Annotated in this window: 48 protein-coding genes and 1 pseudogene (2 of these 49 cut by a window edge); 21 read left to right on the top strand and 28 right to left on the bottom strand. The window is 71.0% G+C overall.

What is annotated here, in order from left to right; genetic code table 11:
* Positions 1–382, bottom strand: partial view of a CDP-alcohol phosphatidyltransferase family protein gene (locus ACWD4O_RS23740; protein ID WP_451282560.1) — the 5' portion only. The gene continues 374 nt to the left of window position 1, outside the view; the window shows 382 of its 756 coding nt (coding positions 1–382); the start codon lies at positions 380–382; the stop codon falls past the left edge of the window.
* A gap of 108 nt (positions 383–490) precedes the next feature.
* Between ACWD4O_RS23740 and ACWD4O_RS23735 the strand changes: the two genes are divergently transcribed.
* The 5 genes and pseudogenes from ACWD4O_RS23735 to ACWD4O_RS23715 all read left to right on the top strand — a co-directional run.
* Positions 491–1,480, top strand: a complete 990-nt coding sequence (locus ACWD4O_RS23735; RefSeq protein ID WP_451282558.1) for a zinc-dependent alcohol dehydrogenase — start codon at positions 491–493, stop codon at positions 1,478–1,480.
* Positions 1,481–1,592: 112 nt separating this feature from the next.
* The gene (locus tag ACWD4O_RS23730) at positions 1,593–1,991 is read left to right on the top strand and encodes a 6-pyruvoyl trahydropterin synthase family protein (RefSeq protein ID WP_451282556.1); all 399 of its coding nucleotides are present in this window, start codon (positions 1,593–1,595) and stop codon (positions 1,989–1,991) included.
* Positions 1,988–3,181, top strand: coding sequence for a glycosyltransferase family 4 protein (locus tag ACWD4O_RS23725; protein WP_451282554.1), 1,194 nt, complete (start codon positions 1,988–1,990; stop codon positions 3,179–3,181). Before ACWD4O_RS23730 ends, ACWD4O_RS23725 begins: the two co-directional genes overlap by 4 nt.
* Positions 3,178–4,221, top strand: coding sequence for a trans-aconitate methyltransferase (locus ACWD4O_RS23720; RefSeq protein ID WP_451282552.1), 1,044 nt, complete (start codon positions 3,178–3,180; stop codon positions 4,219–4,221). Before ACWD4O_RS23725 ends, ACWD4O_RS23720 begins: the two co-directional genes overlap by 4 nt.
* Positions 4,221–5,234 (top strand): annotated as a pseudogene (locus ACWD4O_RS23715) (lysylphosphatidylglycerol synthase transmembrane domain-containing protein); the annotation flags it as partial. The gene ACWD4O_RS23720 and the pseudogene ACWD4O_RS23715, both read left to right, overlap by 1 nt.
* Before the next feature lie 149 nt (positions 5,235–5,383).
* Here the strand turns inward: ACWD4O_RS23715 and ACWD4O_RS23710 are convergent.
* Positions 5,384–6,193 (bottom strand): creatininase family protein, encoded by an 810-nt coding sequence (locus ACWD4O_RS23710; protein WP_451282550.1) that lies wholly within the window; start codon positions 6,191–6,193, stop codon positions 5,384–5,386.
* 38 nt (positions 6,194–6,231) lie between these two features.
* Between ACWD4O_RS23710 and ribA the strand changes: the two genes are divergently transcribed.
* The 4 genes from ribA to ACWD4O_RS23690 all read left to right on the top strand — a co-directional run bounded on the left by ribA (position 6,232) and on the right by ACWD4O_RS23690 (position 10,444).
* A complete protein-coding gene (gene ribA / locus ACWD4O_RS23705) occupies positions 6,232–6,891 on the top strand; it encodes a GTP cyclohydrolase II (RefSeq protein ID WP_450947915.1) in 660 nt (219 codons plus the stop codon).
* A 109-nt stretch (positions 6,892–7,000) separates the two neighbouring features.
* On the top strand, positions 7,001–8,146 hold the full coding sequence (locus tag ACWD4O_RS23700; protein WP_451282548.1) for an NAD(P)/FAD-dependent oxidoreductase: 1,146 nt from the start codon (positions 7,001–7,003) through the stop codon (positions 8,144–8,146).
* The gene (locus ACWD4O_RS23695; protein ID WP_451282546.1) at positions 8,143–9,261 is read left to right on the top strand and encodes a saccharopine dehydrogenase; all 1,119 of its coding nucleotides are present in this window, start codon (positions 8,143–8,145) and stop codon (positions 9,259–9,261) included. The genes ACWD4O_RS23700 and ACWD4O_RS23695 overlap by 4 nt, the downstream gene beginning before the upstream one ends.
* Positions 9,254–10,444, top strand: a complete 1,191-nt coding sequence (locus ACWD4O_RS23690; protein WP_451282544.1) for a saccharopine dehydrogenase family protein — start codon at positions 9,254–9,256, stop codon at positions 10,442–10,444. Before ACWD4O_RS23695 ends, ACWD4O_RS23690 begins: the two co-directional genes overlap by 8 nt.
* A gap of 43 nt (positions 10,445–10,487) precedes the next feature.
* On the opposite strand, the gene ACWD4O_RS23685 is transcribed toward ACWD4O_RS23690, so the two are convergent.
* The 3 genes from ACWD4O_RS23685 to ACWD4O_RS23675 all read right to left on the bottom strand — a co-directional run bounded on the left by ACWD4O_RS23685 (position 10,488) and on the right by ACWD4O_RS23675 (position 13,905).
* Positions 10,488–11,717, bottom strand: coding sequence for a serine hydrolase domain-containing protein (locus ACWD4O_RS23685; RefSeq protein ID WP_451282542.1), 1,230 nt, complete (start codon positions 11,715–11,717; stop codon positions 10,488–10,490).
* A gap of 59 nt (positions 11,718–11,776) precedes the next feature.
* A complete protein-coding gene (locus ACWD4O_RS23680) occupies positions 11,777–13,162 on the bottom strand; it encodes an MFS transporter (protein ID WP_451282540.1) in 1,386 nt (461 codons plus the stop codon).
* A gap of 107 nt (positions 13,163–13,269) precedes the next feature.
* Positions 13,270–13,905 carry a TetR/AcrR family transcriptional regulator gene (locus ACWD4O_RS23675; protein WP_451282538.1) on the bottom strand — a complete coding sequence of 212 codons (636 nt, stop codon included), beginning with the start codon at positions 13,903–13,905 and terminating at the stop codon, positions 13,270–13,272.
* Between the two features lie 84 nt (positions 13,906–13,989).
* Between ACWD4O_RS23675 and ACWD4O_RS23670 the strand changes: the two genes are divergently transcribed.
* Positions 13,990–14,439 carry a PPOX class F420-dependent oxidoreductase gene (locus ACWD4O_RS23670; RefSeq protein WP_451282536.1) on the top strand — a complete coding sequence of 150 codons (450 nt, stop codon included), beginning with the start codon at positions 13,990–13,992 and terminating at the stop codon, positions 14,437–14,439.
* A gap of 214 nt (positions 14,440–14,653) precedes the next feature.
* Here the strand turns inward: ACWD4O_RS23670 and ACWD4O_RS23665 are convergent, their stop codons facing one another.
* Together ACWD4O_RS23665 and ACWD4O_RS23660 are read right to left on the bottom strand one after the other, a co-directional pair.
* Entirely contained in the window at positions 14,654–15,994 is a 1,341-nt protein-coding gene (locus ACWD4O_RS23665) for an MFS transporter (protein WP_451282534.1), read from the bottom strand.
* A 358-nt stretch (positions 15,995–16,352) separates the two neighbouring features.
* Positions 16,353–17,024 carry a TetR family transcriptional regulator gene (locus ACWD4O_RS23660; RefSeq protein WP_451282532.1) on the bottom strand — a complete coding sequence of 224 codons (672 nt, stop codon included), beginning with the start codon at positions 17,022–17,024 and terminating at the stop codon, positions 16,353–16,355.
* A 201-nt stretch (positions 17,025–17,225) separates the two neighbouring features.
* Here ACWD4O_RS23660 and ACWD4O_RS23655 point away from each other — a divergent pair, with 201 nt between their 5' ends.
* Together ACWD4O_RS23655 and ACWD4O_RS23650 are read left to right on the top strand one after the other, a co-directional pair.
* Entirely contained in the window at positions 17,226–18,110 is an 885-nt protein-coding gene (locus tag ACWD4O_RS23655; protein ID WP_451282530.1) for a shikimate dehydrogenase, read from the top strand.
* Positions 18,111–18,221: 111 nt separating this feature from the next.
* Entirely contained in the window at positions 18,222–20,051 is a 1,830-nt protein-coding gene (locus ACWD4O_RS23650) for a bifunctional sugar phosphate isomerase/epimerase/4-hydroxyphenylpyruvate dioxygenase family protein (protein ID WP_451282528.1), read from the top strand.
* Positions 20,052–20,057: 6 nt separating this feature from the next.
* Here the strand turns inward: ACWD4O_RS23650 and ACWD4O_RS23645 are convergent, their stop codons facing one another.
* From ACWD4O_RS23645 to tkt, 8 genes are read right to left on the bottom strand one after another with little or no spacing between them, the layout of a single operon-like run.
* Positions 20,058–21,497 (bottom strand): membrane-associated oxidoreductase, encoded by a 1,440-nt coding sequence (locus ACWD4O_RS23645; protein ID WP_451282526.1) that lies wholly within the window; start codon positions 21,495–21,497, stop codon positions 20,058–20,060.
* A gap of 42 nt (positions 21,498–21,539) precedes the next feature.
* Positions 21,540–22,133, bottom strand: coding sequence for a histidine phosphatase family protein (locus tag ACWD4O_RS23640; protein WP_451282525.1), 594 nt, complete (start codon positions 22,131–22,133; stop codon positions 21,540–21,542).
* A gap of 7 nt (positions 22,134–22,140) precedes the next feature.
* Positions 22,141–23,022: a phosphogluconate dehydrogenase (NAD(+)-dependent, decarboxylating) gene (gene gnd, locus ACWD4O_RS23635; RefSeq protein ID WP_450948089.1), complete on the bottom strand. Its 882-nt coding sequence runs from the start codon at positions 23,020–23,022 to the stop codon at positions 22,141–22,143.
* 10 nt (positions 23,023–23,032) lie between these two features.
* A complete protein-coding gene (pgi, locus tag ACWD4O_RS23630; RefSeq protein ID WP_451282523.1) occupies positions 23,033–24,679 on the bottom strand; it encodes a glucose-6-phosphate isomerase in 1,647 nt (548 codons plus the stop codon).
* Positions 24,672–25,607, bottom strand: coding sequence for a glucose-6-phosphate dehydrogenase assembly protein OpcA (gene opcA / locus ACWD4O_RS23625; RefSeq protein ID WP_451282521.1), 936 nt, complete (start codon positions 25,605–25,607; stop codon positions 24,672–24,674). Before opcA ends, pgi begins: the two co-directional genes overlap by 8 nt.
* Positions 25,604–27,148 carry a glucose-6-phosphate dehydrogenase gene (gene zwf, locus ACWD4O_RS23620; protein WP_451282519.1) on the bottom strand — a complete coding sequence of 515 codons (1,545 nt, stop codon included), beginning with the start codon at positions 27,146–27,148 and terminating at the stop codon, positions 25,604–25,606. The genes opcA and zwf overlap by 4 nt, the downstream gene beginning before the upstream one ends.
* Positions 27,145–28,326: a transaldolase gene (gene tal / locus ACWD4O_RS23615; RefSeq protein WP_451282517.1), complete on the bottom strand. Its 1,182-nt coding sequence runs from the start codon at positions 28,324–28,326 to the stop codon at positions 27,145–27,147. Before tal ends, zwf begins: the two co-directional genes overlap by 4 nt.
* A gap of 19 nt (positions 28,327–28,345) precedes the next feature.
* Entirely contained in the window at positions 28,346–30,421 is a 2,076-nt protein-coding gene (gene tkt, locus ACWD4O_RS23610; RefSeq protein WP_451282515.1) for a transketolase, read from the bottom strand.
* A 188-nt stretch (positions 30,422–30,609) separates the two neighbouring features.
* Between tkt and ACWD4O_RS23605 the strand changes: the two genes are divergently transcribed.
* Positions 30,610–31,530 carry a helix-turn-helix domain-containing protein gene (locus ACWD4O_RS23605; protein ID WP_451282591.1) on the top strand — a complete coding sequence of 307 codons (921 nt, stop codon included), beginning with the start codon at positions 30,610–30,612 and terminating at the stop codon, positions 31,528–31,530.
* A 71-nt stretch (positions 31,531–31,601) separates the two neighbouring features.
* Here ACWD4O_RS23605 and ACWD4O_RS23600 read toward each other — a convergent pair whose 3' ends face one another.
* A complete protein-coding gene (locus ACWD4O_RS23600) occupies positions 31,602–32,513 on the bottom strand; it encodes an SDR family oxidoreductase (protein ID WP_451282513.1) in 912 nt (303 codons plus the stop codon).
* Positions 32,514–32,723: 210 nt separating this feature from the next.
* Between ACWD4O_RS23600 and ACWD4O_RS23595 the strand changes: the two genes are divergently transcribed.
* The gene (locus ACWD4O_RS23595) at positions 32,724–33,641 is read left to right on the top strand and encodes a LysR family transcriptional regulator (RefSeq protein WP_451282512.1); all 918 of its coding nucleotides are present in this window, start codon (positions 32,724–32,726) and stop codon (positions 33,639–33,641) included.
* A gap of 147 nt (positions 33,642–33,788) precedes the next feature.
* Here the strand turns inward: ACWD4O_RS23595 and ACWD4O_RS23590 are convergent, their stop codons facing one another.
* From ACWD4O_RS23590 to ACWD4O_RS23570, 5 genes are all read right to left on the bottom strand, one after another.
* A complete protein-coding gene (locus ACWD4O_RS23590) occupies positions 33,789–35,183 on the bottom strand; it encodes a glycoside hydrolase family 16 protein (protein ID WP_451282510.1) in 1,395 nt (464 codons plus the stop codon).
* Positions 35,184–35,477: 294 nt separating this feature from the next.
* A complete protein-coding gene (locus tag ACWD4O_RS23585; protein ID WP_451282508.1) occupies positions 35,478–36,725 on the bottom strand; it encodes a L,D-transpeptidase in 1,248 nt (415 codons plus the stop codon).
* A 396-nt stretch (positions 36,726–37,121) separates the two neighbouring features.
* Positions 37,122–37,559, bottom strand: a complete 438-nt coding sequence (locus tag ACWD4O_RS23580; RefSeq protein WP_451282506.1) for an N-acetyltransferase family protein — start codon at positions 37,557–37,559, stop codon at positions 37,122–37,124.
* A gap of 140 nt (positions 37,560–37,699) precedes the next feature.
* Entirely contained in the window at positions 37,700–38,479 is a 780-nt protein-coding gene (locus ACWD4O_RS23575) for an IclR family transcriptional regulator (RefSeq protein WP_451282590.1), read from the bottom strand.
* Positions 38,480–38,617: 138 nt separating this feature from the next.
* A complete protein-coding gene (locus ACWD4O_RS23570; protein WP_450947938.1) occupies positions 38,618–39,079 on the bottom strand; it encodes a MarR family winged helix-turn-helix transcriptional regulator in 462 nt (153 codons plus the stop codon).
* Positions 39,080–39,264: 185 nt separating this feature from the next.
* On the opposite strand from ACWD4O_RS23570, the gene ACWD4O_RS23565 reads away from it, so the two are divergent.
* From ACWD4O_RS23565 to ACWD4O_RS23550, 4 genes are read left to right on the top strand one after another with little or no spacing between them, the layout of a single operon-like run.
* Positions 39,265–40,182: an SDR family NAD(P)-dependent oxidoreductase gene (locus tag ACWD4O_RS23565; RefSeq protein WP_451282504.1), complete on the top strand. Its 918-nt coding sequence runs from the start codon at positions 39,265–39,267 to the stop codon at positions 40,180–40,182.
* Positions 40,183–40,193: 11 nt separating this feature from the next.
* Entirely contained in the window at positions 40,194–41,069 is an 876-nt protein-coding gene (locus ACWD4O_RS23560) for an amidohydrolase family protein (RefSeq protein ID WP_351912806.1), read from the top strand.
* Positions 41,070–41,081: 12 nt separating this feature from the next.
* Positions 41,082–42,587: an acyl-CoA synthetase gene (locus ACWD4O_RS23555; RefSeq protein WP_451282503.1), complete on the top strand. Its 1,506-nt coding sequence runs from the start codon at positions 41,082–41,084 to the stop codon at positions 42,585–42,587.
* Between the two features lie 27 nt (positions 42,588–42,614).
* Positions 42,615–43,070, top strand: a complete 456-nt coding sequence (locus ACWD4O_RS23550; protein ID WP_351912715.1) for a MaoC family dehydratase — start codon at positions 42,615–42,617, stop codon at positions 43,068–43,070.
* Between the two features lie 99 nt (positions 43,071–43,169).
* Here ACWD4O_RS23550 and ACWD4O_RS23545 read toward each other — a convergent pair whose 3' ends face one another.
* The 7 genes from ACWD4O_RS23545 to ACWD4O_RS23515 all read right to left on the bottom strand — a co-directional run bounded on the left by ACWD4O_RS23545 (position 43,170) and on the right by ACWD4O_RS23515 (position 53,913).
* Entirely contained in the window at positions 43,170–44,837 is a 1,668-nt protein-coding gene (locus tag ACWD4O_RS23545; protein ID WP_451282500.1) for a PHP domain-containing protein, read from the bottom strand.
* Positions 44,838–44,857: 20 nt separating this feature from the next.
* Positions 44,858–46,711 (bottom strand): LamG-like jellyroll fold domain-containing protein, encoded by a 1,854-nt coding sequence (locus ACWD4O_RS23540; RefSeq protein WP_451282499.1) that lies wholly within the window; start codon positions 46,709–46,711, stop codon positions 44,858–44,860.
* Between the two features lie 37 nt (positions 46,712–46,748).
* Positions 46,749–49,706, bottom strand: coding sequence for a glycoside hydrolase family 2 TIM barrel-domain containing protein (locus ACWD4O_RS23535; RefSeq protein WP_451282497.1), 2,958 nt, complete (start codon positions 49,704–49,706; stop codon positions 46,749–46,751).
* Positions 49,703–50,539: a carbohydrate ABC transporter permease gene (locus tag ACWD4O_RS23530; RefSeq protein WP_351912723.1), complete on the bottom strand. Its 837-nt coding sequence runs from the start codon at positions 50,537–50,539 to the stop codon at positions 49,703–49,705. Before ACWD4O_RS23530 ends, ACWD4O_RS23535 begins: the two co-directional genes overlap by 4 nt.
* Before the next feature lie 12 nt (positions 50,540–50,551).
* Positions 50,552–51,514 (bottom strand): carbohydrate ABC transporter permease, encoded by a 963-nt coding sequence (locus ACWD4O_RS23525; RefSeq protein WP_451282495.1) that lies wholly within the window; start codon positions 51,512–51,514, stop codon positions 50,552–50,554.
* Between the two features lies 1 nt (position 51,515).
* Positions 51,516–52,802: an ABC transporter substrate-binding protein gene (locus ACWD4O_RS23520; RefSeq protein ID WP_451282493.1), complete on the bottom strand. Its 1,287-nt coding sequence runs from the start codon at positions 52,800–52,802 to the stop codon at positions 51,516–51,518.
* 91 nt (positions 52,803–52,893) lie between these two features.
* Positions 52,894–53,913, bottom strand: a complete 1,020-nt coding sequence (locus ACWD4O_RS23515; protein ID WP_451282491.1) for a carbohydrate kinase family protein — start codon at positions 53,911–53,913, stop codon at positions 52,894–52,896.
* Between the two features lie 184 nt (positions 53,914–54,097).
* On the opposite strand from ACWD4O_RS23515, the gene ACWD4O_RS23510 reads away from it, so the two are divergent.
* From ACWD4O_RS23510 to ACWD4O_RS23500, 3 genes are all read left to right on the top strand, one after another.
* A complete protein-coding gene (locus ACWD4O_RS23510) occupies positions 54,098–54,862 on the top strand; it encodes a DeoR/GlpR family DNA-binding transcription regulator (RefSeq protein WP_451282489.1) in 765 nt (254 codons plus the stop codon).
* A complete protein-coding gene (locus ACWD4O_RS23505) occupies positions 54,859–56,196 on the top strand; it encodes a 6-phospho-beta-glucosidase (protein WP_351912731.1) in 1,338 nt (445 codons plus the stop codon). Before ACWD4O_RS23510 ends, ACWD4O_RS23505 begins: the two co-directional genes overlap by 4 nt.
* Before the next feature lie 104 nt (positions 56,197–56,300).
* Positions 56,301–57,671: the 5' portion of an alpha-mannosidase gene (locus tag ACWD4O_RS23500; protein WP_451282487.1), read on the top strand. Its footprint extends 1,755 nt past the window's final position; 1,371 of the gene's 3,126 nt are visible here — the first part of the coding sequence; the start codon lies at positions 56,301–56,303; its stop codon lies off the right edge, out of view.

Raw genomic sequence — 57,671 nt, 5'->3', positions numbered from 1 at the left:
GCGCCGTCGAGGTGCCGGTGCGGCGGGCGACCTTGCCGTCGACGCCGTCGAGGATCAGGGCGACGGCTGTCAGGCCGACCAGGAGCGTCACCGGCGGGGCGGACTCGAAGGAGTCCGCGACCAGCGCGGTCACCCCGCCCACCAGGGTCGCCCGGCCGAGCGTGACCCGGTTGGCCGGGCCGAAGGAGCGCAGACTGGATCGGTGCAGCGCCCGGGAGAGGACCGCCCAGGTGGCGATGGCGAAGACGAGACCGGTCACCCAGCCCGCCGGCCCCAGGCCGATCGCCGAGCCGAGCAACGCCAGCAACAGGATCTGTACGCCCGCTCCCACAGCGGTCTCCTGCTGGACCAGCCTTGCGTCGTAAGTGTTGTTCAGGGCCACCGCACATTCCTCCGGCCAGATGACAGAGATGATCAGTGCCGCGTACTGTGCGCGGACTGTGCACACCTCGGTACGTGAACAGGTTCCCGATCGTTCAGGAGGATCCCGATGAACCGCACCGCTCGTGCGTTCTGGATCGACTCTCCGGGTGAGGGCGGGATACGCGATCTCACCCTTCCCGACCCCGCGCAGGGCGAGGTGCTGGTCCGTTCGCTGTTCTCCGGCGTCAGCCGTGGCACGGAGACGCTGGTGTTCCGCGGCGGGGTCCCCGCGAGCCAGCACGCCGTGATGCGGGCGCCGTTCCAGGAGGGCGAGTTCCCGGCCCCGGTGAAGTACGGCTACCTCAATGTGGGGCTGGTGGAGGAGGGGCCGGCGGACCTCGTCGGACGGACCGTGTTCTGCCTCTATCCGCACCAGACGCGGTACGTCGTCCCGGTCGCCGCCGTGACGGTCGTCCCCGACTCCGTGCCCGCTGAACGGGCCGTCCTCGCGGGCACGATCGAGACGGCCGTCAACGCGCTGTGGGACGCGGCGCCGCTGGTCGGCGACCGGATCGCGGTGGTCGGCGGGGGGATGGTCGGCTGCTCGGTGGCCGCGCTGCTGGCCCGTTTCCCGGGGGTGCGGGTGCAGTTGGTGGACGCCGACCCGGCGCGGGCGAAGACCGCCGAGGCCCTCGGCGTCGGCTTCGCCGTCCCCGGGGACGCTCTGGGCGGCTGTGATCTCGTCGTGCACGCCAGTGCCACCGAAGCGGGTCTCGCCCGCTCCCTGGAGCTGCTGACGGCCGAGGGCACGGTCCTCGAACTCAGCTGGTACGGCGACCGGAAGGTCTCCCTGCCGCTGGGCGAGGAGTTCCACTCCCGTCGGCTGGTCATCCGCAGCAGCCAGGTCGGCGCGGTCTCCCCGGCCCGCCGCTCCAGCCGTACGTACGCCGATCGGCTCGCGCTCGCCCTGGAGCTGTTGGCCGATCCGGCGCTGGACGCGCTCGTCACGGGAGACAGCGCTTTCGAGGAGCTGCCGGACGTCATGCCGAAGCTCGCGTCGGGCGAGATCCCGGCCCTCTGTCACCGCGTCAGGTATGCACAAGAGGGTCTGACCTGAGAAAAGAGTGAGATCGGGCTGAACACGGGGAAGCGAAGGTCCGTACTACACGGCATCCCCCGGCGGCCAACTGCCGGGGGAGCCAGACGCGCCGCACCTGGAGGGTCGTCCGTTGTTCAGTGTCACCGTCCGCGATCACATCATGATCGCCCACAGCTTCCGCGGCGAGGTCTTCGGACCCGCGCAGCGCCTGCACGGAGCGACGTTCCTCGTGGACGCCACCTTCCGCCGCGAGCAGCTGGACGACGACAACATCGTCGTCGACATCGGACTCGCCACGCAGGAACTGGGTGCCGTGGTCAGCGAGCTGAACTACCGCAACCTCGACAACGAGCCCGATTTCGCCGGGGTCAACACCTCGACGGAGTTCCTGGCCAAGGTCATCGCGGACCGGCTCGCGGAGCGCATCCACAAGGGGGCGCTCGGCGAGGGCGCCCGGGGCATCGCGGCCGTCGCGGTCTCCCTGCACGAGTCGCACGTCGCCTGGGCGAGTTACGAGCGTGCGCTGTGACCGACGTGACCCTGGAGAAGACCGTGCACACGGCCTCGCTTTCGTACGTGCCCTCGCAGGCGGCGCTTCCCAAGATGGGCGGGATCATCCCCATGTCGCTGCGCTCCGTGCACTTCGTGATGCCCGGCGGAGTCGACGATGCGGCGAACCCGAGCGGCGGCAACGCCTACGACCGGCGCCTGTGCCTGGATCTGCCGGGCTTCGGCTGGCAGGTGCACAAGCACCTGGCGTCCGGTTCCTGGCCCCGTCCGGAGGCCGCGGCCCGCGCGGAACTGGCCCGCACCCTGCGGGAGTTCCCCGACGGGACGGTCGTCCTCATCGACGGTCTGGTGGCCTGCGGGGTGCCGGAGATCATCGCGCCCGAGGCGGAGCGCCTGCGGCTCGCCGTGCTCGTCCACCTGCCGCTCGGTGACGAGCGGGGTCTCGCGCCCGAGGTGGCGGCCGAACTCGACGCCAAGGAGCGGGCCGTGCTGCGGGCCGTCCCCGCGGTGATCGCCACCAGCGAGTGGGCGGTGCGCCGCCTGGTCTCGCACCACGGCCTCGCCCCCGAGCGGGTGCACGTCGCCGCCCCCGGCGCCGACATCGCCCCGCTGGCCTCCGGCACGGACGGCGTCTCCCGGCTGCTGTGCGTGGCCGCCGTCACCCCGCGCAAGGGCCAGCACCGGCTGGTGGAGGCGCTGGCCGCGGCCCGGGACCTGCCGTGGAGCTGTGTGTGCGTGGGCGGCCTCGGGCAGGACCCGGAGTACGTCACCCATCTGCGCGGCCTCATCGCGAAGTACGGCCTCGAGGACCGGCTGCAGCTCGCGGGCCCGAAGGCCGGCGCCGAACTCGACGCCGCCTACGCCTCCGCCGACCTGATGGTCCTCACCTCGTACGCGGAGACGTACGGCATGGCCGTCACCGAGGCGCTCGCCCGTGGCATCCCCGTCCTCGCGACGGACGTCGGCGGGCTTCCGGAGGCGGTCGGCCGCGCCCCCGACGGCGGTGTCCCCGGCATCCTGGTCCCGCCGGAGGATCCGGCCGCCCTCGCGGTCGAACTGCGCGGCTGGTTCGGCGAGGCCGACGTACGGCGTCGCCTCAAGGCCGCCGCGCGCGGCCGCCGGGCGGCTCTGAACGGCTGGGCGAGCACCGCCCAGAGCCTGGCCGGGGTGCTCGGCCGGCTTCCCAGCGAACCCCGGAGGGCGGCATGAGGAAGACGACGGCGACCCCGGCCGACGTGGCACGACGGGTGGGCGGCATTCCGACCCAGCCGGTCCGGAAGGAGGCTGGTCTCATGACCGAGGCAGTGGTTCCCGACAGCACGGGCGCAGGCTCCGTGGCGCAGGCCGTCATCGCCGGCGCGGGACCGGTGGTCCGGCCCGGTGAGCGGCCCACCGTGCGGCTGCGCGACGCCGGGCCCGACGAGCAGCCCCGCTACGCCCCCGAGTGGCTGGAGCTGCGCGAGCCGGCCGACGCCGGCGCGCGGGCGATGGAGCTGCTGGACCCGCTGCGGATCCGGCTCGCGAACCTGCCCGGCCGCAGCGGGCTGGCCATCCACGACCTGGGCTGCGGCACCGGCTCGATGGGCCGCTGGCTGGCCCCCCGGCTGGACGGCGCCCAGCACTGGGTGCTGCACGACCGTGACCCCTACCTCCTGCACTTCGCGGCCGTCGCCTCTCCGCGGGCGGCCGCCGACGGCAGCCGGGTGACCGTCGAGACGCGGCGCGGCGACGTCGCCCGGCTCACCCCGGACGCCCTGCTCGGCGCCTCGCTGGTCACCGCCTCCGCACTGCTGGACGTCCTCACCCGCGAGGAGGTCGAGACGCTAGCCTCGGCCTGCGCGGGCGCGGGCTGCCCGGCGCTGCTGACGCTGTCGGTCGCCGGCCGCGTGGAGTTCTCCAGCCCGGACCCGCTGGACGACGAGATCGCCGCCGCCTTCAACGATCATCAGCGGCGCGACGGCCTGCTCGGCCCCGACGCGGTGAGTGTCGCCTGCGAGGCGTTCGCCGCCCACGGCGCGACCGTCAAGGTCCACCCGAGCCCCTGGCGGCTGGGCCCCGAGAACGTGGGCCTGACCGCTCAGTGGCTGCGTGGCTGGGTCGGCGCGGCCGTGGAGGAGCGCCCCGGGCTCGCCGAGCGCGCCGAGGCCTACCTGGTCGGCCGGCTGGCGGCCTGCGCGGCGGGCGAACTCCAGGTCACCGTCCACCACAGCGACCTGCTGGCACTGGCCCGGCCGACGGGCGGGGCGTGATGAGCGCGGAGACGGTCGGCCCGCGGGTGCGCGCCGCCGCGCCGGTCGTGTGGAGCGAGGGGGCCCGGCCGGTCGTCCGGCGGCCCCTGCGCAGCCCGTCGGCGGGCCGCACCGGCGCCGCCGTGTCCGAGGCCCGGATCGGCGTCATCGTGACCCGGCCGCGCACGGAGCAGCCCTCGCGGCTGCGTGCCCTGCTCGGCAACCGCGCCCTGCGCACGCACTTCGGGACCGTCGCCGGGGTCGTCATCCTCACCGCCCTGCTGTGGAAGATGGGCACCGGCGTCTTCCTGGACGGGCTGCGGCGGATCGACGCCCCGATCCTTCTGGCGGCGCTCGGGATCGGCGCGGTCACCACCGTGTTCAGCGCGTGGCGGTGGGCGCTGGTGGCCCGTGCGCTGCGGATCCGGCTGCCGTTCGGCCCGGCCGTCGCCGACTACTACCGTTCGCTGTTCCTCAACGCGGCGCTGCCCGGCGGCGTTCTCGGCGATGTGCACCGCGCGGTGCGGCACGGGCAGAGCGCCGGTGATGTGGGACGCGGCGTGCGGGCCGTCGTCCTGGAGCGCACCGCGGGGCAGTTGGTGCTGGCCGTGGCAGGTGTAACGGTCCTGCTGACGTTGCCCTCCCCGGTGATGGCGGACGCCCGGCAGCTCGCCCCGCTGGTCCTGCTGGCCGGGGTGGGCGCGCTCGCCGTGGTCGTCGCGGTCCGGATGAACTCCTCGACGGCGCGTCGGGGCGGGCGGCTGCGGGGGGTGCTGGCCGAGGCGCGTGAGGGACTGCTGTCGCGGCGCAACGGTCCGGGTGTCGCCGTGTCGTCGGTGGTCGTGCTGGCCGGTCACCTCGGTATGTTCGTGGTGGCCGCCCGGGTCGCCGGCTCCTCGGCCTCGGTCCTCGCGCTGCTGCCGATCGCCGTCCTCGCCCTGCTCGCCATGGGCCTGCCGCTGAACGTCGGCGGCTGGGGGCCCCGCGAGGGCGTCACCGCCTGGGCGTTCGGCGCCGCCGGGCTCGGTGCGAGCACCGGCCTCGCGGTCGCCGTCGTGTACGGCGTGCTCAGCTTCGTGGCGGCGCTGCCGGGGGCGGTCGTGCTGGTCGTGCGCTGGTACGCGGGAGTGCGGGCGGGGGCCGCCGAGGCGGCCGGACCCGAACTCGACGAACACCGGCCGCACTACGCGGAGTCGGTCTCCGAGCCGGTCTCCGAGCCGGTCTGTGACGTGCGCGTCGAGGCTCCCGGAGTCAGCAGCGAGAAATACGCGCCGAAGGAATCCGCCAGGCTCGCCAGGAGTTCCTTCCCCTTTTCCGCCGACCCCAGGGAAGGACGGCCGATGACGCCTGAATCGGTATAGGCGGACATTCCCAGAGTGAGCAGATGACGGCGATCGTCCGCGACGAAATCGGCCGACTCATAACCGGGCCGGACGAGTTCGGGATGAGCGTGCAGCAGGATCGAGGTCTCGATCTCCCCGGCGTGCATGTCGGTGAGCAGCGAGGTCGACACCCCGGACCGCTCCAGCGCCGTCTCCCAGTCCTCCGGGGCCGGGAAGAGCGCCATCCGCTCACCGCGGGCGGAGGACTCCTGGACGACATTGCCCAGGACGTAGTTCCCGCCGTGTCCGTTGACCAGCACCAGGGCCTCGACGCCCGAGCGGCGCAACGACGCCGCGATGTCCCGTACCACCGCGTGAAGGGTCACGGAGGAGATGCTGACGGTCCCCGGCCAGGCCGCGTGCTCGTGCGAGCAGGCGATGGTCACCGGCGGAAGGAGATGCACCGGGTACGCCCCGGCGATCTCCCGGGCGATGGCGCACGCCACCAGTGTGTCGGTGGCCAGGGGCAGGTACGGTCCGTGCTGCTCGAAGCTTCCGACGGGAAGGACCGCCACCTGCGTCGAGACGCCGGCGCCCCGGGTCCTTACGTCTTCGGCGGTGTCCGTCGGCACCAGCCCGTACGCCGCCGACCGTATTCCCGAAACACTCATCTTTCCCCGGCCCTTCGTCTCTGCTTAGGAACCAGATCATGACAGAAAAAATTGGCGTACTCGGCAAGAAGACCCCCCAGCGCACCGGTGTGGAACGCGTGGTGAATGCGCCCTTGCCCACCGTGTACGGCAAATTCCAGGCGATCGGCTACATGGACCACGACCGGGGTGACGAACAGGTCGCCCTCGTCTACGGGGAGATCGGCGCGGAGGACGTGCTGACCCGGCTGCACTCGGAGTGCCTGACCGGCGACGCGTTCGGCTCGCAGCACTGCGAGTGCGGCGACCAGCTGGAGTCCGCGCTGCGGGCGGTCGTCGCCGAGGGCCGCGGGATCGTCGTCTATCTGCGCGGGCACGAGGGCCGGGGCATAGGCCTGCTCGGGAAGCTGCGGGCGATGGCGCTGCAGGCGGAGGGTCTGGACACCGTCGAGGCGAACGTCGCGCTCGGTTTCCCGGTGGACGCCCGCGACTACAAGGTGGCCGCCGACATCCTGCGCGACCTCGGCGTGCGCTCCGTCCGCCTGATGTCGAACAACCCGCGCAAGCGTGAGGCGCTGGTGGACAACGGCATCAAGGTCGCCGAGGAGGTGCCCCTGCTGATCGAGCCGTGCGAGAACAACATCACCTATCTGCGCACCAAGCGGGAGCGCCTGGACCACCGGCTGCCCCATCTGGACGCGGTGGCCCACTGGTCCTGAGGGTGCTTCGGACCGCCGCCCGAACGGGTAGGGATCACGGCGGTCACGGCATACGACAGCCTCGGCGCCGGCGTCAGGGCCGGGGCCGCCGCGAAAAGGAGCCGCTCGCGTGAACACGCATGCCTCGGTCGTCGTCATCGGCGGTGGGGTGATGGGCACGAGCATCGCCTATCACCTCGCCGCCGCCGGTGTCCGCGACGTCCTGCTGGTCGAGCGGGACGAACTCGCCGCCGGCTCGACCTCGAAGGCCGCCGGAGGGGTCCGCGCCCAGTTCTCCGACGAGCTGAACATCCAGCTCGGGGCGCGCAGCCTGGAGGCGTTCGGCCGGTTCGAGGAGGAGATCGGGTACGACATCGGGCTGCACCGCGTCGGCTACCTCTTCCTGCTGTCCACCCCGCAGGAGGTCGCCTCCTTCGAGGCGGGCGTGCGGCTGCAGAACGCGCTGGGCGTGCCCAGCCGCATGATCGACCCCGCCGAGGCGCAGCGCCTGTCCCCGCTGATCAGGACCGACGGGTTACTGGCGGCCGCGTTCTCGCCCGACGACGGCCACTGCACGCCGGAGGCCGTCGTCCACGGGTACGCGGCCGCCGCCCGCCGGTGCGGTGCGCGCATCCTGCGGCACACCGCGGTCACCGGCATCGAACGACAGGGCACCGCGATCACCGCGGTGCAGACGACGCTCGGCCGCATCACCACGAACACGGTGATCTGCGCGGCCGGCGCCTGGTCCAAGGCCGTCGGCGCGATGGCCGGCGTGGAGCTGCCGGTGCAGCCGCTGCGCCGTCAGATCGCGGTCACCGAGCCGGTCCCGGGTCTGCCGCCCGGCCTGCCGATGACCATCGACTTCAGCAGCACCCTCTACTTCCACACCGAGGGCCCCGGCCTGCTGGTCGGCCTGTCCGATCCGGACGAGCGTCCCGGCTTCGCCACCGACACCCACGAGCGGTGGATCCCCCGTCTGGCCGACGCCATGCAGCGCCGCGCCCCCGCCCTCCTCGACCTGCGGCGCACGGGCGGCTGGGCGGGACTGTACGAGGTCAGCCCGGACTGCAACGCCCTGATCGGCGAGGCGTCTTCGGTATCCCGTTTTCTGTATGCAACCGGCTTCTCGGGCCATGGTTTCCTCCAGGGGCCGGCGGTCGGCGAGGTCGTCCGTGACCTGTATCTGGGCCGCGTACCCTTCGTGGACGTCACCCCCCTGAGCGCCGACCGTTTCGCGGCCGACGCCCCGCGTCCGGAGGTCAACTGCGTATGACCGAGCTGCGTACGGCCGAACTGCATCTGTGGCTGCGCCACGAGGCCCGCCCCACCGAACGGCGCACGCCGGCCGTCCCGGAGGACGCCCGACGGCTCGTCGAGGCAGGCGTGCGCCTCACGGTCGAGGACTCCCCGCAGCGCGTCTTCCCGACCCAGGAGTACGAGGCCGTCGGCGCCCGGATCGTGCCCGCGGGCTCCTGGGCGTCCGCGCCGCACGACGCGGTGGTCCTCGGCCTGAAGGAACTCCCGGACGAGCCCGGCGAACTGACGCACCGGCATATTTTCTTCGGGCACGCCTACAAGCAACAGCCGGGCGCGGCCGACCTGTTGCGCCGGTTCGCCGCCGGGGGAGGGGCGCTGCTCGACCTGGAGTACCTGGTCGACGACGACGGCCGTCGCCTCGCCGCCTTCGGCTTCTGGGCGGGCTACCTGGGCGCGGCCCTGGCGGTCCTTCAGCACCGGGGCCGGCTCACCGCGCCCCTGCGGCCCACCGAGAAGGCGGAGTTGGACGAGACGCTGCGTCCGGCGGCCGGTGACGAGGAGTTCACCGCCCTCGTCACCGGCGCTCTGGGGCGCAGCGGCCGGGGCGCACGGGCCGCGTTCGCCACGGCCGGCGTCGAACCCACCTGCTGGGACCTCGCGGAGACCCGCGATCTGGACCGCGCCGCCCTGCTGGCGCACGACGTGCTGGTCAACTGCGTCCTCGCCACCGCCCCGGTGCCGCCGTTCGTCCGCGAGGAGGATCTGGACGCCCCGGCCCGCCGGCTGCGCACCCTCTCCGACGTCACCTGTGACGTGGGCTCGTCCCTCAACGTCCTGCCGGTGTACGACCGCACGACCGAGTGGACGGATCCGGTGCGCCGGCTGCGCAAGGAGCCCCCGCTCGACCTGATCGCCATCGACAATCTGCCGTCCCTGCTGCCGCGCGAGTCCAGTGCCGACTTCTCGGCCGCGCTGACGCCCCTGCTGCTGGAGTACGGAGTGAACGCGGCCTGGTGGCGGTGTCTGGACCGATTCCGTGAGGCGTGCCGCGAACATGGTGTGCGGGAACGCGAACTCGGTGTGCGGGAAGGGGAGTTCGGTGTGAAGGAAGGGGAGTTCGGCCGTGGCTGACCTCGTTCCCGCATCGGGCGCCGTCCACTGGGTGGGCGCCGGACTCTCCACGGGCAGCGGCCTGGCCGCCCTGTGCGCGCACACCGACCGGGTGCGGCTGTGGCACCGCACGGCGGAGCGAGCGGCCGAGGCTCTCGACCGGCTGGGCCTGACCGGACGCGCCGAGCCGCGTCCGTACACGCTCGACGCGCTCACGGCCGAACTGGCCCCCGGGGACGTCGTCGTGTCGATGCTGCCCGCGCCCGAGCACGCGCCGCTGCTGTCGGCGTGCGTGACCCGAGGGGCCCACTTCGCGTGCTCCAGCTATGTCTCGGACGCGGTGCTGGAGCAGGTGCCCGCGGCCGAGGAGGCGGGGATCGTCGTCCTCACCGAGGCCGGGCTCGACCCGGGCATCGACCACCTCTTCGCGCACAGCCTCGTCGCCCGCGCCCGGAAGGCCATCGGCGACGACACGGCGGCCTCGTACCGGCTCACCTCGTACTGCGGAGGCATTCCCGCCGTCCCCAACGACTTCAGGTACCGGTTCAGCTGGGCGCCCCTCGGCGTCCTCAACTCCCTGCGCTCGCCCGCGCGTCATGTCGAGGACGGCGTCGAGGTCGTGGTCGACCGGCCCTGGGAGGCGACCCGCGGGCACCTCGTCGGCGGTGAGACGTTCGAGGTCTATCCCAACCGCGACAGCGTGCCGTTCATCGAGCAGTACGAGCTGCCGCGAGGCTGGCAGCCGCGGACCTTCGTGCGCGGCACGCTGCGTCCGGACGGCTGGCTGCGAGCCTGGGACCTGGTGTTCGAGGAGCTGAAGGCCGGCGACGACGCCCGGATCGCCGCCCTGGCCCGGGAGTTGGCGGTCGCCTATCCCACCACGGACGCCGACCGCGACCGGGTGGTCCTCGCCGTGTCGCTCGAGGTGTACGTGGACCCGGGTGCGGGCAGGGTCGAGGGCGTGGGAGCCGCGGGCGGCAGCTCCTGGTCGGGGAGTTACCTCCTCGACCTGGAGGGCGACGAGGAGGAGAGCGCGATGGCGCGCTGTGTCTCCCGGCCGCTCGCCCTCGGGGTCCGGCACATCCTGGACGGCTCCCTGCCGGTCGGACTGAGCAGGGCGGCCGAGACGGCGCAGCGGTCGCAGGAGTGGCTGGACGAACTCGACGACGAGGGGCTGGAGTTCACGTTGCGGGTCGAGGGCTGACAGGCCGGTCCGGCGACAGCGGCGGTGCGTCGACCCGAGGCCGTCAGTCCGTGACGGCCTCGTGGACCAGGCGTTTGAGGTCGGGGTAGAGCTTCAGGGACCGCCGCGGCCTCAACTGGGTGAGGAACTGCACGGTCACATCGTGGGTCGGGTCGACCCAGAACGTCGTCGTGGCGACACCGCTCCAGCCGTAGGTGCCGAGGCCGGCGGGGACCTGGGTGCGGCTGGGGTCGGTGACCACGGAGACGCCGAGACCGAAGCCGACGCCGTCGTGACCGGGTTCGTCATGGGCGGGGCGGCTGCCGAAGGCGCGCAGGTCGGCGCCGCCGGGGAGATGGTTGCGGGTCATCAGGTCGACCGTCTCGGGCGCGAGCAGCCGGACCCCGTCGAGCTCGCCGCGACGGCGCAGCAGCTCGCTGAAGCGGTGGATGTCGTAAGCGGTTGCCACCATGCCGCCGCTGCCCGACAGGAACCGGGGGCGGCCGAACAGCGGCAGGCCCGGGATCGGCTCGATACCGCCGCTGTCGCGGTCGCTGTACAGCTCCGCCAGCCGGCCGGCCTGTTCCTCCGTGACCTGGAAGCCGGCGTCGGGCATGCCGAGCGGGCGGAAGATCCGCTCGGCGAGGAACTCGTCCAGGGGACGGCCGGAGACGACCTCGATGATCCGGCCCAGGACGTTGGTGGCCACCGAGTAGTTCCACTGCGTGCCCGGCTCGAACTGCAGCGGCAGCCGCGCGTACGCCTCCACCGTCTCCGCCAGGTTCGAGCCCGGCAGCACCGCCGACTCCAGACCGGCCTCCCGGTAGAGGGCGTCGACGGGGTGGCAGTGGTAGAAGGCGAAGGTCAGACCCGCCGTATGGGTCATCAGGTGCTTCACGAGCAGGGGCTGCTCGACCGGGCGGGTGGTGAGGCCCGCACCGGAGCCGCCCGTGTACACCCGCTGGTCGGCGAAGGCCGGGAGATGATCGGCGACCGGATCGTCGAGCCGTAGCCGGCCCTCCTCCATCAGTATCAGCGCGGCGACCGAGGTGACCGGCTTGGTCATGGAGTAGATCCGGTAGAGGGTGTCGGCCTCGACGGGCAGCCCGGCGGCGCGGTCGCGGTGGCCGTGCGCGGTGAGGTGCGCGACCCGGCCGCCGCGGGAGACGGCCACCAGGAACCCGGGCAGGCGCCCTTCGTCCACATAGTGGGCGACGTGCTGGTCGAGGCGGTCCAGTGCCTTCGCGTCCAGCCCGACCTCGCTCGGGTCGACCTCTTGCCGCAGCAGTGCCATCGTTCTCCTCCGGTGCGCTCGTTCAAGGTGCGGTCCGGGCCTACCCCGCCCGGACGACCTCAGACCTCATGGTCGCGTAGGGAACGCCTGTACGGACCCCTTTCGGCACCGTGATCCGTGTGCGTTGCGTCGCTTCCACCAGCCGTGGAACCGACCGGAGGGGCAGCAGGGCCGGACGGTGCGGGACGCGATCGGCTCGGCAGCGCACGGCAGACCGGCAGCGCCGCCGCGGCGGCGAAAGCCAGTACGAACAGGGGCGTGCGCGCCGAGCCGAGCGCCGTCAGCACGGTCGCCGACGCCACGCCCAGCACCGGCCCGACGTTCATCGCCGTCTGCTGCAACCCGCCCGCCACCCCGGCCGACTCCACGGGAGCCTGCCGTACGACGACATGGGTCGCCGCGACCATCACCGCGCCGAACCCGGCGCCCACCAGCGCGAAGCCGATGCAGAAGGCGACCGTCCCCGAGGCCCGGGCGAGCACGAGGAGACCTGTGGCGAGGACGACCGTAGCCCCCGCGACCGTGGCGCGGGCGCCGGCCCGGCGCAGCAGCACGGCCGAGGCGGGCGCGGCGGCCACCAGCAGCACGGCCAGCGGCAGACTGAGCAGCGCGCTGCGCAGCGGGGACAGGCCCAGGCCGTCCTGGAGGACGTAGACACAGGCGAACAGTGCGCCGTTGAGAGCCGCCGACGCGAGGACGAGCACGCCGAGCGCCGCGGCCACGGCCCTGGAACCGGTTACCTCCGGTGGCAGCAGCGGGGCGGGGGCGCGGCGCTCATGGCGTACGAAGGCGGCGCCGGCGAGGAGCGCGACCGGGGCCGACCAGGTCATGTCCGGCAGCGTGACGAGGGCGTGCACCAGACAGGCCAGGGCCACGGCGAGCAGCAGGGCGCCGGGAACGTCGAGCGGGAGCGGAGGACGGGTGGGCGGAGGCGCCGTGTCGTGGTCGCGTGAGGTGAGGGCGAGCAGGCCGAAGAGCAGCGCGGGGGCGATGTTGAGGAGGAACACGGCCCGCCAGCCGAAGTGCGTGGCCAGCGCCCCGCCCACCACCGGACCGGCCGCCGCGGCCACCCCGATGGACGCGGTGCGCACGGCGATCGGCATCCGCAGCCGCTCGGGTGGGTACGCGGCCCGCAGCATCCCCAGCGTGGCCGGCTGCAGCAGCGCACCGAAGACCCCCTGCACGACCCGCAGCCCGATCACCCAGCCGACATCCGGCGCCAGCGCGATGCCGGCCGAGGCGGCGCCGAAGCCGAGCATGCCGAGGGCGAAGGCGCGCCGGTGTCCGTACCGGTCGCCGAGCCGCCCGGCGAACACCAACAGGCCGGCCACCGCGACCAGATAGCCGGTGCTGGTCCACTGGGCCTGGACGAGGGAGGCGTGCAGGTCGCGGCGCAGGGCGGGCTGGGCGACCGTGAGCACGGTGCCGTCCAGTGCCACGACCATGGCGCCGGCGACGCTGCTCGCCAGCGTCAGCCACGGGGGACGCGGAGGGCGCGGGGAACTCGGGGAACTGGGGGAACTCGATTCACTGGGGGAGCTCGGGGCACGCTTCACCGGCCGGCCTCCGGGCCGAGATGCGCGTCCAGGGCGGTTCGCAGGAGGGGAGCGAAGTCATCGGTGCCGGTGGCGAGTTGGAGACTTCCCCAGCGCCACAACTGGGCGATGCCGTGCAGGTTCGCCCACAGCGCGCCCGCGACCGTACGGGCCTCGGCGGCCTCTCGCGCCTCGGCGGTGTCGGCAGCGTCGCGGGCGTCGTCGGCCCGCCGGGCGCGGCCGATCAGTTCCACCAGCAGGCCGAACAACGGCAGGCTGGTGTCCCGCAGTCGCAAGTGGCCGCTCTCCAGCAGATCATGACGGAACATCAGCTCGTACATACCGGGGTTCTCCAGTGCGAACTCCAGGTAGGTGCGGCCCAGTTCGGTCAGTTGCGTGCGTGGATCCGCGGTCCCGTCGCCGACTGTCGTCGTCACGCGCCCGGCGAGCTCGGTGAAGCCGCGGTGTGCGATCGCCGACAACAGCTCCAGATGGGTGGGGAAGTGGCGACGCGGCGCCCCGTGCGAGACACCCGCCCTTCGGGCGATCTCCCGCAGGGTCAGCGCGCCCGCGCCCTCCCGGGTCACGAGGTCCACACCGACGTCGACCAGACGGGTGCGGAGGTCCTGGTCGGACGGCTGAGGTTTGTCCATGGACACTGTCTACCAAGATTTCGTAGACACTGTCTACTCGGCACGGAGGGGAATGCGTCTCCAAGGGCGCGGGTTGTGCGAGGCATGACTCAGGAGACGACGCAGAACGCACTGCTCGCGCTGCTCGGCGAGGGTCGCAGCGGGGTGCTGGTCACCCTGAAGCGCGACGGACGCCCTCAGCTGTCGAACGTCAGTCACCACTACTACCCGGACGAGGGCGTCATCCGGATCTCCGTCACGGACGATCGCGCCAAGACCCGCAACCTGCGCCGCGACCCCCGGGCGTCGTACCACGTCACCGCCCCCGACCATCGCGCCTACACGGTCGCGGAGGCCACCGCCGACCTCACGCCGGTCGCCGAGGACCCCTACGACGACACGGTCGAGGAACTGATCCGCCTCTACCGCGACGTCCTCGGCGAGCACCCCGACTGGGACGACTACCGGGCGGCCATGGTCCGCGACCGCCGCCTCGTGGTGCGCCTACGGGTGGAGCGGGCGTACGGCATCCCCAGGGGCGTCGACGCCGGGTAGCGCGGTTCCGGCTGATATGACGTACCCGAGCCCCCGGAGCCATGAAGGCTCCGGGGGCTCGGGAGTCCCGGCGTACCGGGCCAGGGGTGGGGACGGTGGCCCTGACCCAGGGGCGGGGACGGTGTCCCGGGGTGCGAGCGGTCGTCCGCGGTGCGAGCGGTCGTCCGGGGAGGCCGGGGCCGGAGCGGCGGGACGGCGCCCCCGGCCCGCGGGATCAGGCAGTAACCGTTTCCGGCTGGGACGGCTCCCGCACGGAGCGCTCGCCCAGCTGCTCCGTCGGGATCTTCGCCGTCTCCCGGGCCGACAGCGCCGCGATCACCGGCGGGACGCACAGCGCCGCCGTGAAGAGGGCCACCGAGGACCAGTCGTCGCCGTTCGGGCCCGCGATCTGCGCGGCGAAGGTGACCGCGAAGCCGGCCACGGCGAAGCCGATCTGAGTGCCGATCGCCATGCCGGACAGCCGGACCCGGGTGGAGAACATCTCGCCGTAGAAAGAGGGCCACACGCCGTTCGCTGCGCTGTAGACCACGCCGAAGGTGGCGATGCCCATGAGCAGGATCAGCGGGTAGGAGCCGGTGGAGATGGCCCACAGGTAGGCGACCATCATCACCGCGCTGCCGGTCGCGCCGATCAGGAACACCGGACGGCGGCCGATGCGGTCGGAGAGCGTGGCCCACGCGGGGATGGCCGCCAGCGCGACCAGGTTGGCCAGCGCGCCCACCCACAGCATGGAGGAGCGGTCCATGCCGACCGAGTCGCTCGTCGCGTACGCCAGCGCCCACACGGTGAAGATGGTGCTGACCGAGGCGACGAGCGCGCCGGCGATCACCCGCAGGACGTCCGCCCAGTGCTCGCGCAGCAGCACCGCCAGGGGCAGCTTGACGACCTCGCCGGTGGCCTGCTGGGCTTCGAAGGCCGGCGTCTCCTCCAGCTTGCGGCGGATGACGTAGCCGGCGACGGCGACCGCGATGCTCAGCCAGAACGGGACCCGCCAGCCCCAGGACAGCAGCTGGTCCTCGGGGAGGGCCGCGATCGGGATGAAGACGAGCGTGGCGAGGAGCTGGCCGCCCTGGGTGCCGCTGAGCGTGAAGCTGGTGAAGAAGCCGCGCCGGTTCGGCGGTGCGTGTTCCAGCGTCATGGAGTTGGCGCTGGCCTGCTCGCCGGCCGCGGAGATGCCCTGCAGGACACGGCACAGCACCAGCAGGACGGGCGCGAGCGAGCCGACCTGGTCGCGGGTGGGCAGGCAGCCGATGAGGAACGTCGAGACGCCCATCAGGATGAGGGTGAAGACCATGATCTTCTTACGGCCCGCACGGTCGCCGAAGTGCCCGAGGAAGAGTGCGCCGACGGGCCGGGCCGCGTAGGCGACGCCGAACGTGGCGAGCGACAGCAGGGTCGCGGTGGCCGGGTCGGACTCGTCGAAGAAGACCTTCGGGAAGATCAGTGCTGCCGCGCTGCCGTAGATGAAGAAGTCGTAGTACTCCAGGGCGCTGCCGATCCAGGCCGCCGTGGCGGCTTTCTTCGGCTGACCGGGGGGTGCGGCGGGGACGGGCACGGCGTGCTCCTTCGAGGGAACTCCAGCGTCCAACGTACGTGGAGTGAGGCAAGGGGAGTAGGGCCGGCTCCCTGGGGTGCGGGGCGGCTGCGCCGGGTGCGTGCCCGGCTAATTAACCCACTGGGTAGTTAGTAGCGGATGGCTACGGATGTTGCGCTGATGTTTCTCCGCTGTCAATAGGTCGCGCGGAAGGATCTTCCGCGGCTGCTCCGCCCCGCGCCGCCCGGTCCCGTGCCGCCCTGTGCCGTTCCGTGCCGCCCCGTCCCGCACTGCCCCGCGCCGCCGACGCCGCGCCGTTCCTGCCGTCCGTGCAGTCCCTGCCGTCCCCCGCCGTCGGGAGCGGCGCGGGCCCGGCGGATCAGTCCGTCGCGCGTTCCGCCGTCAGGTAGGCGATCACCATGTCGCCGAGCATGGTGCGATAGTGCTCGCGCTGCGCCGGGTCGACCAGGTCGCGGCCGAACAGCGCGCCGAACGTGTGCCGGTTGGCCACCCGGAAGAAGCAGAACGAGCTGATCATCGCGTGCAGGTCGACGGCGTCCACCTCGGCCGTGAACAGTCCGGACTCGTGCCCGGAGGCCAGGATGCGGCGGATCACGTCGAGCGCGGGGGAGCCGATCCGCCCGAGCTTCTCGGAGCCGGCGATGTGCTCGGCCTCGTGGATGTTCTCGATGCTCACCAGACGGATGAAGTCGGGATGCTGCTCATGGTGGTCGAAGGTGACCTCCGCCAGCCGGCGGATGGCCGCGACCGGGTCGAGATGCTCGACGTCGAGCTCCTGCTCGGCCTCGCGGATCACGCTGTAGGCCCGCTCCAGGACGGCCGTGAACAACTGCTCCTTGCCGCCGAAGTAGTAGTAGATCATCCGCTTCGTGGTGCTGGTGAGAGCGGCGATGTCGTCCACCCGGGCCCCGGCGTAGCCGGCCCGGGCGAACTCCTGGGTCGCCACGTCGAGGATCTCGGCCTGGGTCCGGGCGGCGTCGCGGATGCGCCCGTTGCCGTGGGGTCGTGCCGGTTCGTCGACGCTGGTCATCGGGTTCCTTCGGGCGGCGTAAGTGCAGTGCCGAGATTCTAGAAGCCCTCTCCCGCCCTGTGACGTGAGAGGGCTTCCCTTGGGACCCGCCCCGGTGTTATGACTAACTCACCAGTTCGTACATTAGTCGTCCGACTCGGTCCCTTCAGTCGCCGTCCGACTCAGTGGCCTCAGTCGATCCAGCCGATCAGGAGGTCCGCAGTGGCCGTCGTCTTCAAGGACTCGTATCTCGTCGGGCTGATCGGTTCCGGCATCGGTCCGTCGCTCAGCCCGGCGCTGCACGAGCAGGAGGCCGACCGGCAGGGGCTGCGCTACCTGTACCGCCTCGTCGACATCGACGTGCTCGGCGTCGCGCCCGAGACGGTCGGCGACCTCGTGCGCGCCGCGCGCGACCTCGGTTTCGACGGGCTCAACATCACGCACCCGTGCAAGCAGCTGGTCATCCCGCACCTCGACGCGCTCTCCCCGCAGGCCGAGGCGCTCGGCGCGGTCAACACCGTCGTCTTCGAGGACGGCCGGGCCATCGGCCACAACACCGACGTAACCGGTTTCGCCGCCTCTTTCGCGCGCGGTCTGCCGGACGTCCCGCTGGAGCGGGTCGTGCAGCTCGGCGCCGGAGGCGCGGGCGCGGCCGTCGCGCACGCAACGCTCACCCTCGGCGCCGGGCAGGTCACGGTCGTCGACGCGCTGCCGGACCGGGCCGCGGATCTCGCCGGCTCCCTGAACCGCCACTTCGGGCCCGGCCGGGCCACGGCCGCCACCCCGGACCGGCTGGCCGACCTGCTCGCCCCGGCCGACGGCATCGTGCACGCCACCCCCACCGGCATGGCCGCCCACCCCGGCCTGCCCTTCCCGGCGGAGCTGCTGCGGCCCGACCTGTGGGTCGCCGAGGTCGTCTACCGCCCCCTGGAGACACAACTGCTGCGCACCGCCCGCGCGCTGGGCTGCGCCACCCTCGACGGCGGCGGCATGGCCGTCTTCCAGGCCGCGGACGCGTTCCGGCTGTTCACCGGTCGGGAACCCGACAGCACGCAGATGCTCGCGCACTTCGCCGCGCTGGCCGGCGCGGTCGCCGCCCCGAAGTAGCAGCCGCCACGAACCAGCCGCAGCCGCCGCCCCGCAGACCGCCGCCCCGCCCCGCAAGCAGCGGCCGCCCCGCAAGCGATCGCCGCCCCGCAACGACCAGGAGACGTCAAGGTGCGTACGTCCATAGCAACCGTTTCCCTCAGCGGATCCCTCACCGAGAAGCTCACGGCCGCCGCCCGGGCCGGTTTCGACGGCGTCGAGATCTTCGAGAACGACCTGCTCGCGAGCCCCCTGCCCCCACAGGAGATCCGCGCCCGCTGCGCCGACCTCGGCCTGGGCATCGACCTGTACCAGCCGATGCGGGACATCGAGGCCGTGCCGGCCGCGGAGTTCGCCCGCAACCTGCGCCGCGCCCAGCACAAGTTCGAGCTGATGCACCGGCTCGGCGCGGACACCGTCCTGGTCTGCTCCAGCGTCTCCCCGCTCGCCGTGGACGACGACGCCCTCGCCGCCGAGCAGCTCAGCGAACTGGCCGACCTGGCCCAGGACTTCGGCGTCCGCGTCGCCTACGAAGCGCTCGCCTGGGGGCGGCACGTCAGCACCTACGACCACGCCTGGCACATCGTCGAGGCCGCCGATCACCCCGCGCTCGGCACCTGCCTCGACAGCTTCCACATCCTCTCCCGGGGCTCCGACCCCAAGCCGATCGAGGACATCCCCGGCGAGAAGATCTTCTTCCTGCAACTCGCCGACGCACCCCTCCTCGGCATGGACGTCCTGCAGTGGAGCCGCCACCACCGCTGCTTCCCCGGGCAGGGCGGCTTCGACGTCGCCGGACTGGTGAAACACGTACTGCGCACCGGTTACGACGGTCCGCTCTCCCTGGAGGTCTTCAACGACGTCTTCCGGCAGGCCGACGCCGGTCTGACCGCCGTGGACGCCCGCCGCTCGCTGCTGATCCTCCAGGAGGAGGCCGGCATCGAGGCCCTGCCCGCGCCCGCCGCGCCGACCGGGGTCGCCTTCGCCGAACTGGTCACCCACGACGCCGAACCCGTCGTCGCCCTCCTCGCCGGCCTGGGCTTCGCCCGCACCGCCCGGCACCGCGGCAAACCGGTCGAGCTCTGGGAGCAGGGCGAGGCCCGGATCCTGGTCAACACCGGCCCGGCCGCCCTCCCGCACGCTCGGCTTCGCCCGCGCGGCGGAACCCCCGCCGACGGCACCACGCTCGCCGCCATCGGCCTGGAGTCACCGGACCCGGCCGCGGCCGCCCGCCGCGCCGAGGCACTCCTCGCCCCCGTGCTGCCCCGCCGCCGCGCCGCCGAGGACGCCCCGCTCGACGCCGTCGCCGCCCCCGACGGCACGGAACTCTTCCTGTGCGCCACGAACCGGCCCGAACTCCCCAACTGGCGCGCCGACTTCGAGGACGTCCCGCACACCGCCGCGACCGCCTCGGCCACGCTCGGGGACTGCCGCGTCGACCACGTGGCGCTCACCCAGCCCTGGCACCACTTCGACGAGGCGGTCCTCTTCCACCGCGGTGTCCTCGGCCTCGACGCCCAGGAGTCCGTCGACGTCGCCGACCCCTACGGGCTGCTGCGCAGCCGCGCCGTCACCAACGCCGACGGCAGCGTCCGCTTCCCGCTCACCGTCGGCGCGGCCCCCGGCGACGACACCGCGCACGCCCGGCACATCGCGCTGGCCACCGACGACGTGATCGCCGCGGCCCGCCGGCTCACCGCGGCCGGCGGCCGCCTGCTGCCCATCCCCGCGAACTACTACGACGACCTCGCGGCCCGCTTCGAATTCGCCGACGGCGAGCTGGAGACCTACCGCGACCTCGGCATCCTCTACGACCGGGACGCGCACGGCGTCTTCCGGCACTGCTACACGCACACGGTCGGCCGCGTCTTCTTCGAACTCGTCCAGCGCGACGGCGGCTACCAGGGCTACGGCGCCGGCAACGCGCCGGTGCGGCTGGCCGCCCAGCACGCCGTGCGCTGACCCGGCCTACTGGCGGCTGACCGTCCGGGTGACACCGGCGGCCACCGTCGTGGCCAGGATCCACCCGGTGACGATGAGGACGTACGACAGCGTCTGATACCCGCCGGTCGGCGCGAAGGCGCTCTCCTGACCGAAGGAGATCACCGGCAGCAGCAGGTCGAGCGTGTAGAAGACCGGGTTGAACTCGGGGGCCTCGCCCGCCTTGAGCGGCGGCGGGTGATGTCCGGCGTACGCGACCGAGCCGACGGCCAGCAACGACAGCAGCCAGACCGCCGCCCGCAGCGGACGGAAGCCGTAGCCGACCGCCGCGTCCTGGAGATGGCCCCACAGCCGGCCGTACCAGGGCAGCGTGCCGCGATGACGGCGCTGCTTGGCCAACTGCACCACCCGGGCGGCCCGGTCGTCGCCGGTGCGACGGTAGGCGGCCGTCAGCTGTTCGTAGGCGTGCGGGTCGAAGCCCTCGTCGCGCTCCAGCATGGGCAGCCGCCGCTCGGGGGGCTCGTGCGGGGTGAGGAAGGTGTAGGTGAGGTCCAGCAGCCGCACCTGGTCGGGCAACATCTCCGGCTCCAGCTGGAGTTGGCCCACCTCGGCGCGCCGCAGGTTCAGCCGGCCCTCGATCGGGGGGCCCTCGCGCAGCCAGATCTCGCCGATGACGCAGCTGCTGGCGCGCAGGGCGGTGCCGCCCGGGTTGGACAGGGAGGAGCGCAGCAGATCGACCCGGCCGGGGATCCGGGCGCCGCGAAGGTCGATCCGGCCCTGCACGCGCATCCGCCGGCCCAGCAGGTTCGCGCCCACGTCGAGCGCCTCCGCCTCCAGGACGAAGCCGCCGGGATTGCTCAACTCGGCGTCCTCCAGGTCGATCGAGCCGGCGACGGTGGCGCCGTCGAGCCGGATCGGTCCGTGGGCGCGCAGACCGCGGGCGCAGAGGTCGTCGTCGATGGAGACCTGATTGAGCTGGAGGACGGGCTGTGCGGGGTCGGTCGTGGTGACCTCCGCCCCGTCGAGGTACAGCGCACCCGAGATCTGCGCTCTGCTGAGGTGGACCGGGCCGCCGACCCGGCAGCGGGTCAGCCGCAGTCCGCCGTCGATCCGGGTGTGCGAAGCGCCCAGACCGGGCAGCTCGGAGTCGCGCAGGCTGATGTAGTTGAGCTGGGCGCCGACCAGTCGCGGGGCCTCGTCGAAGCGGCAGTGGCTCAGACGGATCATGCTGTCGACGACCGCGTACCGCAGGTCGAGGACGCCGGTGATGCGCGCGCCCGCGATCCTGAGAGCGGCTATCTCCCCTGGTTCCCGGGGGCCGTTGAGGAGCAGCGCTCGCAACACGGCGGCCCGGACGCCGCGTTCGGGGCCGTTCTCCTCGCCGTGCGCCCGGAAGTCCACGGTCGCCCCCGTGGCGAAGGCCCGCCAGACTCGTTGTTCGGCCGGTGTCAGATCGTTGATCTCCATCAGCCGCGACTCTGGCGGGCCCCGTCGAGCGGTGTCAACCGCCTATGCGCGTACGTTCCATTCGGCGATCACGGGTCGCCCGTGTTCCGTCGACAGCCGGCTGACCGTGCCGGTGGCCAGCTGGAACAACCGGCCCTCGGCGGGCGGCAGTCCGAGCCGACGGGCCGTCAGGACCCGCAGGAAATGGCCGTGGGCGACGAGAACGACGTCACGGTCGTCGTGCGCGAGCGCCGCGTCCACCCGGGCGAGCACCCGGTCGGCGCGCTGCCCGATCACCAGGGGCGACTCCCCGGGGTGGCCGTCCGGGCCGGGCGGCACGCCGTCGGTCCACAGGTCCCAGGCGGGGCGGGTGCGGTGGATGTCGACGGTGGTGACGCCCTCGTAGCCGCCGTAGTCCCATTCGTGCAGGTCGGGTTCGGGCACGGCCCCGGTGAGGCCGGCGAGTTCGGCGGTGCGGATCGCGCGGTGCAGCGGGCTGGTCAGGGCCAGCGCGAAGGTCCGGCCGGAGAGGAGCGGGGCGAGGGACTTGGCCTGTTCCTCGCCCTGTTCGGTGAGGGGCAGGTCGGTCCAGCTGGTGTGCTGTCCCGACCTGCTCCACTGCGTCTCCCCGTGGCGGACCAGCAGAAGATCCCCCACGGCCGGGCTACTTCTCGGCCGACTCGACGGCGTGGCCGCCGAACTGGTTGCGCAGCGCCGCGATCATCTTCATCTGCGGCGAGTCGTCCTGACGGGACGCGAACCGTGCGAAGAGGGAGGCGGTGATGGCCGGCAGCGGGACGGCGTTGTCGATGGCGGCCTCGACCGTCCACCGGCCCTCGCCGGAGTCCTCGGCGTAGCCGCGCAGCTTGTCCAGGTGCACGTCCTCGTCGAGGGCGTTGACCGCCAGGTCGAGCAGCCAGGACCGGATGACCGTGCCCTCCTGCCAGGACCGGAAGACCTCGCGCACGTTCTCCACCGAGTCGACCTTCTCGAGCAGCTCCCAGCCCTCGGCGTAGGCCTGCATCATGGCGTACTCGATGCCGTTGTGAACCATCTTCGAGAAGTGCCCGGCGCCGACCTTGCCGGCGTGGACATAGCCGTACGGGCCCTCCGGCTTGAGCGCGTCGAAGATCGGCTGGAGCCGCTCGACGTGCTTCTTGTCGCCGCCGACCATCAGGGCGTAGCCGTTCTGCAGGCCCCACACGCCGCCGGAGACACCGGCGTCGACGAAGCCGATGCCCTTCGCGGCGAGCTCCTCGGCGTGCTTCTCGTCGTCCGTCCAGCGGGAGTTGCCGCCGTCGACGACCGTGTCGCCGGGGGAGAGGAGCCCGCCCAGCTCGTCGACGACCGACTGGGTCGCAGCGCCGGCCGGGACCATCACCCAGACCACGCGCGGGGCTTCGAGCCCGTCCACGAGCTCGGCCAGGCTCGCCACGTCGGAGACCTCGGGGTTGCGGTCGTAGCCGATGACGGTGTGGCCGGCGCGGCGGATGCGCTCGCGCATGTTGCCGCCCATCTTGCCGAGGCCGATCAGGCCGAGCTGCACCGGTGCCATGTCAGTTCACTTCCTTGAGCTCGCGGTACGCGGCCACGAGAGCGGTGGTGGAGGGATCCAGACCGGGCACGGACGCGCCTTCGGTCAGGGCGGGTTCGACGCGCTTGGCCAGGACCTTGCCGAGCTCGACGCCCCACTGGTCGAAGGAGTCGATGTTCCAGACGGCTCCCTGTACGAACACCTTGTGTTCGTAGAGGGCGATGAGCTGGCCGAGGACCGAGGGGGTCAGCTCACGGGCGAGGATCGTGGTGGTGGGGTGGTTGCCCTGGAAGGTGCGGTGCGCGATCTGCTCCTCGGGCACACCCTCCGCGCGGACCTCCTCGGCGGTCTTGCCGAAGGCGAGCGCCTGGCCCTGCGCGAACAGGTTGGCCATCAACAGGTCGTGCTGCGCCGCCAGTTCGCCGCTCAGCTCGTCGACCGGGCGGGCGAACCCGATGAGATCGGCCGGGATCAGCTTCGTGCCCTGGTGGATCAACTGGTAGTACGCGTGCTGCCCGTTGGTGCCGGGCGTGCCCCATACCACCGGCCCGGTCTGCCACTCCACCGGTCGGCCGTCGCGCTGCACCGACTTGCCGTTGGACTCCATGTCGAGCTGCTGGAGGTAGGCGGTGAACTTGGAGAGATAGTGGCTGTAGGGCAGCACGGCGTGCGACTGCGCGTCGAAGAAGTTGCCGTACCAGATGCCCAACAGGCCCAGGATCAGCGGGGCGTTGGCCTCCGCGGGCGCGGTGCGGAAGTGGTCGTCGACGATCCTGAACCCGTCGAGCAGCTCCCGGAACCGCTCGGGGCCGATGGCGATCATCAGCGACAGGCCGATCGCCGAGTCGAAGGAGTAGCGGCCGCCGACCCAGTCCCAGAACTCGAACATGTTGGCCGTGTCGATGCCGAAGCCGGCGACCTTCTCGGCGTTCGTGGACAGCGCGACGAAGTGCTTGGCGACCGCCTTCTCCTCGCCGCCCAGACCGTCGAGGAGCCAGGAGCGGGCCGAGGTCGCGTTGGTGATCGTCTCGATCGTGGTGAAGGTCTTCGAGGCGACGATGAACAGGGTCTCGGCGGGGTCCAGGTCATGGACGGCCTCGTGGAGGTCGGCGCCGTCCACGTTGGAGACGAACCGGAACGTCAGCGAGCGGTCCGTGAAGGCCCGCAGCGCCTCGTACGCCATCGCCGGACCCAGGTCGGAGCCGCCGATGCCGATGTTGACGACGTTGCGGATACGACGTCCCGTGTGGCCGGTCCACGCACCGCTGCGCACCCGCGCGGCGAAGTCGTCCATCCGGTCGAGCACGGCGTGTACCTGAGGTACGACGTTCTCGCCGGCGACCTCGACGACGGCGCCGGCGGGGGCGCGCAGCGCGGTGTGCAGAACCGCCCGGTCCTCGGTGAGGTTGATCCGCTCGCCGCGGAACATGGCGTCGCGCAGCCCGAACACGTCGGTGGCGGCGGCCAGTCGACGCAGGAGGGCGAGGGTGTCGTCGGTGATCAGGTGCTTGGAGAAGTCGATGCGCAGATCGCCGACGCGCACCACGTACCGCTCGGCGCGCTGCGGATCCGCCGCGAACAGCTCCCGCAGATGCGCCTGCCACCCGGCGCGGTGGTCCTCCAGAGCCGCCCATTCGGGCCGCTGGTCGAGGCGGAGGGAGTCAGACATGGGAAGGGGTCTCCTTGGGAGCCTCGCCCCGCAGGGCGACGGCGTACATCTCGTCCGCGTCGAGGCGCCTGAGCTCCTCGGCGATCAGTTCGGAGGTGGGGCGGACCTTCAGCGCGAGGGTGCGCGAGGGCTGGCCGGGCAGGGAGAGGGTGGCCAGGGGGCCTTCGGGGCGGTCGATGACGATCTCGCCGTTCGCCGTGCCGAGCCGGACGGCCGTGACGACCGGTCCCGCGGTGACGACCCGCTCGACCGTGACGCCCAGCCGGGCCTGGAGCCAGCGCGCGAGCAGCTCGGCGCTGGGGTTCTCGGCCTCGCTCTCGACGGCGGCCGAGGTGATCGGCACCCGGGCCTGGTCCATGGCCGCCGCGAGCATCGAGCGCCACGGGGTGAGCCGGGTCCAGGCGAGGTCGGTGTCGCCGGGAGCGTACGACCGCACGCGCGCGTCGAGGGCCGTCAGCGGCCGCTCGACCGCGTACATGTCGGTGATCCGGCGCTGCGCGAGGGCGCCCAGCGGGTCCTTGGCGGGGTTCTCCGGCGCGTCCACCGGCCACCACACGACGACCGGCGCGTCCGGCAGCAGCAGCGGCAGGACGACGGAGTCGGCGTGCTCGGACACCTCGCCGTAGGTCCGCAGGATGACCGTCTCGCCCGTGCCGGCGTCGGCGCCCACCCGTACCTCGGCGTCGAGGTGGGAGTTGGTGCGGTCGCGCGGCGAGCGGGCGTGCCGCTTGATGACGACCAGGGTGCGCGAGGGGTGCTCGTGCGAGGCCTCCTCGGACGCCTTGATCGAGTCGTAAGCGTTTTCTTCGTCCGTGACGATGACCATCGTCAGGACCATGCCCACGGCGGGTGTGCCGATGGCGCGGCGACCCTGCACCAACGCCTTGTTGATCTTGCTTGCCGTGGTGTCCGTCAGGTCGATCTTCATGGCCTGCGCCAGCTCCGTCCGTCTCGTGCGAGCATCTCGTCGGCTTCCTCGGGCCCCCAGCTGCCCGAGGCGTACTGCGCGGGCCTGCCGTGCCGTGCCCAGTACTCCTCGATCGGGTCGAGGATCTTCCAGGACTCTTCCACTTCCTGGTGGCGCGGGAACAGGTTGGCGTCGCCGAGCAGCACATCCAGGATGAGCCGCTCGTACGCCTCCGGGCTGGACTCGGTGAAAGACTCGCCGTACGCGAAGTCCATCGTGACGTCCCGGATCTCCATCGAGGTGCCCGGCACCTTGGAGCCGAACCGCACCGTGATGCCCTCGTCGGGCTGCACGCGGATGACGATGGCGTTCTGCCCGAGCTCCTCGGTGGCGGTGGAGTCGAAGGGGGAGTGCGGCGCCCGCTGGAAGACGACGGCGATCTCCGTCACCCGGCGGCCGAGCCGCTTGCCGGTCCGCAGATAGAACGGGACGCCCGCCCAGCGGCGGTTGTCGACGTTCAGCTTCACGGCGGCGTAGGTGTCCGTCGTGGAGGAGCGGTCGATGCCGTCCTCCTCCAGGTAACCGCTTACGCGCTCACCTCCCTGCCAGGCGCCCGCGTACTGCGCCCGCACGGTGTGCTTCCCGAGGTCCTCCGGCAGCTTGACGGCCTTGAGCACCTTGAGCTTCTCGGTGAGCAGCGAGGCCGCGTCGAAGGAGGCCGGCTCCTCCATCGCGGTGAGGGCCATCAGCTGCAGCAGGTGGTTCTGGATGACGTCACGGGCCGAGCCGATGCCGTCGTAGTAACCGGCGCGCCCGCCGATGCCGATGTCCTCGGCCATGGTGATCTGCACATGGTCGACGTACGACCGGTTCCAGATCGGCTCGAACATCGTGTTGGCGAAACGCAGCGCCAGGATGTTCTGGACGGTCTCCTTGCCCAGGTAGTGGTCGATGCGGAACACCTGGTCCGGTTCGAACACATCGTGCACGACGGCGTTCAGCTCACGCGCGCTCGCCAGGTCGTGGCCGAACGGCTTCTCGATGACCGCGCGCCGCCAGGACCCGTCCGCCGCCTTCGCCAGCCCGTGCTTCTTGAGCTGCTCGACGACCTTGGGGAAGAACTTCGGCGGCACGGAGAGATAGAAGGCGAAGTTGCCGCCCGTGCCCCGGGAAGCGTCCAGTTCCTCGACCGCGTTGCGCAGCTGCTTGAACGCCGTGTCGTCGTCGAAGTCGCCCGGGATGAACCGCATGCCCTCGGCGAGCTGCTGCCAGACCTCCTCGCGGAACGGCGTGCGCGAGTGGTCGCGCACCGCGTCATGGACGACCTGTGCGAAGTCCTGGTCCGCCCAGTCGCGGCGGGCGAAGCCGACGAGCGAGAAGCCCGGCGGGAGCAGACCGCGGTTGGCGAGGTCGTAGATCGCCGGCATCAGCTTCTTGCGGGACAGATCGCCGGTCACGCCGAAGATGACGAGACCGGAGGGACCGGCCACGTTGGGCAGACGCCTGTCGCGGGGGTCCCTCAGGGGGTTCTCCCAGTCGGCGCCGAGTCTGCTGGTGCTCATTCCGCGTCAACTCCCTTGATCGTCAGCGACTTCGTGACCGCATCCAGAAGGTCCTGCCATGCCACCGCGAACTTGGCGACACCCTCGTCCTCCAACCGGGTGACGACCTCGTCGTAGGAGATCCCGAGCGCCTCGACGGCGGCGAGGTCGGCGCGGGCCTGGGCGTAGCCGCCGGTGACCGTGTCGCCGGTGATGTCGCCGTGGTCGGCGGCGGCGTCCAGCGTGGCCTCGGGCATGGTGTTGACCGTGCCCGGTGCGACCAGATCGTCTACATACAGCGTGTCCTTGTATGCAGGATCCTTCACACCGGTGGATGCCCACAGTGGACGCTGCTTGTTCGCCTTCGCCCCGGACAGCGCGATCCAGCGGTCACCGGCGAAGACGTCCTCGTAGGCCTCGTAGGCCAACCGGGCGTTGGCGAGCGCCGCCTTCCCCTTCAGGGCGAGGGCCGCGTCCGTGCCGAGGACGGTCAGCCGCTTGTCGATCTCGGAGTCGACGCGGGAGACGAAGAAGGACGCCACGGAGTGGATCAGGGACAGGTCCAGGCCGTTGGCCTGCGCCTTCTCCAGGCCCGCCAGGTAGGCGTCCATGACCTCGCGGTAGCGCTCCAGAGAGAAGATCAGCGTGACGTTGACGCTGATGCCGAGGCCGATCACCTCGGTGATCGCCGGCAGTCCGGCCTTCGTCGCCGGGATCTTGATCATGACGTTGGGCCGGTCGACCAGCCAGGCCAGCTGCTTGGCCTCGGCGATGGTGGCGGCCGTGTCATGGGCCAGCCGGGGGTCGACCTCGATGGAGACGCGGCCGTCGCGACCACCCGTAGCCGTGCATACAGAATGCAGAATATCGGCTGCGGCACGCACATCGGCGGTCGTCATCATCCGGACGGCTTCGTCGACCGTGACGCCCCGCACCGCCAGGTCGGCGAGCTGCTCCTCGTAGCCCGCGCCGGAGCCGATGGCGGCCTGGAAGATGGACGGGTTCGTGGTGACGCCGACGACGTTCTTCGTCTCGACCAGTTCGGCGAGGTTGCCGGAGGCGATCCGCCCCCGGGACAGGTCGTCCAGCCAGATGGAGACGCCCTCGTCGGACAGACGCCTGAGCGCCTCCGGAGTCGTAGTTGCGGTAGCGGTTGCTACAGCGGTTTCTGTCCCGGTTGCTTCGTTCACAGTGATCATCTTCTTTCGGGCGTTCGGATCAACCACGCGCTGCGGAAAGTGATTCCCGCGCCGCTGCGGCGACGTTCTCGGCGGTGAAGCCGTACTCGGCGAACAGGGTCTCGGCGTCGGCGGAGGCGCCGAAGTGCTCGAGGGAGACGATGCGTCCGGCGTCGCCGACGAAGCGGTGCCAGGTGAGACCGATGCCCGCCTCGACCGCGACCCGGGCCTTCACCGACGGCGGCAGCACGCTGTCGCGGTACTCGCGCGGCTGCTCCTCGAACCACTCCACGGACGGCATCGACACCACCCGCGCCCCGATCCCCTCGGCCTCCAGCGCCTCCCGCGCGGCGACGGCGAGCTGCACCTCGGAACCGGTTGCGATCAGGACGACGCCGGGCGTCTCGGTCGAGGAGTCCGCCAGGACGTAACCGCCCTTCGCCGCGTCCGGGTCGGGCGCGTAGGTCGGGACGCCCTGACGGGTGAGGGCCAGGCCGTGCGGGGCCGGATGCGTGGCATGCCGCTTCAGGATCTCGGCCCACGCGATCGCCGTCTCGTTGGCGTCGGCCGGGCGGACGATGTTCAGACCGGGGATGGCGCGCAACGAGGCCAGGTGCTCGACCGGCTGGTGCGTCGGGCCGTCCTCGCCCAAGCCGATGGAGTCGTGCGTCCACACGTACGTCACCGGCAGCTGCATGAGCGCCGCCATGCGCACGGCGTTGCGCATGTAGTCGGAGAAGACGAGGAACGTGCCGCCGTAGACACGGGTGTTGCCGTGCAGCGCGATGCCGTTCATCTCGGCGGCCATCGAGAACTCGCGGATGCCGAAGTGGATCGTGCGGCCGTACGGGTCCGCCTCCGGCAGCGGGTTGCCCTCGGGGAGGAAGGACGACGTCTTGTCGATGGTGGTGTTGTTCGACCCGGCCAGGTCGGCGGAGCCGCCCCACAGCTCCGGGACGACCGAGCCCAGCGCCTGAAGCACCTTGCCGGACGCGGCACGGGTCGCGACGGACTTGCCGGGCTCGAACACCGGCACCGCTTCCTCCCAGCCGTCGGGGAGTTGACCTGCGACGACCCGGTCGAACAGCTTCGCGCGCTCCGGCTGGGCGCCGCGCCACTCGGCGACCTGCTTGTCCCAGGCGGCATGCGCCTCGGCGCCCCGGTCGAGGGCGGCCCGGGTGTGGGCGAGGACGGCGTCCGGGACCTCGAAGGCCTGCTCCGGGTCGAAGCCGAGGACGTGTTTGGTGGCCGCGATCTCCTCGGCGCCGAGCGCCGAGCCGTGCGAGGCCTCGGTGTTCTGGGCGTTCGGGGCGGGCCAGGCGATGATCGTGCGCAACGCGATGATCGAGGGACGTCCGGTCTCGGCCTGCGCGGCCGTCAGGGCGGTGTGGAGCGCGTGGACGTCGACGTCGCCGTCCCCGGTCGGCTCGACGCGCTGGGTGTGCCAGCCGTAGGCCTCGTAACGCTTCAGCACGTCCTCGGAGAACGCGGTCGCGGTGTCGCCCTCGATGGAGATGTGGTTGTCGTCGTAGACGAAGACGAGGTTGCCGAGCCTCTGGTGCCCGGCCATCGAGGACGCCTCCGCGGAGACGCCCTCCTCCAGGTCGCCGTCGGAGACGATCGCCCAGATCGTGTGGTCGAAGGGCGACTCGCCCTGCGGCGCGTCCGGGTCGAACAGACCGCGCTCGTAGCGGGCGGCCATGGCCATGCCGACGGCGTTGGCGACGCCCTGACCGAGCGGTCCGGTTGTCGTCTCGACGCCCGCGGTGTGCCCGTACTCGGGGTGGCCGGGCGTCTTCGAGCCGTGCGTCCGGAAGCTCTTCAGGTCCGCCAGCTCCAGCTCGTAGCCGGCCAGGAAGAGTTGGGTGTACAGCGTCAGCGAGGTGTGGCCGGGGGACAGGACGAAGCGGTCGCGACCGGTCCACTCCGGATCCGCCGGATCGTGCCGCATCACCTTCTGAAAGATCGTGTACGCGACCGGGGCCAGGCTCATCGCGGTTCCGGGATGGCCGTTGCCCACCTGCTGCACGGCGTCCGCCGCCAGCAGGCGGGCGGTGTCGACGGCACGCCGGTCGATGTCGGTCCACTCGAAACGGTGCGGTGTCTGCGTGCTCATCTTCAAGAAGTCCTCGATGGAAGCGGTTCAGCTGCCTTTACGCGTTCAAAAGTAAAAGTCTGACTTTTACGGGGGAAGGTCTTCCTGTGTCAGCCTGTGGTGAAAGTGGGACACCCGCAGGTGACAGATGAGCGGCACGGAGCCATACCGAGCGATACCGGGCGGCGACGGTGCAGCAAAAGAGGGACATCGTGGACACAACTACCCAAGGCGGAGCCGGTGAGGGCATCAGAACCCTGCCCTTCCCCGTCGAGCACAGCGTCGGCGGAGTCGGCATGCAGGTGGGCCTCATGGAGCCCCTGGGCGCGGGCGGCGCCGGCCGCACCTGGCCCACCGACGCCCCGCTGGACCGTGTCCATCGCATCGACTTCCACGTGGTGATGCTCTTCGACGACGGCCCCGTCCGCCACATGATCGACTTTGCGGAGCATCGGGCGACGGCCGGCGACCTGCTGTGGATCCGCCCGGGCCAGGTCCACCGCTTCTCGAGGTCGAGCCGGTACCGCGGAACGGTCCTGACCATGCAGCCCGGCTTCCTGCCGCGCGCCACCGTCGAGGCCACCGGCCTGTACCGCTACGACCTGCCGCCGCTGCTGCACCCGGACGAGGCTCAGCTCGCCGGTCTGCGCGCGTCTCTGACGTACCTGCAGCGGGAGTACGACGACGGCGGCGCCGACGGCACCCTGCCCGTGAGCCTGCACACGGCGGTGCTGCGGCACTCCCTGACCGCGTTCCTGCTACGGCTGGCGCACCTCGCGGCGAGCAGCGAGGAGGCGTCGCGGCGCGAGGCGGGAACCGCTTTCACGCTGTTCCGGGACGCCGTGGAGGAGGACTTCGCGACCAACCACAGCGTCAGCGCCTACGCCGACGCCCTCGGTTACTCCCGCCGCACCCTGGTGCGCGCGGTCCGCGCCGCCACCGGCGAGACGCCCAAGGGTTTCATCGACAAGCGGGTCGTCCTGGAGGCGAAGCGACTCCTGGCCCACACGGATCTGCCGATCGGCCGGGTCGGGGCGGCGGTGGGCTTCCCCGACGCGGCGAACTTCTCCAAGTTCTTCCAACTGCACACGGGACACACCCCGGTGGCCTTCCGCGCGGAACTGCGCTGAGGCGGACCGGGGTGTGCCGGTGCGGCTGCTGCTGCCGCGGTGGCTGCGGCTGCTTTGTGGCTGATGCGGGGTCAGGCCTGGGCGCCTGCCCGGTCGAAGTAGTGCCCCTCCGCCAGGTCCGCGAGGAGCGTGGGATGTTCGGGCCGCCAGTCCAGCAGCTTGCGGGTCCCGGCGCTGGACGCGGGGATGTCACGGCCGACGAGAGCGCCGAGCCAGCCGAAGTGGGCGGGTGCCTCGGCGGCCGGGATCGCGGTGACCGGCAGATCCAGGCGACGGCCGATGACCGTGGCGATCTCGCGGAACGGCACGCCCTCGTCGTCGACGCCGTGCAGCCGGGTGCCCGCCGGGGCCGACTCCAGGGCCAGCCGGTACAGCCGGGCCGCGTCGAGCCGGTGCACGGCGGGCCAGCGGTTGGCGCCGTCGCCGACGTACGCCGAGACGCCCCGCTCCCGGGCGAGATCGATCAACCGCGGGACGAAACCGTGGTCGCCGACGCCATGCACCGAGGGCGCGAGACGCACCGCCGACACCCGGACGTCCCGGGCGGCGAAGGCGAGGGCCGCCGCCTCGGTGGGCGTCCTCGCCGCCGCGGGTGAGTCGGCGGCGAAACCGTCTTCCTCGGTGCCCACCCGGCCCGGCGGCAGGCCCGCGGTGCCCGAGGTGACGACGAAGGGCCGGCCGGAGCCCGCGAGCGACTCGCCCAGCATCTCGACGGCCCGCCGCTCGGTGCGGGCGGAGGCCTCGAAGTCGGTGAAGTCGTGCTGGAAGGCCAGATGGATGACGCCGTCGGCGTCGGCCGCACCGCTGACCAGCCCGTCGAGGTCGGCGAAGTCACCGCGGTGCACCTCGGCCCCGGCGGCGGCGAGAAGCGCCGCGCCCGCGTCCGACCGGGCGACGCCCAGGACCTGGTGCCCGGCGCCGATGAGCTCCTGAACGACGGCGGAACCGATGAACCCGGTCGCGCCGGTGATGAAAACGCGCACAGCGCACTCCTTGAGCTGTTTCGGTAAGTGGTTTCCCGGGGGTGCCCGGGGTTTCCCGGATCGCCCCAGGGGCTGCCTCCATCGTCCGGAGGGGGCAGGGGCCGGGTCCAAGGCCTGTTTCGCATCTCGCAATACGTTTCAGGCATCACCACAGGTCCAGGCATCCGGCAGGCCGTCCGCCCGTTACTGAAGGCGGTTACCCTTGCCTTCATGGCCGACCTCGATCTGCGCCTGGTGCGGTACTTCACCGTCGTCGCCGAGCACGGGCACTTCGGCCGCGCGGCCCAAGCCCTGCACATCACGCAACCGTCCCTCAGCCGCCAGGTGCGCCGTCTGGAACAGCAGTTGGGCGCATGCCTGCTGGACCGCACCCCGCGCGGCACCCGGCTCACCGAGGCGGGGGAAGTCTTCCTGCCCCGCGCCAGGGCGCTGCTGCGCTCGGCCGCCGAGGCCGCCGCCCAGACCCGCGCAGCCGCCGAGCCCAGCCGGCTCACCGTCGGCTACAGCACGGCCACCATCGTCACCCTGGCCGTCCGCGAACTACGGCGCCTGCACCCGGACGCCGACGTCCGCACGCTGCACCTGGACCGGCACGAGCCACGCCAGGCCCTGCTGGAGCACCGGGTGGACGCCGTCGTCACCCGGCTCCCGTTCCCGACGGACGGACTGCGGGTAAGCGTTCTCTACGACGAAGCCCGTGTGCTGGTCGTCCCGCTCGACCATCGCCTGGCCGGCAAGGAGTCCGTCACCGTCGACGACCTCGCCGGCGAGCCCATGCCGCGGATGCGGGGCTCCGACCCCGCCTGGGCCGCCTTCTGGCGCCTGGAACCGCGTCCCGACGGCCTCCCGGTACCGGACGGGCCGTACGTGGACGAGGTCGAGGACAAGTTCGAACTCGTCGCGGCAGGACAGACGGTGGCCGTCTCGGCAGCCGCCCCGGGATTCGTCCTCCGGCCCGACCTGACCAGCGTGCCCCTCGCAGGCGTAGCGCCGAGCCAGGTCGTCCTGGCGACCCGCGCGGACGACCGAAGCCGTCTCGTAACCGCTTTCCGCAAGGTCGCCCGGACTCACCTCACCGGCACCGCGCCACCCCCTGCACAGCAGCAGCGCGGCGACGCCGGCGGTTGACGTGTACGTGGGGGTCAACCGCCCGGCGCCGCCAGGGGAATTGCCGGGTGCCCGGTAGCCGAGTCGTTGAGTGGCTGAGTAACTCAGTAACTCGGTGGCTCGGTAACTCGGTGGTTCGGTAACTCGGTGGTTCGGTGGCTCGGTGGTTCAGTGGCCGAAGGTGAACCAGTTGACGTTCACGAAGTCGGCCGACTGGCCGCTGGTGAAGGTCAGATAGACGTCATGGGTGCCGGTGACGGAGCTGATGTTCGCCGGGATCGTCCGCCAGGTCTGCCAGCCACCGGTGTTGGCCACCGAGAAGCTGCCGATGGGTGTGCTGGTACGGCTGTCGAGGCGTACCTCGACCAGTCCGCTGACCCCGCCGGCCGCACCGCTGGCGACCCGTGCGCTGAACTGGGTCGCGGCCGTGGAGCCGAAGTTGACGCCCTGGTACAGCGCCCAGTCGCCGTTGGCGAGGGAGCCGATGTCCTGGCCGCCGCCGGTGTCCGTGGTGGTCTCGGTGGCCGTGCCCGACTGGCTGTTGTACGACTCGGCCTGGATCGTGCTGTACGCGTCACGGCTGCCGGTCGGCGGAGGCGTTGTGGTACCGGTTCCACTGCCCGCGGCCTGGAGCACCTGTACGTAGTCCACCACCATCGGGTGTCCCGGCACGGTGGCGCTGTCCAGCCCGCCGCCGAAGGCGTCCGGGAACGCGCCGCCCATCGCCACGTTCAGGATGATGAAGTAACCGTGGTTCGTCGCGTTGGTCCAGGTGGTCGCGTCGACCTGGTTGGCGGTGACCGTGTGGAAGTTGACCCCGTCCACATACCAGCGGATCGTCTCGGGGGTCACCGAGCGGTCCCACTCCATCGTGTAGGTGTGGAAGCCGGACTGACAGGTCGTGTTGGGACACGCGACGGAGTTCCCGATGCCGGTCGTCTCGTTGCACGGGCCGCCCGGGTTGGTGCCGCAGTGCATCGTCGCCCACACCTTGTTCAGGCCCTGGACGTTCTCCATGATGTCCAACTCGCCGACACCCGGCCAGTTCTGGTAGTTGCCCCGGTACGGCGCGCCGAGCGCCCAGAACGCGGGCCAGTAGCCCTCGGCGGCGGTTCCGGTCACGTTCGGCATCTGCAGGCGGGACTCGATGCGCAGCTTGCCGCCGGCGGGGGGCTGGAAGTCGGTGCGGTTGGTCTCGATGCGGCCCGAGGTCCAGTTGCCGGCGGAGTCGCGCAACGGGGTGATGCGCAGGTTGCCGTTGCCGTCGAGCGAGACGTTGCTGGTGCTGTTGGTCATCGTCTCGACCTCGCCGGTACCCCAGTTGGCGGGCCCGCCCGGGTACGAAGTCCCCGTGCTGTACTGCCAGTTGGAGGTGCTGACGCCGGTGCCGGCGGCACCGGTGAAGTCGTCGAGGAAGACCTGCGTCCAGCCGGTCGGGGGCGTGGGCGCGGAGGCGTTCGCGGGCAGGGTGACGACCGCCGCGGCGGCGGCCGCCAGGCCTAGCGTGCTGAGTACGGCGATGAGCGCGCGTCGCCTTCTGGGTATGCCGGAGGTTGCACTCATGGGGGGTGCCTCTCGGGTACGGAGTGATGGGCGCGGGTGCCTTCGACAGCGTTTGAGAGCGCTCTCAAAGTGGGCCCAATGTGCTCTCCGTCCCGAGAGGCGTCAAGAGTTAAAGCGAAGAAAGTCCTTTCGGTGCACGGAAGTTCACGGCGTGAACCACGCAAACGGGCTGAACCGTGTAGTCGGACCGAACCGCGCAAACGAACCGAACCGTGAGGGGGCCGAACCGCGACGGGGCCGAACCGTGAGGGGGCCAGGCCGTGAGGGGTCAGGCGGTGAGGGGGGTCGAAGGGATTAGAGCGCGCTGCCGGCCTTCCAGTCCGCCCAGGACAGGTTCCAGCCATTGAGACCGTTGGCCGGGTCGACGGTCTTCTCGCCCGAGTTCTTCACGATCACCACGTCGCCGAGCATCGAGCTCTCGTAGAACTTGTAGCCGGGCACGGAACTGTCGCTCGCGCCCTTGGCGTCGTGCAGGCCGATGCAGCCGTGGCTGGTGTTCTGGCTGCCGAACACCGAGGTCGAGGCCCAGTAGTTGCCGTGGACGAAGGTGCCGGAGGTGGTCAGCCGCTGGGCGTGCGGGACGTCGGAGATGTCGTACTCGTCGCCGAGGCCGACCGTGGAGGACTCCATCCGGGTCTGCTTGAACCGCTCGCTGATCACCATGATCCCGGACCAGGTGGTGTGGTCGGAGTCGCCGCCGGAGACGGGATAGGTGGCCAGCGTCGCGCCGTCCCGCTTGACCACCATCTCCTTGCTCGACAGATCCACCGTGCTGATCTGCGCGCGGCCGATGTGGAAGGTGACGTCCTTCGACTGCATACCGTAGACACCATCCGATCCCTCGATGTCCTTCAACCGCAGACCGAGGGTGATCTTCGTTCCGGCCGCCCAGTACGTCTGAGGCCGGAAGTCGAGCCGGGTGTCGCTGAACCAGTGCCCGACGACGTCCACGGCCGGCTCGGCGGTCACCGTGATCGCCTTCTGCACGGCGGCCTTGTCCGACACGGCGTGCGAGAAGTTGATCGAGACCGGCATGCCGACGCCGGAGGTGGAGTTCGCCTCGGGGGTGAAGTAGCCGACGAAGGTCTCACCGGGGGACTTGGTGGTGAAGGTGGCCGTCTGCGCGGCGGCGCCCTCTGCCTGCGCGGTGACCGTGTACTTGGTGCCGGAGTACGGATTGGTCGTCGACGTCCACTTGGTCCCGGCCGCGTCCAGGGAGCCGGCCAGCGTCGAGCCGTCGTTGCCCGTCACCTTCACGGCGGCGAGCGTGCCGCCGGTCACGGTGACCTCGACGGGGCTGGTGAAGGCGGCCTTCGTGGTTCCGTCCGCGGGGGTGACCGAGATCACCGGCTGCGGGGCGGCCGCCGAGGCCTTCGTCGACGCCGAGGCCGACGTCCCCGTCGTGTTCTCCGAGGCGTCCGCCGACCCGGAACACCCGGTCAGCGCGACGGCCGGCACCGCGCCGAGCACGGCCAGGATCCCGCGCCGGGACCACCCCTGCGACTGCTGCTCGGACCGGTTCGATATGTGCGAGACGCCCACGGCACGCCTTCCTGAGTTGTCCACCTCTGCGCGTGCATCCTGCGCCTCCTAGATGGGGCGATCCTTTGAATCCGCCGGTCGCCGTCTGAGATTCCTGTGAGGACGGCCTGAGAGGCGCTTTCGCCCGCGGTACCGGGGACGCGCCGGACGCGCGCCGGACGCGCGCCGGACGCGCGCCGGACGCGCGCCGGGGGCGCGTCCGAGCAGCGTGAGCGGGGCCCGCCTGATGCGCCGTCCCGGGCGCGCCACGGTCGTCGGAGCCGACGGCATGCGGTGGACTCCAGCGGCATGCGGTCGACTCCGACGTGAGTCCCACGCGACTCCTCTTGCGACTTCCTGCCGCGGCTCCTTCTGCGATTCCTGCTGCGGCTCCTGCCGTGGCTCCTGCCGTGACTCTTACGTGAGCGGGTAGTCGTAGCGGATGAAGCCGTTGAAGTTCGCGACCCTGTCGTACAGGGCGCGGGCGGTGGCGTTGTGCTCCTGGGTGTTCCAGTACAGGCGGGCGGCACCTCGCTCGCGCGCCGCGTCGGCCACCCGCTCGATCAGCGCCCGTGCCACACCCTGGCCGCGCGCGGCCTCGTCGACGTAGAGGTCCTGGAGGTAGCAGCTGTCCGCCATCCAGCCCGAGGGGTGGAACAGGTAGTGCGCTATGCCCACCAGCCTCCCGTCAGCCCGGGCGCCGACGGTGTGCACCTCTGCGCCGTCCAGCAGGCGCCGCCACATCTCCTTGTAGCCCTCGTCGGGCACCTCTGTGCGGTAGAACCTCTTGTAGCCGCGCGCCAGCACTTCCCAGGCGGCGCGGTCCTCCGGAACCAGCGAACCGATCTCGATCATGGTTGGGCATTCTCGCCGGGCGATCCCGAGACCACCAACCTGTTTCGTACTCGCAGACCACGCCGGCACCCAACACCCAACACCCAACACCTGGCACCCCAACACCTGGCACCCAACACCCCGGTTCACGGCCCCGGGACTCACTCCCGTCTGCCCTCAGGCTGCCAGCCCAGCGCCCGCGAGATCCCGCGGGCCGCGAGGCGTACGGCGGGTGCCAGCATCGGGACCTGCGCGTCGGCGTGCGGCACGACGACCGACACGGCGGCGACCACCGCACCGCCCGGACCGCGCACCGGAGCGGCCACCGACAGGGCGTCCTCCGTGACCTGACGACTGCTCACCGCGACGCCGGTGCGCCGTACTTCGGCCAGCACCCGGCGCAACCGCCCCGGATCGGTGATGGTGTGCGCGGTGTAGGACGCCAACGTCCCTGCGCAGTAGGTCTCTTGGAGCTCGGAGCTGCCGTGTGCCAGCAGCGCGAGTCCGACGCCGGTGACGTGCAGGGGCCAGCGGGCGCCCACCCGGATGTGCACACCGACCGCCGAACGCCCCGAAAGCCACTCGGTGTAGACGACCTCGGATCCGTCCCGCACCGCCAACTGCACGTTCTCGTGCGTGGCTTCGTACAGGTCCTCCAAGTACGGCAGCGCGACCTGCCGCAACGCCAGGCCGCGCGGGGCGAGCGCCGCGACCTCCCACAGCCGCAGCCCCACGTGGTACGCCCCGGACGGGTCCCGCTCCAGAGCGCCCCACTCGGTCAGCGCGGCCACCAGCCGGTGTGCGGTGGAGAGCGTCAGCCCGGCGCGGCGGCTGATGTCGGTCAGGGACAGCGCGGGATGCGTGTGGTCGAAGGCGGCGAGCACGGCGAGCAGCCGGTCCGGCGCGGAGCGGGAGTGCCCGCCGAGTGCGCCCTGGCCCATCGCGCCCATCTCGCCGATCTCGCCGACCTCGCCGATGTCGTCCGTCTGGTCCGTCTCGCTCATCTGGCCCGCCTGATCCATCTGATCCATCTGGCTCATCCGGCCCGTCTGACCCATCAGGTGGTCCTCCTCACGGCATCAGGCGAGTCCGTCCTCGGCGATCCGCAGCAGCAGTCTGTGCAGTGTCTCGCGTTCGGCCGGGTCCAGTGGGTCCAGTAGTTCGTTCGTCACGCGCAGGCCGGCCTCGTCGGTGCCGCGCAGGAAGGCACGGCCGTCCTCGGTGAGGGCGACGATGCGGCTGCGACGGTCGTCCGGGGCCGGGCGTCGCTCGGCGAAGCCCAGCTTCTCCAGGTCGTCCACCAGGCCGACGATGGCGCTGGGGTCATAGCCCAGCCGTGCGCTCAGTTCGCGCTGGAGGGCGCGTTCGGAGGTGGCGAGGAAGCGCAGCACCGCGTAGTGGCGCAGCCGCAGCCCCGACTCCTGGAGGAACGTGTTGAAGACCTGCCCCGAGCGCAGCCCCAGGCGGTAGAGCAGGTACCCCGTGTCCGCGTGCAGCGCGCGCATCCACGGCTCGTCCGCGTCGATCGGGGCGGCGTTCACGGCGTTGTCCTGGCGGGCGATGGCAGGCTCCCTGGGCTCGGCCCCTTCCGGGGGTGGATCTCGGGGTGGTTCTTCGTACAGATTCCAGCATGGCGCACCCGTAGGTGGACAACAACTATTGACGACAACAATTATTGCTCTTAGCTTCGATCTCGAAGTCGCACCCCATGTGAAGGGACACCGTCGTGCCCAGCATCGATCTCTCCGGCAAGGTCGCCGTCGTCACCGGCAGCGGCCGGGGCCTCGGCCTCGCCTACGCTCAGGCCCTGGCCGCCCGCGGCGCGTCCGTGGTCGTCAACGACGTCGACGAGGCCGTCGCCGAGCAGGCCGTGAAGTCCATCGTCGAGGCCGGCGGCAAGGCGGTCGCCGAGGTGGTTCCGGTCGGCACCGCCGAGGCCGCGGACCGGCTGGTGAGCCGCGCCGTGGAGGAGTTCGGCCGGCTCGACGTCCTGGTCACCAACGCGGGCATCCTGCGCGACAAGGTGCTGTGGAAGATGACCGACGACGACTTCGACGCGGTGATCGCCACCCACCTCAAGGGCACCTTCACCTGCGCCCGCGCCGCCGCCGTACGGATGCGCGAGCAGGGCGAGGGCGGCACGCTGATCCTCGTCGGCTCCCCGGCCGGTCAGCGCGGCAACTTCGGTCAGACGAACTACGCCGCCGCCAAGGCCGGAATCGCCGCGTTCGCCCGCACCTGGTCGATGGAACTGGGCCGCGCCGGCATCACCGTGAACGCGATCGTCCCGGTCGCCGCGACCGCGATGACCGAGACCATCCCGGCGTTCGCGCCGTACGTCGAGGCGCTGAAGAACGGCGAGCCGTTCCCGGACTTCCTGCGCAAGGGCGAGGGCTTCGGCACCCCCGAGGACTGCGCCGCGCTCGTGCCCTTCCTGGCCTCCGAGGCCGCCCGGGGCATCACCGGCCAGGCCATCGGCATCGGCGGCGACAAGGTGGCACTCTGGTCGCATCCGCAGGAGATCCGCGCGGCCTACGCCGACGGCGGCTGGACCCCCGAGAGCCTGGCCGACGTCTTCCCCACCTCGGTCGGCGCCGAACTCCAGACGGTCGGCATCCCGGCCCCCAAGTTCCCGGAGGCGTGATGAGTCCCTCCATGAACGTCGACGAACTGGTCGCGATCGACGTCCACACCCACGCGGAGGTGTCCTCCAAGGGGCATTCCTCGCTGGATGACGATCTGCACGACGCGTCCTCCGCCTATTTCAAGGTCGAGGGCAAGCGGAAGCCGACGATCGAGGAGACGGCGGCCTACTACCGGGAGCGGAAGATGGCCGCCGTGATCTTCACGGTGGACGCCGAGTCCGCGACCGGCACGGCCCCCGTCCCGAACGAGGAGGTCGCGGAGGCGGCGGCCGCCAACGCGGACGTCCTCATCCCCTTCGCCTCCATCGACCCCTTCCGTGGGAAGGCCGGCGTGCGCCAGGCGCGGCGCCTGGTCGAGGAGTACGGGGTGAAGGGCTTCAAGTTCCACCCCAGCATCCAGGGCTTCTTCCCCAACGACCGCTCGGTCGCGTACGACCTGTACGAGGTGATCGAGGAAACCGGTTCCATCGCCCTTTTCCACACCGGTCAGACGGGCATCGGCGCCGGTGTCCCGGGCGGCGGCGGGATCCGGCTCAAGTACTCCAATCCGCTGCACGTGGACGACGTGGCGGCCGACTTCCCGCATCTCAAGATCATCCTGGCGCACCCGTCCTTCCCCTGGCAGGACGAGGCCCTCGCCGTCGCCACGCACAAGCCGGGCGTGCACATCGACCTGTCCGGCTGGTCGCCGAAGTACTTCCCGCCGCAGCTCGTGCAGTACGCCAACACACTGCTCAAGGACAAGGTCCTCTTCGGCTCCGACTTCCCCGTCCTCACCCCCGACCGCTGGCTCGCCGACTTCGACAAGCTGACGATCAAGGACGACGTGAAGCCGAAGATCCTCAAGGAGAACGCCGCCCGGCTGCTCGGGCTGACCACACCGTAAGGGGCGTGGAAGATGCGCAACGAGGGACTGGGGTCGTGGCCCGCACGCCGGGCCCGCAAGACCCCGCACCGCACCGCCCTGGTACACGGTGAGCAGTCGACGGACTATCGCACACTGTATGCACGCACCACGCGCCTGGCCCACGCCCTGCGGGCCCGGGGCGTGCGGCGCGGCGACCGCATCGCGTACCTCGGCCCCAACCACCCCTCCTACCTGGAGACCCTGTTCGCCGCCGGCACACTCGGCGCGGTGTTCGTCCCCCTGAACACCCGGCTCGCCGGCCCCGAGATCGCCTACCAGATCGCCGACTCCGGAGCCAAGGCCCTCGTCTACGGCCCCACGCACGCGGGCCTGGTCGCCGGACTGCCAGGGAACACGGACGTCCGGACGTACGTCGAGGTCGGCGCCGAATACGAGGAGGCGCTCGCCGAGGCCTCCGACGAGCCGATCGACACGCCGGTCACCCCCGACGACACCTGCATCATCATGTACACCTCGGGCACGACCGGCCGTCCCAAGGGCGCCATGCTCACGCACGGCAACCTCACCTGGAACGCGATCAACGTCCTCGTCGACACCGACCTGATCGCCGACGAACGCGCCCTGGTCTCCGCGCCGTTGTTCCACACCGCCGGCCTGAACATGCTGACGCTCCCCGTGCTCCTCAAGGGCGGCTGCTGCGTCCTGGTCGAGGCCTTCGACCCGGAGGCCACCTTCGACCTGATCGCCCGGCACCGGATCACCTTCATGTTCGGGGTGCCGACGATGTTCGAGCAGGTGGCCCGGCATCCGCGCTGGCCGGACGCCGACCTGTCCTCCCTGCGGATCCTGACCTGCGGCGGCTCGCCGGTGTCCACGCCGCTGATCGCCGCCTACCAGGAGCGCGGGCTCACCTTCCTGCAGGGCTACGGCATGACCGAGGCCGCCCCCGGCACCCTGTTCCTGGACGCCGAGCACTCGATCAGCAAGGCGGGCTCGGCCGGCGTCCCGCACTTCTTCAGCGACGTACGCGTCCTGCGGCCCGACCTCACCCCGGTCGACGTCGGCGAGACCGGCGAGGTCGTCGTGCGCGGGCCGCACGTCATGCCCGGTTACTGGGGGCTGCCCGAGGAGACGGCCGCCTCCTTCGCCGACGGCTGGTTCCGCAGCGGGGACGCGGCCCGGATCGACGAAGACGGTTACGTGCATATCGTCGACCGTATAAAGGACATGATCATCTCCGGTGGGGAGAACATCTACCCCGCCGAGATCGAGGACCTGCTCCTCGCCCATCCCGACATCGTCGAGTGCGCGGTCATCGGCGTGTCGGACGACAAGTGGGGCGAGGTCCCGCGCGCGGTCGTGGTGCCCCGGGAGGGCGCGTCGCTCGACCCCGACGAGGTGCTGGCCTCGCTCTCCGGGCGGCTCGCCAAGTACAAGATCCCCAAGTCCGTGGTGGTGGCGGACGAACTTCCGCGCACCGCCTCCGGAAAGCTCCTGAAGTCCCGGGTGCGCTCCCGGTTCGGCACCAAGTCCTGAAGGCAACTCACCTGTGAGGAACGGAATATGAGCATCACCGTCAACGGCATCGACGAGCTGAAGAAGCTGGCCGGCAGCGACCTGGGCACCAGCGAGTGGATCGAGGTCACTCAGGAGCGCATCGACACGTTCGCCGACGCGACCGGCGATCACCAGTGGATCCACGTCGACCCCGAGCGGGCGAAGGAAGGGCCCTTCGGCGCTCCCATCGCCCACGGTTACCTGACCCTCTCCCTCTTCATCCCGCTGTTCACCGAGCTGCTGGACGTCCAGGGCGTCACGACGAAGGTCAACTACGGGCTGAACAAGGTGCGGTTCCCTTCGCCGGTGAAGGTCGGCTCACGCATCCGTCTCGTCGGGAAGCTGACCGAGGTCGAGGAGGTGCCGGGCGGCGTGCAGATCACCGTCGACGGGGCGATCGAGATCGAGGGGGGCGCGAAGCCGGCAGCCGTGCTGCAGAGCCTCTCGCGGTTCTATGTCTGAGAACGGTTTCCGCAACACGCCGTAGCGGTTGACGCCGTAGGGAACCGCGCGACCGTCGTTGCTGGCCGCGCGGTTCCCCGCGCCTCATTCGGGGGTGCCTCAGCGCACGACGTCCACGAAGATCGGGTTGGAGTAGAACCAGGTGTCGGCCCACGGGTCGCCGTTGCCCGGGTCGTGGGGGATCGGGCCGTGCGGGTCCACGGAGGCACCCAGGTAACCGGTTCCGTTGCGGTTGCCGTCGCTGCCGCGCAGCCGGACGTAGAAGGACTCGTCGCCCACCGGCACCGTGACGCGCAGGGTGTAGGTCCCCTTGCGGCCGCTCACGTCGGTCGTGTGGACGACCTTGGTGTCGGGCGCCTGCCAGGCGTCCCGGTCGGACACCGCGCCGCGCACCGCGCCCCGGATCACGTCCACGTGCGCCAACTCCGGGAGGATTCCCTGGGGGTTGGGACGGGAGGTGCTGGTGACCGTGATGTTCAGGGTGAGCTTCTCGCCCTTGCGGACCCGCAGTCGGCCGCCGAGGGTGACGCCCCGCCCGTTGCTGTGCTCCCGCCGCAGCCGCACCTCGAGGCCGTCGAGCAGATGCCCTTGGTCCAGCCAGACCCGGCCCTCGCGCAGGCCCGTCATCACCGCGCGGTAGCCGTAGCGGGTCACGCCCACATGGGTGCGGCTGAACTGGCCCGGCCAGAAGTCGCTGCCGGCCTGCGGGGTGTCGGTGTTCACCGGGTCGGGCAGCCTGCCGGTGTTGTCGAAGTTCTGCCCGGCCGGCCAGTCGCCGTTCTTCCAGGTGTCGAAGACGGTCCGGTGGTTGTCGGAGTTGGTGGTGATCGAGAACAGCCGGCCCTCGGCCAGCATCGAGTCCCACAGCCCGCCGACGGTCGCCGTGGCCCAGTCGAAGCCGCCGTAGGTGAGGTAGGCGTTCGCCGGGTAGCCCGCCCAGGACTGCGCCGACGGCTTGTTCTCGTACTCGCCGCGGATGGACGTCGATGCGCGCCAGCCGGGGATCGCCGCGCCCTGGGCGCCGGGCGCGCCCTCCATGCCGATCATGATCTCGGGGGCCGCGTCGCGCCAGGCCCGCATCTCGTGCGGGGAGTCGATGCCGAGCCGCAGCGGGTGGTTGGCGAGGACGAGGACGTCGTCCACGTAGCCTTTGCGGCGCTGCTCGGCCAGCCACTTGATGGCCTTGACCGCGTGCGCTTCGTTACGGGCGGTGTCGGTCGCGCCGGTCGCGCCCTCGGTGTAGCCCAGGAGCTTGCCGTCGTAGGCGAGCTCGAACTGCGTGAGCAGGTCCACCTCGTGCGGGCCGGGCGCGGCGAACACCGTGCAGTGCTCGGCCGCCGGGATGTACCACTCCAGCCCCTGGAAGATCAGCTGGCGCGGGTTGTCGGCGCGGGCCTTGAGGATCTCCTTGTGCTCCATCGCGGCGCCGTAGTGGGCGTGCCCGAAGTTGGAGTGCTCGTTGAACACCATCCAGTCGAGGCCGTACCTGGCGGCGGCCTGGGCCTGCTGGGAGAAGGTGTACTTGGCGTCGTGGCTGTAGACGGAGTGGACGTGGTGGTCGCCGACGAGGTAGGCGAGGCGCGGGTCCTCACCGCCGTAGCCCTGGCCCGCGGCGGCGACGGCCGGGGTGGCCGCCCCGCCGAGGGCGAACGCGGCGCCGAACAGGCCGGCGCTGCGCAGAAGTCCGCGCCTCGACACGCCCTGGGCGTCGAGAGCGGCGGGGGAGACGGACGGATCGGCCCAGGCGGGCAGCTGCTGCTCGGTCACGGTGATCCTCGTGAAGGGGGTCAGTGGTTCATGAAGGAGGTGACGGGCAGCGCACGTTCGACGATGCGGACGTCACCGAGGCGGCCGTGCAGAATCTGGTCGATCCGGCCCGCGTACTCGTAGCCGCCGAGCAGCCAGGGCAGCCCGACCGAGGTGAGCCCGACGGCGGTGGCGTGCGGATTGCGGGCCACCGGGCAGCCCTGGACGTACATCGTGGTGTGCTTGCCGTCGTTGACGACGGCGACGTGCCACCACTTCTCCCGGGCGGTCTCGTCACCCCAGTTGGTGGCGATCCCCTCCTGGTTGAGCGGGCGGACCGCCCACTGCGGGCCGGGCCCGTCGGAGAGGGACAGCGTGGCGATCGGCTCGTCCGGATCGTCGGCGGTCTTGCCGGCCGCGCCGCCCGTTCCGGTGCGGCTGACCAGACCGGACCAGGCGTGGTGCGAGGGGTCCCAGTCGGCGGGCAGCCGGTAGAACGCCTCGATGGTGTAACCGGCCTTGAAAGTCGCCGAGTTGAGCGGGGCGCCGTCGACCGTCTTCAGGTACGCACCCCTCAGCGGCGACTTGTAGCCCTGGAACTCCAGGCTGCCGTGGCCGGGTTGGTCGGGGTGGTGGTCGGACGACCAGGTGAGCGCGCCGCCGCCGACTCTGACCGGACTGAGGTCGTTGCCGCGCCCGGACAGGTCGCGGACCGTGCCGGCGACCGCCGTGCCGTCGTCGTGGCCGTCGAACCGCCAGTAGGCGACCGTGCCCCGCACCAGCATCGACGACACCGGACGCGCCGCCCGGGCCGGCACCGGGGCGAAGCCGGAGAAGCGGTCGGCGAAGTCGATGTCGACCGAGAACCGGTCGGCGTCGCCGCTGAGTTCGATCTCCTGCCGCTCCAGCTCGTTGAGCCCCTTCGCGGCCCGGCCGAGGATCCACGGGGAGACGGTCTCCACGTCGATGACGTTCCGGTCGAGGTCGAAGCGGTAGAGGCGGATCATCGCCGCGCCGCCGAAGTAACGGTTCTGATAGTTCGTCAGATGCAGATGGACGTCATGTCCCGCCGCGTTCTTGCGCGTTGCCCGACCGGCGGGCCAGTAGTGCCCGTTGAGCGTCAGGAAGATCTGGTCGTGGTCCGCGATGAGCCGGTCCCACAGCTGCCGGCCGTACGCGGAGAGTGCGTCGTCCTCGACGACCAGCTCGTGCGTGGTCAGCACGACGGGCGTCCTCGGGTGCCGGGCCAGGACGTCGGCGGCCCAGGCGTAGCCCTTGTCCGACAGCCGCCAGTCCAGCGCCAGCACCATCCACTCCCGGCCGGCCGCCCGGAACAGATGGAAGGTGTTGTAGCCGTCGGGGGAGGCCCCGCCGAAGGTGGACTTCCCCTGGAAGCGCTGCGGACCGAAGGCGTCCAGGTACGGGGTCGCGCCGCGCTGGTCGGTCGTCGACGACTTCACGTCGTGGTTGCCGGCCAGGACGCTGTAGCCGACCCCGCGCCGGTCGAGGAGCCCGAACGCCTCGCTGATCGCGGCGACTTCGTTCGTCGCGCCGTTCTCCGTCAGGTCGCCGAGGTGGGACAGGAACACGATGTTCTCGTCCCGGCCGTGCTCCAGCAGATAGCGCAGGGACGCCTCGATCGGCTCCTTGTCGATGCTCGGACCGTCGAAGAGGTACTGCGTGTCGGGCATGACCGCGAGCGTGAAGCGGCGGCTGTCGGCATCGGGGCGCCACTTGGCTGAGGCCGCCTCGGGGGAGGCGGCCTCAGCGGTGGCCGGCAGCACGGCGCCGGCCGTGGCGGCGGCCCCGAGCAGGGCGGTGGCCCTCAGGAATCCGCGTCTTCCGGCACCGGCCTGCGCGGCCTCGCCCGGATTTTGGGCATGCGAAGTACACACATGTGCTCCGTAGGAAAGTCCGTGTAGAGAACGGGTGTTACAGGACGCGCAGGGTCCAGCTCCAGCGGTGGACGCCCGGTGCGACGAGGTAGGAGGGGAAGGTGTCGGGGCCGCACGAGGCCGTGCCGAGACCGCGGTGCGCCGCGTCGAGGTGCACCACGCAGCCGGCGCGGGGCACGAGTTCGTCATGGTGGGCGACGGCGGTCAGGTCCGCGGCGCGGTAGCGCGTGACGGAGACCTGGCGAGGCTCGTCCAGCGTGACCGCGAGACCGGTGGCGTCCGGCGCCGAGAGCGTGAAGCTGCGCACCCCGTGCCGGCCGCCGCTCTCCTGCGGACGCAGGTACGGAGTGAACAACTCGTCGACGGGGACGGAGTGATGGCCCACCGGCGCGCCGCCGCTGCGGTCGGGGTACGACTCCCAGGGGCCCTGCCCGAACCACTCCAGCAGGTCCGGCCCGGCGACCGTCTCGAAGACCGTGCCGACCCGCGCCACGTCGTCGAACTCCTCGGGCAGCTCGGCCTGTTCGTCGATCCGGATGCCGCCCTCGACCGGCGTGAACACCTGCCGGTGCCGTACGACGCCGGTGGCGCCGGCGTACTCGGAGAAGACGGTCGTCACGTCGCCGTCGCGGCGGACGGACACCAGCTTGCGCACGAGGGAGTCAAGGCCCCAGGTCCGCCAGCGCAGCGCCATCCCGCCCAACTCGTCGTTGTCGGTGGGCGCCCGCCACAGCGACAGCGTCGGCGCGGCGGCCAGCAGGGGGTGGACCAGGAGTCCGTCGTCGTCGAGCTCGACGGGCCCCGCGGTCTCGACCTGCCCGAGAGGCTCGGCGTCCAGGGTCGGCACGGCCGCCCGCAACCGCACCTGCGGCGCGCACACCTCCGTGCCGCGCGGCGCCCACGGCAGGTCCTCCGCCGTCGTCACCCGCAGCGTCAGCCACGCCTCGCCGCCGTCCTCCGGCAGCGTGAACGGCACCGGCACCACGGTCGTCTCGCCCGGCCGCAGGTCGGGCAGTTCGGCGGTCGCGGTGAGCGTCGGGCCGTCCGCGAGGGACAGCTGCCACTCGCCCGCGAGCCACTCCAGGCCGCGGAAGTGCTGGTGGTTGGAGAGGACCAGCCCCTCGTGCCGGAAGCCCTGCAGGCGCACCGGCGCGGCGAGCTCACGGTGCTCGTACATCACCGGCTTCGGGGTGCGGTCGGGGAAGACGACGCCGTCCGCGATGAAGGCGCCGTCGTGGTCCTTCTCGCCGAAGTCGCCGCCGTACGCCCAGCGGTAGCCGGGTGTGGTGACACCGTTGTCGTAGAGTCCGGCGCCCCCACGCCCGACCGGTCTTCCGTCGTTCACACCCTGGAGGATGCCGTGGTCCCAGAACTCCCAGATGAACCCGCCCTGAAGACCCGGGGTGGCCTCGATGGCAGCCCAGTGGTCGGCCAGCGTGCCGTTGCTGTTGCCCATCGCGTGGGAGTACTCGCACTGGATCAGCGGCTTGGTCTGCTCCCCGGACAGTGCGTGCGCCACGCAGTCCTCCAGGGGCGCGTACATCGGACAGGCGATGTCGGAGGCGACCTTCGGATCCGCCCAGCCGCGCTTGGCGGCCCCCTCGTACTGCAGCGGCCGGGTCGTGTCGTGCCGGCGCACCCAGCCCGCGGCCGCGTCGTGGTTCGCGCCGTAGTCCGACTCGTTGCCGAGCGACCAGATGATGATCGACGGGTGGTTCTTGTCCCGCAGCACCATCCGCGAGACGCGGTCGACGAAGGCGTTCAGATAGCGCGGGTCGTCGGCGATCTCATGGGCGTGGTCGTGGGACTCGATGTCCGCCTCGTCGACCACGTAGAAACCGATTTCGTCGGCGAGGTCGTACAGCCCGGGGTCGTTCGGATAGTGCGCGGTGCGGATGGCGTTGAAGCCGAAACGCTTGAGCAGCACCAGGTCGGCCCGCATGTCGTCGGCCGAGACCGTCCGCCCCGTCAGCGGGTGGAAGTCGTGCCGGTTGACCCCTCGGATGAAGATCCGCTCCCCGTTGACCAGCAGGTCCCGGCCGACGATCGCCACGTCCCGGAAACCGATCCGGTGCTGTGAGGAGTCGGCGACGGAGCCGTCGGCGCGGTGCAGCCGCACCGTCAGCCCGTACAGCTCGGGCGTCTCCGCCGTCCAGGTGCGCACCTCGGGCACGCTCGCCCGCAGACGCGCCTCGCCGAGGAAGTCGGAGACGCGTTCGTCCTCGGCGTTGGCCAGGTCGAACTCCGCGTCCTGCGTCAGCGCCAGCCCGTCCAGCTCCCCGCTGATGTACCACCCCTCGGGCAGCGCCCCGCCCGCGTCGCGGACCTGGCAGTCGACCTGCAGCTCCCCGTCCGCCGCCGCCCGTACGCTCACGTCGGCCAGGTGCAGCGGGTCGGTGGCGTACAGCAGCACCGAGCGGGTGATGCCGCCGTGCCACCAGTGGTCCTGGTCCTCGATGTGCGAGGCGTCCGACCACTTGACGACCGTCAACCGTACGACGGACCGCCCGCCGGGGCGTACGACATCCGACAGGTCGAACTCGGCGGCCAGATGGGAGTCCTTGGAGATGCCGACGGGCCGCCCGTCCACATGCACGAGGAGCACGCTCTCGGCGGCCCCGACCTGGAGCACGATCCGGCGCCCGGCCCACTCGGCGGGGACGTCGATCTCCCGTTCGTAGACGCCCGTCGGATTGTCCGCGGGCGACAGTGGAGGGAATTCTGTATACGGCATACGGATGTTCAGATACTGCGGAAGGTCGACCGTCGCCCGCAGCGGGTCGTCCGTATCCTGCATGGTCCATACCCCGGGCACGGTCGTCGACGACCACGCACCGCCGACCGGCGCGTCCGGAGCGGACAGCAGCTGGAAGCGCCAGTCGCCGTCCAGGGAGTGTGCTCCGGAGCGCCGGTCGACGGCGTTCATGGGCAGCCGCCCCCAGGAGGTCACCTCAGGTGCCTTCCAGGGGCGGAGCGCCAGCAGCGGGTCAGTCACTTGATCGCTCCCTTGCCGAGGTCGGCGATGATCTGTTTGGCGCCGATCGCGAAGACGATCAGCAGGGGGATGAGCGCGAGCAGCGCGCCCGTCATGACCATTCCGTAGTCCGTCGTGCCGTGGACGCCGTTCAGCTGCGAGAGGGCGACCTGGAGGGTGACGTTGTCCGGGTTGGTGAGGGCGATCAGCGGCCAGGCGTAGTCGTTCCACTGGCCCATGAACGTGAAGATGCCCAGGAAGGCCAGACCAGGCCGGACGACCGGCAGGGCCACGTGCCAGTACTGGCGCATGAAGCCCGCCCCGTCGATCTTCGAGGCGTCGAGCAGCTCGTCGTGGATCGCGCTCTTCATGTATTGCCGCATCCAGAAGATGCCGAACGCGTTGGCCGCCGCCGGCACGATCAGCGCGGTCATCGAGCCGATCCAGCCGATCTTCGCCATGATCACGAACTGCGGGATGGCCGAGAGCTGGGCCGGCACCATGAAGATCGCCATCATCAGCGCGAACAGCACACGTCGGCCCGGGAACTGGAACTTCGCGAAGACGAACGCGGCCAGCGAGTCGAAGAACAGGACCAGGAAGGTCACCGAGCAGGCCACGAGCAGCGAGTTGAACATCGACCCGAAGAAGTCGACGTTGTCGAAGAGATGGCGGGCGTTCTCCAGGAAGTGCGAGCCCGGCAGCAGCTTCGGCGGATAGGAGAAGATCTCGGTCGACGAATGCGTCGACATGATCACGGCCCAGTAGAACGGGAAGACCGAGAGCAGCAGACCGATGATCAGTGAGATGTGCAGGGCGATGCCCCGGCGGTTCGAACCCTTGATGGACGACATGGTCGGGGCCTCCTAGTCTTCGCCCCGGCGCTGCACCAGGCGCCAGTTGATGATCGAGAAGATGATGACGACGAGGAAGACGCCCCAGGCCACGGCGGCGCCGTAACCGAAGTCGTTGTTGTCGAAGGTCTGCTGGAAGAAGTAGAGGACCATGGTCTGGCCCGAGTGACCGGGGCCGCCCGCGAACGACGAGTTGTTGTCCGTGGTCTGCAGCAGCACCTGGGGCTCGGAGAAGGTCTGCAGCCCGGTGACGGTCGAGATGACGAGCACGAAGAGCAGCGTCGGCCGCAGCAGCGGCAGCGTGACCTTGAAGAAGGTCTGCACGGGCCCGGCGCCGTCCATCCGCGCCGCCTCGTACAGCTCGCCGGGGATCGTCTGCAGCCCGGCCAGGAAGATGATCGCGTTGTAACCGGTCCACTGCCAGGTCATCAGCGTGGCGATGGCGACCTTGATGCCCCAGGGCGTGTTCAGCCACGCCACCTGATCCAGGCCGACCGCCTGCAGGACGGCGTTCATCAGGCCGAAGTTGGTGGAGAAGACCGAGCCGAAGATGATCGCGACCGCCACGATCGAGGTGACGTTCGGCAGGAAGAAAGCGAAGCGGTAAACGTTCTTGAAACGGACCGCGGAGTTGAGCATCACGGCCGTGACCATCGACAGGAAGATCATCGGGATGGTGGCCAGCGCCCAGATGACGAGCGTGTTGCCGGCCGAGCCCCAGAACTGGCTGTCCGACACCAGGTAGCGGTACTGCGAGAGTCCCGCGTACTCCATCGAGCCGAGTCCGTCCCAGCGGTGGAAGGACAGATACAGCGAGAAACCGACCGGGATCAGCCCGAAGGCCAGGAACAGCAGATAGAAGGGCGAGATCGCGGCATAGAGCCGCCAGTGGCTCAGGATGCCCTTGGACGGGCGGACGGCGGGGGTCTCCGCGACGGGCGGCGGGGGCGTGTCCAGCACAGGTGCGGTAGCCATGTCAGTAGCTCACCCCCAGGTGGTCGGCGATCCGCCGGCACTTGCTCATGGCGTCCTTCCAGGCCTGCTTCTCGTCCTTGCCGAGGACGGAGAAGTTCCGCAGCTCGTCGTCGATCGGGGTCTTCAGCGCCACGTCGAACGGGCTGTTGTAGGCGACGGGTATCTTCTCCGCCGCAGGTCCGAAGACGTCCATGGTGATCTGGTCGCCGAAGAACGGATCGGGTTCGCGCAGTTGTTTCAGCGCGTACGAGGCCGGCGTCGAGGGGAAGAGGACCGAGTCGACGAAGCCCTGGGCCTGGTTGTCCGCGTCGAGCATCCAGGTGATCATCTCGAAGGCCTGCTCCGGTTCGCGGCACGCCTTGGTGATCGCCAGGAACGAGCCGCCGATGTTCGACGGCCCGCCCGGACAGCTCGCCACCCGCCACTTGCCCTTGGTCTTCGGCGTGTTGAGCTTGATGTCACCGGCCGCCCAGGAGGCGTTCAGCTGACTGGGGAGCAGGCCGCGCTCGGTGGCCGAGATGTTGTCCGGCGTCCCGTTGACGATCTTCGAGACCAGTCCGCGCCGGGTGGCCTCCACGGCACGGGCCCATGCGGTGCGCACATGCTCCTGGTCGCCGATGAAGTGCCGGTCCTTGTCGACGAACCGCTTGGTCGTCTGGTTGATCGAGATGCCGTAGATGCTGAGGGCGTCGGTGAGGATGAAAGCGCCGGGAACGCGTTTCTTGAGCTGCTCCCCGGCGGCCATGAACTGGTCCCAGGTGGCCAGCTCCCTGGAGACGTCCTCGGGTTCGGACGGCAGCCCGGCCTTCTCGAAAGCGGCCGGCTGGTAGTAGTGCGCGACCGGACCGCAGTCGATCGGAAAGCCCACCATCGAGCCGTCCTCGGCGATGCCCTCGTTCCACTTCCAGGGCAGGTAGCGGTCCTTGAGCTTCTCCGCCCCGAGCGTGCGCAGGTCGACGAACTGATCGGCGTTCGGCAGGTACGAGGCCATGTCCTCGCCCTTGAGCCCGGCGATGTCCGGGATGTGGGCGCGCCCGGTCATCGTCGTCATCAGCTTGGAACGGTAGTAACCGCCGATCTGGATCGCCTGCAGGTTCACCTTGCTGTCGTAGCGCGTCTTGGCCTGCTCGACGACCTTCGGACTCAGTCCGCCGCTCCAGTACCACATGACCATGTTCCTGCCGGTGGAGCCGGTCGGAACGGCACAGCCGGTCGCCAGGCCGCCGAGCGCCGTGGCCGCCGTGCCGGCGAGGCCGGCGCGCAGCAGACCTCTTCGTGAGAGCTGCACAGCTCCCACCGCCTTTCGGATCTGTTCGCGTCTTTGCAGACGGGGTGCAATTCGAGGGGCATACGGGGGTGTCGTCCTCGCCCGGTCGCGGTCAGGGCCGCAGGACCGGCGGGGTGACCGGGGCGTACCGCACCGGCGGGCCCACGTCGGCCGGGATGCGGTCGGCGAGGAAGCCGTACGCCCGCTTCAGTTCGGGGTCGGTCACCGAGCGCCACCAGCGGTCGACGCCGTACCAGCCGGGGGCCGCCAGGGCGCCGCCGTGGTGTTGTACGGAGAGCCCGGCGGCGAGCACCGCGAAGCGCAGCCGTTCCACCAGCGGCCAGCCGCGCAGCGAGGCCGCGACGAAGCTCGCGCCGAACACGTCGCCGGCGCCCGTCGCGTCGAGGACATCGATGTCAAGCGCGGGGACCTCCGCGTACTCCCCGCTCGTCTGATCGACCGCGACGGCGCCGTCCGCGCCCCGGGTGACCACGGCCACCGGCACCAGCTCCGCGAGCGTGCCCAGCGCGGCGACCGCGCTGTCGGTGCGGGTGTAGGCCATCGCCTCGGTCTCGTTGGGCAGGAAGGCATGGCACAGGGCGAGCTGGGCGAGCAGGTCGGTCGACCACTGCTGGGTGGGGTCCCAGCCGACGTCGGCGTAGATCTGTGTGCCGTTCGCGGCCGCCTTGGCGAGCCAGGCGACCGGTTCGGCCTCCAGGTGCACGAGAGCCGTGCGCGCCTCGGGCGGGTCGCCCATCAGGGTGTCCTGCGAGTACGGCGGTTCCTGGCCGTGGGTGACGAGGGCCCGGTCGTGACCGTGCGCGAGGGCGACGGTGACCGGCGTGTGCCAGCCCCGCGCCACCCGGGAGAGCGCCAGGTCGACGCCCTCCTGGTCGGCCAGCACCGCACGGCAGTGGGCGCCGTAGAAGTCGTCGCCGAAGACCGTGGCCAGCGAGGTGCGCAGCCCGAAGCGGGACGCGGCCACCGCGAGGTTGGCGATGCCGCCGGGGCCGCAGCCCATGCCCGCCGTCCAGATCTCCTCGCCCGGCTTCGGCGGCCCGCCGAGCCCGGTGAGGACGAGGTCGTAGAAGAGCAGCCCGGTGAGCAGTACCTCGGGCCGGTCGTCGTCCACCACAGATCCCTCTCGTCGGAAGAGCCGGGCGAGTCCGCCCGTCGACCGGGGGCCGGCCGTCAGGACGTCTCGTCAAAACTCTTCATTTCGGTGACCGGAATCGTGCGCCCATCGGCGACATTGGTCAATACCTCAGCAGAAGTGAGCATAGATTTGATTGAAGATGACGAGTAGTGTTCACGTCGTGCTGGCAGAACGACGACATCAACTCATCCTGCGGGCCCTGCGCTCCGGTGGTCCCGCGGCCGTGACGGATCTCTCCGAACAGCTGGGTGTGAGCCCGGCCACGATCAGGCGTGACCTGGTCAAACTCGAGGAGGACGGCCTGCTCACCCGGGTGCACGGCGGCGCCGTCGCGGAGGAGGGCGACCAGCCCTTCGCCGAGGTCGCCGAGGTCCGCGTGGCCCAGAAGGACGCGATAGCGGCCCGGGCCGCGGCCATGGTCGCGGACGGTCAGTCGGTGCTGCTCGACATCGGCACCACCGCCTACCGGCTGGCCCGGCAGCTGCACGGCCGCCGGCTCACCGTGATCACCAGCAACCTGGTGGTCTACGAGGAACTCGCCGACGACGAGGGCATCGAACTGGTGCTGCTCGGCGGCATGGTCCGTCGCGAGTACCGCTCCCTGGTCGGCTTCCTCACCGAGGACAACCTGCGCCAGCTGCACGCCGACTGGCTCTTCCTCGGCACCAGCGGAGTGCGCCCGGGCGGGCAGGTGATGGACACGACGGTCGTCGAGGTGCCGGTGAAACGGGCCATGATCAAGGCCGGTGACAAGGTCGTCCTGCTCGCCGACTCGGCGAAGTTCCCGGGTACGGGCATGGCGAAGGTCTGCGGTCCCGAGGACCTGGACGTGGTGGTGACCAACACGCCGGTCGATCCGGTGACGCGGTCCTCCTTCGAGGAGGCGGGCGTCGAGGTGGTCGTGGCAGGAAAGGTGCAAGTGTGAAACTGACGATTCTCGGCGGTGGCGGGTTCCGGGTGCCGCTCGTGTACGGGGCGCTGCTGACGGACCGCGGCGAGGGCCGGGTCACGGAAGTCGTTCTGCACGATCTCGACGACAGTCGACTGTATGCAGTCGCCCGTGTACTGGATGAACAGGCCGCCGCCGTCCCCGACGCCCCCCGGGTGACCGCCACCACCGACCTCGACGAGGCACTGCGCGGCGCCGACTTCATCTTCTCCGCGATCCGGGTCGGCGGCCTGGAGGGCCGGGCCAACGACGAGCGGGTGGCCCTCGCGCAGGGCGTCCTCGGCCAGGAGACGGTCGGCGCCGGAGGCATCGCCTACGGTCTGCGGACCGTCCCCGTCGCCGTCGACATCGCCCGGCGGGTGGCCCGTCTCGCCCCGGACGCCTGGGTCATCAACTTCACCAACCCGGCCGGACTCGTCACCGAGGCCATGTCCCGGCACCTCGGCGACCGTGTCATCGGCATCTGCGACTCGCCGGTCGGCCTCGGCCGCCGTATCGCCCGCGTCCTCGGCGCCAACCCGAAGGAGGCGTGGATCGACTACGTCGGTCTCAACCACCTCGGCTGGGTGCGCGGTCTGCGGGTCGCCGGACGCGACGAACTGCCCCGGCTGCTCGCCGACGCCGATCTGCTCGGCTCCTTCGAGGAGGGCAAGCTCTTCGGCGTCGACTGGCTGCAGTCGCTCGGCGCGATCCCCAACGAATACCTGCACTACTACTACTTCAACCGGGAAGCCGTCCGGGCCTACCAGCAGGCCGAGAAGACCCGCGGCGCCTTCCTGGCCGACCAGCAGGCCCGTTTCTACGAGGAGATGAAGCGCCCGGACGCGGCGGCCCTGACCGCCTGGGACCGCACCCGCGCCGAACGCGAGGCCACCTACATGGCCGAGAACCGCGAGACGGCCGGCGCCGGCGAGCGCGACGCCGACGACCTCTCCGGCGGCTACGAGAAGGTCGCCCTCGCCCTGATGCGGGCCATCGCCCGCGACGAGCGCACCACCCTGATCCTCAACGTCCGCAACCAAGGCGTCCTCTCGGCGCTCGACACGGACGCCGTCATCGAGGTGCCCTGCCTGGTCGACGCCGGCGGTGCGCACCCGGTGGCCGTGGCCCCGCTGCCCGAGCACGCCACCGGGCTGGTCTGCGCGGTGAAGGGCGTCGAGCGAGAGGTGCTGGCCGCCGCCGAGTCCGGCTCCCGCACGACGGCCGTGAAGGCGTTCGCGCTGCACCCGCTGGTCGACTCGGTGAACGTGGCCCGCAGGCTGGTGGAGGGGTACAAGGACGTCCACCCCGGGCTGGCGTACCTTAAGTAGCCGTCGGGAGAGAAAGCGCTTTCCCTCCTCTCTCGTCCCCCTCTCCCTAGCTCTAGCCGTCCCCGAGTTCCCCGCCCTCCGTGGTCCCTCTCTGGAGATTCCCCATGCATGACGAACGCCGCCGCATCGAGGAGCGCGTCGAGCGCGTCCACAACCAGCGCATCAAGCCCGCGATCTACGCGGCCACCGTGCCCTTCGAGGTCGAGGCCTGGCAGGCGCCGGGGGAGCCGGTCCCCTTCGCGGAGGCCGCGGCCGCCGCCTACAAGCCCTTCGCCATGGACACCCCGTGGGGCCCGCCCTGGGGCACCACCTGGTTCCGGATGCGCGGCCAGGTGCCTGCCGAGTGGGCCGGCAAGCGCGTCGAGGCCGTGATCGACCTCGGCTTCGTGGGCGACTGGCCCGGCAACCAGGCCGAGGCCCTCGTCCACCTCACCGACGGGACGCCGCTCAAGGCGGTCAACCCGCTCAACCAGTACGTGCCGATCGGCAACCCGGCGACGGGCGGGGAGAGCATCGACTACCTCGTCGAGGCGGCCTCCAACCCGGACATCCTGGCCAACGACTTCTCGGCGCCGACCCTGCTGGGCGATGTACTGACGGCAGGCGACCGTCCACTGTATACATTCCGCCGCGCCGACATCGCCGTCCTCGACGAGGAGGTCTGGCACCTCGACCTCGACCTCCAGGTGCTGCGCGAGCTCATGGTCCACCTCGGCGAGCACGAGCCGCGCCGCCACGAGATCATGCACGCCCTGGACCGGGCCATGGACGCCCTCGACCTGGACGACGTCTCCGGCTCCGCCGCCGCCGTCCGCGAGGTCCTCGCCCCCGTCCTGGCCAGGCCCGCCCACGCCAGCGCCCACACCGTCTCCGGCGTCGGCCACGCGCACATCGACTCCGCCTGGCTGTGGCCCATCCGCGAGACGAAGCGTAAGACCTCCCGCACCTTCTCCAACGTCACCTCGCTCGCCGACGAGTACGACGACTTCATCTTCGCCTGCTCGCAGGCCCAGCAGTACGAGTGGGTGCGCGACAACTACCCGCAGGTGTGGGCACGGATCCAGGAGTCGGTGCGGCGCGGGCAGTGGGCGCCGGTCGGCGGCATGTGGGTGGAGTCCGACGGCAACCTGCCCGGCGGCGAGGCCATCGCCCGCCAGCTGGTCCACGGCAAGCGGTTCTTCATCGAGCACTTCGGCATCGAGACCAAGGGCGTCTGGCTGCCGGACTCCTTCGGCTACAACGCCGCCTACCCGCAGCTCGCCAAGCTCGCCGGCAACGACTGGTTCCTCACCCAGAAGATCTCCTGGAACCAGACGAACAAGTTCCCCCACCACACCTTCTGGTGGGAGGGCATCGACGGCACCCGCATCTTCACGCACTTCCCGCCGGTCGACACCTACAACGCGCGCTTCAGCGGCGAGGAGATGGACCGGGCGGTCCGCAACTACTCCGAGAAGGGCGGCGGCACGCGCTCG

Source organism: Streptomyces sp. NPDC002623 (assembly GCF_053592635.1).
The sequence above is the reverse complement of the archived record's forward strand: the minus strand, read 5'-3'. Positions and strand labels throughout refer to the sequence as shown.

What these genes read in the sequence shown, in the direction of transcription:
- ACWD4O_RS23530 (WP_351912723.1), bottom strand. Translation starts at nt 50,539, where the DNA reads ATGTCGTCCATCAAGGGTTCGAACCGCCGGGGCATCGCCCTGCACATC.
- ACWD4O_RS23735 (WP_451282558.1), top strand. Translation starts at nt 491, where the DNA reads ATGAACCGCACCGCTCGTGCGTTCTGGATCGACTCTCCGGGTGAGGGC.
- ACWD4O_RS23695 (WP_451282546.1), top strand. Translation starts at nt 8,143, where the DNA reads ATGACCGAGCTGCGTACGGCCGAACTGCATCTGTGGCTGCGCCACGAG.
- ACWD4O_RS23670 (WP_451282536.1), top strand. Translation starts at nt 13,990, where the DNA reads ATGACTCAGGAGACGACGCAGAACGCACTGCTCGCGCTGCTCGGCGAG.
- ACWD4O_RS23660 (WP_451282532.1), bottom strand. Translation starts at nt 17,024, where the DNA reads ATGACCAGCGTCGACGAACCGGCACGACCCCACGGCAACGGGCGCATC.
- ACWD4O_RS23680 (WP_451282540.1), bottom strand. Translation starts at nt 13,162, where the DNA reads ATGGTCGTGGCACTGGACGGCACCGTGCTCACGGTCGCCCAGCCCGCC.
- ACWD4O_RS23580 (WP_451282506.1), bottom strand. Translation starts at nt 37,559, where the DNA reads ATGATCGAGATCGGTTCGCTGGTTCCGGAGGACCGCGCCGCCTGGGAA.
- pgi (WP_451282523.1), bottom strand. Translation starts at nt 24,679, where the DNA reads ATGTCTGACTCCCTCCGCCTCGACCAGCGGCCCGAATGGGCGGCTCTG.
- opcA (WP_451282521.1), bottom strand. Translation starts at nt 25,607, where the DNA reads ATGAAGATCGACCTGACGGACACCACGGCAAGCAAGATCAACAAGGCG.
- ACWD4O_RS23595 (WP_451282512.1), top strand. Translation starts at nt 32,724, where the DNA reads ATGGCCGACCTCGATCTGCGCCTGGTGCGGTACTTCACCGTCGTCGCC.
- tal (WP_451282517.1), bottom strand. Translation starts at nt 28,326, where the DNA reads ATGATCACTGTGAACGAAGCAACCGGGACAGAAACCGCTGTAGCAACC.
- ACWD4O_RS23685 (WP_451282542.1), bottom strand. Translation starts at nt 11,717, where the DNA reads ATGGCACTGCTGCGGCAAGAGGTCGACCCGAGCGAGGTCGGGCTGGAC.
- ACWD4O_RS23645 (WP_451282526.1), bottom strand. Translation starts at nt 21,497, where the DNA reads ATGGAGATCAACGATCTGACACCGGCCGAACAACGAGTCTGGCGGGCC.
- ACWD4O_RS23575 (WP_451282590.1), bottom strand. Translation starts at nt 38,479, where the DNA reads ATGGGCCAGGGCGCACTCGGCGGGCACTCCCGCTCCGCGCCGGACCGG.
- ACWD4O_RS23555 (WP_451282503.1), top strand. Translation starts at nt 41,082, where the DNA reads ATGCGCAACGAGGGACTGGGGTCGTGGCCCGCACGCCGGGCCCGCAAG.
- zwf (WP_451282519.1), bottom strand. Translation starts at nt 27,148, where the DNA reads ATGAGCACCAGCAGACTCGGCGCCGACTGGGAGAACCCCCTGAGGGAC.
- ACWD4O_RS23550 (WP_351912715.1), top strand. Translation starts at nt 42,615, where the DNA reads ATGAGCATCACCGTCAACGGCATCGACGAGCTGAAGAAGCTGGCCGGC.
- ribA (WP_450947915.1), top strand. Translation starts at nt 6,232, where the DNA reads ATGACAGAAAAAATTGGCGTACTCGGCAAGAAGACCCCCCAGCGCACC.
- ACWD4O_RS23525 (WP_451282495.1), bottom strand. Translation starts at nt 51,514, where the DNA reads ATGGCTACCGCACCTGTGCTGGACACGCCCCCGCCGCCCGTCGCGGAG.
- tkt (WP_451282515.1), bottom strand. Translation starts at nt 30,421, where the DNA reads ATGAGCACGCAGACACCGCACCGTTTCGAGTGGACCGACATCGACCGG.
- ACWD4O_RS23710 (WP_451282550.1), bottom strand. Translation starts at nt 6,193, where the DNA reads ATGAGTGTTTCGGGAATACGGTCGGCGGCGTACGGGCTGGTGCCGACG.
- ACWD4O_RS23560 (WP_351912806.1), top strand. Translation starts at nt 40,194, where the DNA reads ATGAACGTCGACGAACTGGTCGCGATCGACGTCCACACCCACGCGGAG.
- ACWD4O_RS23720 (WP_451282552.1), top strand. Translation starts at nt 3,178, where the DNA reads ATGAGGAAGACGACGGCGACCCCGGCCGACGTGGCACGACGGGTGGGC.
- ACWD4O_RS23590 (WP_451282510.1), bottom strand. Translation starts at nt 35,183, where the DNA reads ATGAGTGCAACCTCCGGCATACCCAGAAGGCGACGCGCGCTCATCGCC.
- ACWD4O_RS23675 (WP_451282538.1), bottom strand. Translation starts at nt 13,905, where the DNA reads ATGGACAAACCTCAGCCGTCCGACCAGGACCTCCGCACCCGTCTGGTC.